This window comes from Paraburkholderia tagetis (assembly GCF_022213065.1).
GTDB lineage: Bacteria > Pseudomonadota > Gammaproteobacteria > Burkholderiales > Burkholderiaceae > Paraburkholderia > Paraburkholderia tagetis.
The window spans coordinates 1-57141 of record NZ_JAKLJA010000036.1 but is presented as its reverse complement, the minus strand read 5'-3'; the positions used below and the strand labels follow the sequence as shown (position 1 = coordinate 57141).

General features: G+C 62.4%; 57 protein-coding genes and 1 pseudogene (1 of these 58 only partly in view). 21 read left to right on the top strand and 37 right to left on the bottom strand.

Going from position 1 to position 57141, the window contains the following annotated elements; translation table 11 throughout:
- Positions 1-183, top strand: partial view of a hypothetical protein gene (locus tag L5014_RS29740; RefSeq protein ID WP_238467376.1) — the 3' end only. It extends 390 nt beyond the left edge of the window; the window shows 183 of its 573 coding nt (coding positions 391-573); the start codon falls outside the window, past its left edge; its stop codon occupies positions 181-183.
- Between the two features lie 58 nt (positions 184-241).
- Here the strand turns inward: L5014_RS29740 and L5014_RS29735 are convergent, their stop codons facing one another.
- Complete coding sequence (locus tag L5014_RS29735; RefSeq protein WP_238467375.1) at positions 242-2287, bottom strand: ParB/RepB/Spo0J family partition protein; 2046 nt, start codon at positions 2285-2287, stop codon at positions 242-244.
- Positions 2288-2496: 209 nt separating this feature from the next.
- On the opposite strand from L5014_RS29735, the gene L5014_RS29730 reads away from it, so the two are divergent.
- From L5014_RS29730 to L5014_RS29710, 5 genes are all read left to right on the top strand, one after another.
- Positions 2497-2910, top strand: a complete 414-nt coding sequence (locus tag L5014_RS29730) for an antirestriction protein (protein ID WP_238467374.1) — start codon at positions 2497-2499, stop codon at positions 2908-2910.
- A 52-nt stretch (positions 2911-2962) separates the two neighbouring features.
- Positions 2963-3793, top strand: a complete 831-nt coding sequence (locus L5014_RS29725; RefSeq protein WP_238467373.1) for a DUF932 domain-containing protein — start codon at positions 2963-2965, stop codon at positions 3791-3793.
- Positions 3794-3843: 50 nt separating this feature from the next.
- Positions 3844-4152, top strand: a complete 309-nt coding sequence (locus L5014_RS29720) for a hypothetical protein (RefSeq protein ID WP_238467372.1) — start codon at positions 3844-3846, stop codon at positions 4150-4152.
- A gap of 59 nt (positions 4153-4211) precedes the next feature.
- Positions 4212-4439: a DUF3717 domain-containing protein gene (locus L5014_RS29715; RefSeq protein WP_238467371.1), complete on the top strand. Its 228-nt coding sequence runs from the start codon at positions 4212-4214 to the stop codon at positions 4437-4439.
- A 326-nt stretch (positions 4440-4765) separates the two neighbouring features.
- Entirely contained in the window at positions 4766-5098 is a 333-nt protein-coding gene (locus tag L5014_RS29710; RefSeq protein ID WP_238467370.1) for a helix-turn-helix domain-containing protein, read from the top strand.
- A gap of 387 nt (positions 5099-5485) precedes the next feature.
- Here L5014_RS29710 and L5014_RS29705 read toward each other — a convergent pair whose 3' ends face one another.
- Together L5014_RS29705 and L5014_RS29700 are read right to left on the bottom strand one after the other, a co-directional pair.
- Entirely contained in the window at positions 5486-5872 is a 387-nt protein-coding gene (locus L5014_RS29705; protein WP_110382810.1) for a type II toxin-antitoxin system VapC family toxin, read from the bottom strand.
- Complete coding sequence (locus L5014_RS29700) at positions 5869-6120, bottom strand: type II toxin-antitoxin system Phd/YefM family antitoxin (RefSeq protein ID WP_238467369.1); 252 nt, start codon at positions 6118-6120, stop codon at positions 5869-5871. Before L5014_RS29700 ends, L5014_RS29705 begins: the two co-directional genes overlap by 4 nt.
- A 273-nt stretch (positions 6121-6393) precedes the next feature.
- Between L5014_RS29700 and L5014_RS29695 the strand changes: the two genes are divergently transcribed.
- A complete protein-coding gene (locus L5014_RS29695; RefSeq protein WP_238467368.1) occupies positions 6394-6621 on the top strand; it encodes a hypothetical protein in 228 nt (75 codons plus the stop codon).
- A 122-nt stretch (positions 6622-6743) separates the two neighbouring features.
- Here L5014_RS29695 and L5014_RS29690 read toward each other — a convergent pair whose 3' ends face one another.
- The 3 genes from L5014_RS29690 to L5014_RS29680 all read right to left on the bottom strand — a co-directional run bounded on the left by L5014_RS29690 (position 6744) and on the right by L5014_RS29680 (position 8088).
- Entirely contained in the window at positions 6744-7013 is a 270-nt protein-coding gene (locus tag L5014_RS29690; protein WP_238467367.1) for a hypothetical protein, read from the bottom strand.
- A 291-nt stretch (positions 7014-7304) separates the two neighbouring features.
- Positions 7305-7604 carry an H-NS histone family protein gene (locus L5014_RS29685; RefSeq protein ID WP_238467389.1) on the bottom strand — a complete coding sequence of 100 codons (300 nt, stop codon included), beginning with the start codon at positions 7602-7604 and terminating at the stop codon, positions 7305-7307.
- A gap of 139 nt (positions 7605-7743) precedes the next feature.
- Positions 7744-8088 carry a hypothetical protein gene (locus L5014_RS29680; RefSeq protein WP_238467366.1) on the bottom strand — a complete coding sequence of 115 codons (345 nt, stop codon included), beginning with the start codon at positions 8086-8088 and terminating at the stop codon, positions 7744-7746.
- Between the two features lie 262 nt (positions 8089-8350).
- On the opposite strand from L5014_RS29680, the gene L5014_RS29675 reads away from it, so the two are divergent.
- Positions 8351-10081, top strand: coding sequence for a site-specific integrase (locus tag L5014_RS29675; protein WP_238467365.1), 1731 nt, complete (start codon positions 8351-8353; stop codon positions 10079-10081).
- Between the two features lie 118 nt (positions 10082-10199).
- A pseudogene (locus tag L5014_RS29670) lies at positions 10200-10421 on the top strand (SET domain-containing protein); the annotation flags it as partial.
- A 305-nt stretch (positions 10422-10726) separates the two neighbouring features.
- Here L5014_RS29670 and L5014_RS29665 read toward each other — a convergent pair.
- The 17 genes from L5014_RS29665 to L5014_RS29585 all read right to left on the bottom strand — a co-directional run bounded on the left by L5014_RS29665 (position 10727) and on the right by L5014_RS29585 (position 30776).
- Positions 10727-11881 (bottom strand): glycerate kinase, encoded by a 1155-nt coding sequence (locus L5014_RS29665; RefSeq protein ID WP_238467388.1) that lies wholly within the window; start codon positions 11879-11881, stop codon positions 10727-10729.
- Between the two features lie 44 nt (positions 11882-11925).
- Entirely contained in the window at positions 11926-13227 is a 1302-nt protein-coding gene (locus L5014_RS29660; protein ID WP_238467364.1) for an MFS transporter, read from the bottom strand.
- A 103-nt stretch (positions 13228-13330) separates the two neighbouring features.
- Positions 13331-14269: a substrate-binding domain-containing protein gene (locus L5014_RS29655; protein ID WP_238467363.1), complete on the bottom strand. Its 939-nt coding sequence runs from the start codon at positions 14267-14269 to the stop codon at positions 13331-13333.
- A 27-nt stretch (positions 14270-14296) separates the two neighbouring features.
- On the bottom strand, positions 14297-15289 hold the full coding sequence (locus tag L5014_RS29650; protein WP_238467362.1) for an ABC transporter permease: 993 nt from the start codon (positions 15287-15289) through the stop codon (positions 14297-14299).
- Positions 15290-15292: 3 nt separating this feature from the next.
- Positions 15293-16774, bottom strand: a complete 1482-nt coding sequence (locus L5014_RS29645) for a sugar ABC transporter ATP-binding protein (RefSeq protein ID WP_238467361.1) — start codon at positions 16772-16774, stop codon at positions 15293-15295.
- A 71-nt stretch (positions 16775-16845) separates the two neighbouring features.
- A complete protein-coding gene (locus L5014_RS29640) occupies positions 16846-17868 on the bottom strand; it encodes a zinc-dependent alcohol dehydrogenase (protein ID WP_238467360.1) in 1023 nt (340 codons plus the stop codon).
- A 117-nt stretch (positions 17869-17985) separates the two neighbouring features.
- Positions 17986-19002, bottom strand: coding sequence for an aldo/keto reductase (locus L5014_RS29635; protein WP_238467359.1), 1017 nt, complete (start codon positions 19000-19002; stop codon positions 17986-17988).
- Between the two features lie 134 nt (positions 19003-19136).
- Positions 19137-19988 (bottom strand): shikimate dehydrogenase family protein, encoded by an 852-nt coding sequence (locus L5014_RS29630; RefSeq protein ID WP_238467358.1) that lies wholly within the window; start codon positions 19986-19988, stop codon positions 19137-19139.
- The gene (locus L5014_RS29625; RefSeq protein WP_238467357.1) at positions 19985-20992 is read right to left on the bottom strand and encodes a Gfo/Idh/MocA family protein; all 1008 of its coding nucleotides are present in this window, start codon (positions 20990-20992) and stop codon (positions 19985-19987) included. The genes L5014_RS29630 and L5014_RS29625 overlap by 4 nt, the downstream gene beginning before the upstream one ends.
- 24 nt (positions 20993-21016) lie before the next feature.
- On the bottom strand, positions 21017-21973 hold the full coding sequence (locus tag L5014_RS29620; RefSeq protein WP_238467356.1) for an electron transfer flavoprotein subunit alpha/FixB family protein: 957 nt from the start codon (positions 21971-21973) through the stop codon (positions 21017-21019).
- Positions 21974-21994: 21 nt separating this feature from the next.
- Positions 21995-22744, bottom strand: a complete 750-nt coding sequence (locus tag L5014_RS29615) for an electron transfer flavoprotein subunit beta/FixA family protein (protein WP_238467355.1) — start codon at positions 22742-22744, stop codon at positions 21995-21997.
- A gap of 62 nt (positions 22745-22806) precedes the next feature.
- On the bottom strand, positions 22807-23766 hold the full coding sequence (locus L5014_RS29610; RefSeq protein WP_238467354.1) for an ABC transporter permease: 960 nt from the start codon (positions 23764-23766) through the stop codon (positions 22807-22809).
- Positions 23767-23773: 7 nt separating this feature from the next.
- Entirely contained in the window at positions 23774-25273 is a 1500-nt protein-coding gene (locus tag L5014_RS29605; protein WP_238467353.1) for a sugar ABC transporter ATP-binding protein, read from the bottom strand.
- Positions 25274-25290: 17 nt separating this feature from the next.
- A complete protein-coding gene (locus L5014_RS29600) occupies positions 25291-26310 on the bottom strand; it encodes an ABC transporter permease (protein WP_238467352.1) in 1020 nt (339 codons plus the stop codon).
- Entirely contained in the window at positions 26307-27386 is a 1080-nt protein-coding gene (locus tag L5014_RS29595) for a sugar ABC transporter substrate-binding protein (protein ID WP_238467351.1), read from the bottom strand. The genes L5014_RS29600 and L5014_RS29595 overlap by 4 nt, the downstream gene beginning before the upstream one ends.
- 121 nt (positions 27387-27507) lie before the next feature.
- Complete coding sequence (locus L5014_RS29590; protein ID WP_238467350.1) at positions 27508-29178, bottom strand: GMC family oxidoreductase; 1671 nt, start codon at positions 29176-29178, stop codon at positions 27508-27510.
- Positions 29179-29267: 89 nt separating this feature from the next.
- Complete coding sequence (locus L5014_RS29585; RefSeq protein WP_238467349.1) at positions 29268-30776, bottom strand: aldehyde dehydrogenase family protein; 1509 nt, start codon at positions 30774-30776, stop codon at positions 29268-29270.
- 213 nt (positions 30777-30989) lie between these two features.
- Between L5014_RS29585 and L5014_RS29580 the strand changes: the two genes are divergently transcribed.
- A complete protein-coding gene (locus L5014_RS29580; protein WP_238467348.1) occupies positions 30990-31673 on the top strand; it encodes a TetR/AcrR family transcriptional regulator in 684 nt (227 codons plus the stop codon).
- Positions 31674-31732: 59 nt separating this feature from the next.
- Here the strand turns inward: L5014_RS29580 and L5014_RS29575 are convergent, their stop codons facing one another.
- Entirely contained in the window at positions 31733-33271 is a 1539-nt protein-coding gene (locus tag L5014_RS29575) for an acyl CoA:acetate/3-ketoacid CoA transferase (protein ID WP_238467347.1), read from the bottom strand.
- Positions 33272-33460: 189 nt separating this feature from the next.
- Here L5014_RS29575 and L5014_RS29570 point away from each other — a divergent pair, with 189 nt between their 5' ends.
- The 9 genes from L5014_RS29570 (at position 33461) to L5014_RS29530 (ending at position 41114) form a co-directional block, all read left to right on the top strand.
- Positions 33461-34606: an acyl-CoA dehydrogenase family protein gene (locus tag L5014_RS29570; RefSeq protein WP_238467346.1), complete on the top strand. Its 1146-nt coding sequence runs from the start codon at positions 33461-33463 to the stop codon at positions 34604-34606.
- Positions 34603-35382, top strand: coding sequence for a 3-ketoacyl-ACP reductase (locus L5014_RS29565; protein ID WP_238467345.1), 780 nt, complete (start codon positions 34603-34605; stop codon positions 35380-35382). The genes L5014_RS29570 and L5014_RS29565 overlap by 4 nt, the downstream gene beginning before the upstream one ends.
- A gap of 7 nt (positions 35383-35389) precedes the next feature.
- Positions 35390-36559, top strand: coding sequence for a dihydrodipicolinate synthase family protein (locus L5014_RS29560; RefSeq protein ID WP_238467344.1), 1170 nt, complete (start codon positions 35390-35392; stop codon positions 36557-36559).
- 2 nt (positions 36560-36561) lie between these two features.
- Positions 36562-36981, top strand: a complete 420-nt coding sequence (locus L5014_RS39085) for a Dabb family protein (RefSeq protein WP_420800162.1) — start codon at positions 36562-36564, stop codon at positions 36979-36981.
- Positions 36896-37747, top strand: coding sequence for a sugar phosphate isomerase/epimerase family protein (locus L5014_RS29550; RefSeq protein ID WP_238467342.1), 852 nt, complete (start codon positions 36896-36898; stop codon positions 37745-37747). Before L5014_RS39085 ends, L5014_RS29550 begins: the two co-directional genes overlap by 86 nt.
- A 31-nt stretch (positions 37748-37778) precedes the next feature.
- Positions 37779-38759: a Gfo/Idh/MocA family protein gene (locus L5014_RS29545; RefSeq protein ID WP_238467341.1), complete on the top strand. Its 981-nt coding sequence runs from the start codon at positions 37779-37781 to the stop codon at positions 38757-38759.
- 29 nt (positions 38760-38788) lie between these two features.
- The gene (locus L5014_RS29540) at positions 38789-39025 is read left to right on the top strand and encodes a hypothetical protein (RefSeq protein WP_238467340.1); all 237 of its coding nucleotides are present in this window, start codon (positions 38789-38791) and stop codon (positions 39023-39025) included.
- Positions 39026-39312: 287 nt separating this feature from the next.
- Positions 39313-39648 (top strand): acyl-CoA thioesterase, encoded by a 336-nt coding sequence (locus tag L5014_RS29535; RefSeq protein ID WP_238467339.1) that lies wholly within the window; start codon positions 39313-39315, stop codon positions 39646-39648.
- Positions 39649-40145: 497 nt separating this feature from the next.
- Positions 40146-41114, top strand: coding sequence for a hypothetical protein (locus L5014_RS29530; protein WP_238467338.1), 969 nt, complete (start codon positions 40146-40148; stop codon positions 41112-41114).
- Between the two features lie 553 nt (positions 41115-41667).
- Here L5014_RS29530 and L5014_RS29525 read toward each other — a convergent pair.
- The 8 genes from L5014_RS29525 to L5014_RS29490 all read right to left on the bottom strand — a co-directional run bounded on the left by L5014_RS29525 (position 41668) and on the right by L5014_RS29490 (position 48819).
- Complete coding sequence (locus L5014_RS29525) at positions 41668-41868, bottom strand: ATP-binding protein (protein WP_238467337.1); 201 nt, start codon at positions 41866-41868, stop codon at positions 41668-41670.
- Positions 41869-41898: 30 nt separating this feature from the next.
- Positions 41899-42555 (bottom strand): hypothetical protein, encoded by a 657-nt coding sequence (locus tag L5014_RS29520; RefSeq protein WP_238467336.1) that lies wholly within the window; start codon positions 42553-42555, stop codon positions 41899-41901.
- A gap of 95 nt (positions 42556-42650) precedes the next feature.
- Entirely contained in the window at positions 42651-43328 is a 678-nt protein-coding gene (locus L5014_RS29515) for a hypothetical protein (RefSeq protein ID WP_238467335.1), read from the bottom strand.
- Positions 43298-43816, bottom strand: a complete 519-nt coding sequence (locus tag L5014_RS29510) for a hypothetical protein (RefSeq protein WP_238467334.1) — start codon at positions 43814-43816, stop codon at positions 43298-43300. Before L5014_RS29510 ends, L5014_RS29515 begins: the two co-directional genes overlap by 31 nt.
- A gap of 204 nt (positions 43817-44020) precedes the next feature.
- Positions 44021-44347 (bottom strand): hypothetical protein, encoded by a 327-nt coding sequence (locus tag L5014_RS29505; RefSeq protein ID WP_238467333.1) that lies wholly within the window; start codon positions 44345-44347, stop codon positions 44021-44023.
- Positions 44348-44587: 240 nt separating this feature from the next.
- The gene (locus tag L5014_RS29500; protein WP_238467332.1) at positions 44588-45280 is read right to left on the bottom strand and encodes a peptide arginase family protein; all 693 of its coding nucleotides are present in this window, start codon (positions 45278-45280) and stop codon (positions 44588-44590) included.
- Positions 45281-45304: 24 nt separating this feature from the next.
- On the bottom strand, positions 45305-46726 hold the full coding sequence (locus L5014_RS29495; protein WP_238467331.1) for an RES family NAD+ phosphorylase: 1422 nt from the start codon (positions 46724-46726) through the stop codon (positions 45305-45307).
- A gap of 293 nt (positions 46727-47019) precedes the next feature.
- A complete protein-coding gene (locus L5014_RS29490; RefSeq protein ID WP_238467330.1) occupies positions 47020-48819 on the bottom strand; it encodes a hypothetical protein in 1800 nt (599 codons plus the stop codon).
- 1408 nt (positions 48820-50227) lie between these two features.
- On the opposite strand from L5014_RS29490, the gene L5014_RS29485 reads away from it, so the two are divergent.
- Positions 50228-50701: a hypothetical protein gene (locus L5014_RS29485; RefSeq protein ID WP_238467329.1), complete on the top strand. Its 474-nt coding sequence runs from the start codon at positions 50228-50230 to the stop codon at positions 50699-50701.
- Positions 50702-50948: 247 nt separating this feature from the next.
- Here L5014_RS29485 and L5014_RS29480 read toward each other — a convergent pair whose 3' ends face one another.
- From L5014_RS29480 to istA, 5 genes are all read right to left on the bottom strand, one after another.
- Entirely contained in the window at positions 50949-52205 is a 1257-nt protein-coding gene (locus L5014_RS29480) for a GH25 family lysozyme (RefSeq protein ID WP_238467328.1), read from the bottom strand.
- Positions 52206-53380: 1175 nt separating this feature from the next.
- Positions 53381-53650, bottom strand: a complete 270-nt coding sequence (locus L5014_RS29475) for a hypothetical protein (protein ID WP_238467327.1) — start codon at positions 53648-53650, stop codon at positions 53381-53383.
- Between the two features lie 516 nt (positions 53651-54166).
- Complete coding sequence (locus L5014_RS29470; protein ID WP_238467326.1) at positions 54167-54382, bottom strand: hypothetical protein; 216 nt, start codon at positions 54380-54382, stop codon at positions 54167-54169.
- Positions 54379-55170, bottom strand: coding sequence for an IS21-like element helper ATPase IstB (gene istB, locus L5014_RS29465; RefSeq protein WP_238467387.1), 792 nt, complete (start codon positions 55168-55170; stop codon positions 54379-54381). The genes L5014_RS29470 and istB overlap by 4 nt, the downstream gene beginning before the upstream one ends.
- On the bottom strand, positions 55142-56656 hold the full coding sequence (istA, locus tag L5014_RS29460; protein WP_238467325.1) for an IS21 family transposase: 1515 nt from the start codon (positions 56654-56656) through the stop codon (positions 55142-55144). Before istA ends, istB begins: the two co-directional genes overlap by 29 nt.
- A gap of 212 nt (positions 56657-56868) precedes the next feature.
- Here istA and L5014_RS29455 point away from each other — a divergent pair.
- Positions 56869-57141, top strand: a 273-nt coding sequence (locus tag L5014_RS29455; protein WP_238467324.1) for a hypothetical protein, incomplete at its 3' end; no start/stop codon positions are given.

The window sequence follows — 57141 nt, the reverse complement described above, 5'->3', positions numbered from 1 at the left end:
CGTCTCCCGATCGAGCCGGTCGGCGCAAGGCTCCCCGATGACTGGCTCACCGCCGACCTGACGCGCGAACAAAAACGACTGCTGACATCTGAACAGCGAAGCGCACGCGCGGATGCGAAGGTCAAACAGTACTGGCCTAACCCCTTCGATCCGGTGCCGCCCAAAAAAGACAACCCCGCCTGAGCGGGGTTGTCGTGATGCGACGCGCAACGGACGTCAAAGACCTGAGGGGCAACCCCGCTCAGTGCGGCTCGTCGTCCTCCTCGTTTGAACCCGCCTGAGTTTCTGATAGTTCGTCAGCTTCGGTCCCGGCGTCGGCTCCATTCTCTTCGTCGGCGTCCTCGCGGTATCCATACGTAACGCGCTCCGGCACTTCGCGGTTGCGCAGGACTTCCGGCAACCAGCCCGAGTCCGTCATGCGAAGCTCTGCCGCCGCTGCTGCGTCGTCCTTCTTCATGCCGCGCAGTTCGCCCGCCACCTGGGGCGATACGCTCTCACTCACCACCGCCGCAATCCGGTCTTTCGCCACGTGTGCAAAATAACCGCCGCGCGTCGGTTTCCAGTAACGCGAGAGGTCCACCGCTAGCGTGTTGGCCACCTCGTTCACGGCGTGCGGACGGTCGGCGCTGCTGATCCCGTCAACCGTGGCCGCCACGCAGAAGGCAAAGAGATTTGACGTCACGTCCTCGCCCTGTTCCAGCAGCCAGGGCAGCAGTTCTTCGGCCCGCCTGGGCAGCATCCGCGCCCACTTCGCGCGCTCGCCTTCCAGTGCCTTCCAGGCCACGCTCCCGGCCATGTCGTCCGCATTCGATACCAGCGCATCGCGCGACGTGTGCAGTTCAATCTTCACCGCGTGGTCGATGTACGACCGCGCATAGACGTCATCGAATACAACCGGAATCATGCGCTGCATCAGCACGGCAAGCGCGACGCCCGGCTGCTGCGCAAGCTCGATCTGCACGGCGGCGGTCCGGTGCGCGGTCAATCGCCTGCACAGCTTTTCGCCATGCAGGGGGCGCTCCTTCGGGGCGCGTGCTGCGTTAGCCATCGCGCTGCCCACAGGCGGCGCGCTTGCCTGCGCACCCGGCGTCGCCTCCCGGCGCACCAGGCCACGCTCGATGCACACACGCCCCTCGTCATCGAGATAAACAAACGCCCCGGCCTGCTTCATGGCCTCCGGATCGAACGTCTCGAAGCGCTCGGCGTACTGGTCAGCGGCGTACGTCGCGGCGGTGGCCGTCCCCTCCAGACGCTCCTGCAGTGTCTCGTCGGGTTCGCTGTCGTCGTCGTAATACGCATCGAGCTCCGCCTGCGCGGCGTCACGCGCGGCGCTCAGTTCCGCAAGCTCGGATTCTTCCTTTTTTGTCGGCTTGCGTGTGGTCGAGGCGATGCGTCCATGACGCATGATTTCCATCGCGTCGTAACGGGTCCGGCATTCCGTCCACTGCCAGCCTTCCGCCGCGACCGTCTGCGAAAGCGCGATCAGCCGCTCGGTGGCGAGCCGGTGCAGTAGTTCGGCATCCTCGATGTATCCCGCGTGCTCGTCGGCGCTGAAGAGATCACGGCGCACCCGACCGCCCGCCGCTTCGTAAGCATCAAGGCCCACGAACCGAGCCAGGGCGCTGTCCCTCGCATCGATTTCCTCGCGCGTGATCGCCGCGCGCAACTCGGCAGGGCGGCGTTGCCATGCGTTCACGGCTTCGTGCCAGACGCGTTCCTGGGTCGCATGATCGTCGGCCAATACGAGTGCTTTGGCTTGCTCGAAGTCGAGCCGGTCCTCGCGCAGCAGATCCAGCAGTGCCGGCGCAAGATTGGCGATTTTCAGTGCGCGCCGCACGACCACCTCCGGAATCTTGAACAGCGCCGCGATATGCGCCACGCTCCTGCCTTCCTCCGTCAGCAGCCGGAACGCCACACATTCGTCCGCGATGTGCATGTCCTCGCGCTCGCGGTTTTCGATCAGCGACGCGGCCAGGGCTTCCCCTTCGCTCACGATCAGAACCGGCACCTGGTAATCCTTTGTAATTCGCCCCTGCTCAATCAGCAGGTCGAGCGCGGCCAGTCTGCGCTGGCCCGCGCAGACGCCCAGCCTGGACGCGTTTCCAGAGCCTTTCATGTCATGCACGACGAGATTCTGGATCATCCCCCTTTCGTGAATCGTTTGGGCCAGGGCCTCAATGCCACTAGTTGACTTCTTGCGCACGTTAAGCGGCGAGGGCATGAGCCGCGAAAAAGCAACGTATTCGATCCGCTGCGCGACTGCTTCAGTCGCTTCAATCTTACTCATGAAAGATTCTCCGGGTTTCGGCCTCGGCCGGATGCCTGGCCATCCATTAAAAATAGGACAAAACAGCCGTTATTACAAGTGCCGCCATGGATTAAATTTAGATTATTCGAATTGAATTAAATAGACGAATTTCTTGAATTAACGGACAAAACAGCCTAATATAAAAGCGTGGCCAGGCACCCCGCCGAGGCCGGAAACGGAGGCAAACCGTGAGTACTACTGAATGCAAGATCACGTCATTTGTTGTTCCCCGCGAACTGCGCGTGAACGTGCTGCCCCGCTACCTCGGGCATCACTACGTCACTGGCGAATCGCTGGTCTATGACTGGGCCACGCGCCTCAATCGCAGCTACGACGGTGGTCGCTGGCACTTCTTCACGCTCTCCAACGGCGGCTTTTACATGGCTCCCGCCGAGACGGGTCGCGTGCATGTGCGCTGGCATCTGAACGGCTACAGCGACATGATGGGCGCGGATGCCTTTGGCATTACCGTGACCCTCTTCGCGCTCTGCCACCTCGCGGAAAAGACGCTGGACGACACCATCATTGAACGGTTCCACCAGTTGCGTCAGTTCGCCACGCAGCACGTGGAAGCCGCCAACATCCTGCGCGCCATCGACTAACTGACCGGCCCCGGCCTGCGGGCCGGGTCTGCTCCTTCATTTGGGGAACAGCATGAGCACTCTTGCAAGCCGCTTTGGTAATAACGCCGTTGTCCTGCGCTCGGAACGCCCGCTGACGAATGACCAGATCGCGGAAGTTGCGCCTTCCATCCTCGCCCACTCCGCGCACGAAAGCCGGTCGGCACGCTACAGCTACATTCCAACCGTTGATGTGCTTGATGCCCTGCGCAAGGAAGGCTTCCAGCCCTTCATGGTCTGCCAGACACGCGTGCGCAATGACGGCATGCGTGAATATACGAAGCACTTGCTCCGGCTGCGCCACGCCGACGAGATCACGGGCACGCGCGAAGCGAATGAGGTCATCCTGCTGAACAGCCACAACGGGACCAGCAGCTATCAGATGATCGCCGGAATGATCCGCTGGGCGTGCCAGAACGGGATCGTGTGCGGCAATGACTTGAGCGATATCCGCATCCCGCACAAGGGCGATGTAATCGGCCAGGTCGTCGAAGGCGCGTTCACAGTGCTGAAAAGCTTCGAGCAAACGGTCCAGCAGCGCGAACGCATGGCGGCGACCGTGCTCGATGAGGACGAACAGGTTGCCTTTGCCCGTGCGGCACTCATGCTGCGCTATGACGAGGACAAGCCTGCGCCAGTCACGGAACGCCAGCTTCTCGCGCCTCGCCGTGCTGAGGATCGCGCGCCCGATCTTTGGACCACCTTTAACCGCGTGCAGGAAAACATGATTCGCGGCGGGCTGCACGGTCGCAACGCGAACGGTCGGGCCACCACAACCCGCGCCGTGACGGGTATCGACCAGAACATCCGCCTGAATCGTGCCCTGTGGGTACTGGCCAGCGAACTGCGCCGCCTGCGCGGCTAACCGGATCGCCCCGGCCTTCGTGTCGGGGCGCATCCCGATAGGGGTATCACATGGACACGCTCAACACCCGTCCTTCGTGGCTCGCCACCCTGCTGCCGTTGCTGGCTGTCTGGCAGTATGGAGACCGAAATATCGTGCGCGCCGAACTGCACCGCATGGCCCTGTCTGCTGACGCGGCGGCCCATTCCGCTGATGCGCTCCGGCGCATTGCCAACATGCTCGACCGCGATGGCAACCCGGTTGAGATGCACCGCGAAGAGTTACGCGCCATCGCCCGTGCGGCACTGGCAGAATTTGACCGGGTACCGCCCTACGCCCCCGTCACGACGATTATCGGGCAGCGGGGACAATTGCACTAAGGATTACCTGACCGACACTCAACGCCCGCGCGGGGTTGGCGCGGGCCTGTGAGGCTTACATGACTACCCATTTGACCATCGCCGAAATCGAACAGGCTATCAACTTCTGGTGCGCCCGGGAAGCACCCGGCGAGGATGGCGCGCTATGCGCGAGGGCGCGGACGCTCGCCGACGTGTACGGCCTGATGATCTACGAGCGTGCCGCGTCTGTTGATGTTTCACGGCTCACGCCCGAACAGATGGACGCGATCCGTGTCGCGCTGTATCAGCGGGAACTGCCGCTGTGACTGTACGACGTCCCATCGGTGGCGGCCTTCGCGGGTCGCCGTCTATCCCCCTGCCACGCCTCGGACCATCACGTCGCAGTCCGCTGCCCCTCCCCCTGCAAGCCGGAAGGCCGGATAATCGGGGGCATGTCGCGCGCGCCGCGCGCCCGGATCGAGGCGCACGGGGACCTACGCAGGATGCGTGGGGAGAGCGCCGGCGCGCCGCGAATCGCGGCGTGACGATCCGGCTCGGGCCTGGGTGGACCACGGGCTGGGGTCGTCAAGCGCCCGCAGGGCGCGTGTATCCCCCGCGGCAGAGCCGTGGGGGCTGATTTCCTGGACTCGACATGACAACCAAAGCCTCCTACCTCAACATCCGACGCGAATGCCTCCAACCCGGGATTTACTGGGCTCAACCCACGGGCGCCGAGATTCAGGAAATCCTGCGGCAAGCCGGAATGACCGATCGCTCCGCCGCGGCTTACCTGGGGCTGAAGGACAAGAGTGGTCGTCATATCCGGCGATGGACGAGCATGGAGAATGACATCCCCTATTCCGCATGGGCGCTGTTGTGTTACGCCGCCGGATACGGGCCGATCTGGGAAGTTGATCCTTCGCAGATGCGCACGACAGGGCCAGCTCAAGAGAACGCGGACGACAGCGATGCCCCGGTGAACTGACAGCCTGTGCCACACGCATATACCCATTCACCAAGGAGATAAGCATGCTCGCCCGAGTTCCGGTGGTACTCGTGCCCGGGATCGTGACAATAGGCGGACTTTGGGTGTTCGACATTTCGCCGGCTCTCAGGTGGACCGGGATGACGTTTGTCGGGGCGGGGCTCGTCGCAGGCGTTTTCTCGCGCGTGATCAACAGAAGCCGAGTACGTTTCGGAATTTCGAGCGGATCAGTATACCCACAGCACGCGCAATGTTTTTGGAGTGCTTGTAAAGCTGTGTCGCAAACCCGGCTAGCTGAGTTATTGTGAAATGGACGCGCCGAGCACCAACGTACCGGACGCACACGCGCGTGCACGACGATACCCTGATCGGCCTGATTGCGCTCATTCAGACGTGCCGGACCGGGCCCGGGTAACGGGCGACCGATTCGTCATGGGTGAGCAGCGTGACGCCTTCGGCGATCGCCTGGGCGACCAGCAGCCGGTCGAACGGGTCGCGGTGGATCGGGGGCAGCCCTTCGAGGGCCATCACGTGCGTGCTGAGCACCGGCAATTCCTCATAACCGTTGTCCAGCAGATTCCGGCGCAGCACCCGCGGCTCGACCTGGAAGTCGGCTCGGTTCAGGGCGCGCTTGATTGCGATTTCCCACAGGCTGGCGACGCTGAACTGAGGCGTATGGTCCGGGTCCCCGATCAGGGCCCGCGCCCCGGCCGACAACTCCGCGGCGCCCGCGGCAGCCCACAGCAGCAGATGCGTGTCGAGCAGCAGCTTCATGCGTCCTTGCCCTCGAACAGCCCGGCGATCTCATCGGCACCCATCGTGTCGAAGTCGGCCGGAACCTGAATCTGGCCCGCCATGAAACCGATGCGCCGCTGCTGCGTGACGGCCGGCGCATCGAGCGGCACGACCTTTACGAGCGGCCTGCCGGCCTTCGCAATGATGAACGGTTCGCCGCCGTTGACGGCTTCGTCGACCAGCCTGGAAAGCTGGGTCTTCGCCTCATGGATGTTGTAGGTGTGCATATCGCGCCCCATTAAACTTAGTTCAATGGACTTAGTTTATATGAGCACAGATGGACTGTCGAGTGGATCCTCGTCAAGAAGTTGAACCTTCGAGCGACCGGGAAATTTGAACCCTTAAACCGGAACACGACCTATTTTTCGCAGGCGCTTCCGTTGGCTGGCAGTCGATGTCTTCCGGTCACGCAATTCGTCTCGTGCCACTGTACGCGCACGACGTGGCATAGCATTTGCGCACAGGTCTTTCCTCACGCGACCAGCAACCCGGAGGCAGCCATGCAATTCATTTTTCAGACTTGCCTGATCAGCACGAGCGCAAGTATCGATGAAGGGAGGATTGTGGCGAACGCGAGAATCTTCATCCCAGCATCGGACGGCTCCTTCGAAGACGATGTCTACGATCTATGCTTCGATGACAATTTCATCGACGAAAACGAAGCTCTGACTTTTGCTCGCGAGCGCGCGATGGGTTGGATCGAAGAGCACTGCGTCGGCACGGTTTAGTCGGCGCATATGGTTGGCATTGATTGTGCCCTGCGTCCAGCTAACGACGCAGGGGCGCAACCCGTGTGCTTGTGCTGCATATTCCGACAGTCGCGAACACCACGCTTTCGGCGCGTATCCCTTCAGCGCTCGAACGCGGGTTCGTCGAACAGGTCGGGGCCCACGCGAGACACAGCGGGCTCGGGGACCTCGCCGGCGCGGACCTGCGCCAACAGGCCTGGGGGCAGCCAGACCTCCTCCAGCGTGCTGATCCCGCCTTCGATCAGTTGCTGCAGGAAGAATGACGGATTGCGGCCGCTCGTTTCAGCCAGCAGCCGGAGCCTGCGCTCGATGGCCGGATCGATGCGGACTGCGACAACCTTCAGTTTTTCTGCTTTCCTGGGCCTGACCAACCTGTGCTCCGTAATTCTCTCAACGTACGCGCATTCTACGCGGAGCTCCCGGACGTAATGCACTGCGCGTTAGAATTGACGCCACACACGTCACGCGATACCTGCATGCATGCGTCGGCGACCCGCAACGCTTCGCGTTCGCCGGCTCACGTTGCGCCCTCACCCGATGTCATCGCGCGCATTCACTCACCCCCTGCACGCCGACAAGATCGCCAACCGTCACCGATGCGATACCCCACGCCCGCCCGCGGAGGCACATCAACCCTGACGTTTGTTTTCCGGCGCGCCAACCTAGCTGCGGATCAGGAACCTGTCGCGGTTCTTTGCATCCTTGATCCAGTTCGGCGCACGGCCCCGGCCCGACCAGGTCGCCCCCGTCTTGGGGTCACGATACTTGGCCGGCACACCGCTTTCGGCCGTCTTCCTCGGCCTGCCCCGGCCGCGTCCGAAGATGTCCTGCTCCGTGAACCCGTAGTCGGCCACCTTGGCCCGGATGTCCGCGAGGACCTCCTGAAACTCTGCCGCCCGGGCCGCCGCCGCCTGCGCCTCGAGCTCGGCCATTTGTGCTTTCAGCTCCTGGTATGTCGCCAGGATTCGTCTCCCCCACGTAGATTCGGTGATGGCGATCATAGCCCGCTTCGCGTCAGTGCGACCCGCAGTTGCCCCCAGCCGCAAGCAGGCGTCCGGACCCTGCACGCGCATCCAGGCGCGCCTGCGGCTGGTCCACCCGTTACGAGAACAACCCCCGCTGCCGCACATCTCGGGGGGGCGGCAGCGAGACCCTCGCGCGGTGAGCGGTGCGACGACGCGCGAGGCGGCGCACGTGGGCCACGAGTTCGGTCCGGACGTCCTCCGCCACCAGCACCAGTGAATACAGCTGCAGGCCGTCTGGCCCGGATTCAGGTCGTGCGCGCAACGAAATGCGCAGGGCCAGGCGCCGCGCACGATCAAGCAGCTGGGTGCGGCTCATACCCGGCCAGCACGCGGCGACCAGTGCCGCAACCGGCGGCGGAAGCGATTCGGGGGCGCAGCCGACGGGCAGCGCGAGGGCAACGAGTTCGAAGCGGACGGCCATATCGTGTGGAAATGCTGTTCTAACCTGCTGGGAAGACCGGGCGACCTGCTCATCCTGGCGTAAATCCCGCTGCGCTGCAAACCCCTTGCGCAGCCGGCGTCATCGCTACCCGCTGACCATCGCAGAAGCCGCCAGAGCACCGTAGGGCACCACCGCCGCGCCCAACGGATCCCAGGGTTTTCCCAAAAATGTGCGATACAACCAAGCCATTATGATAATCCTTCTTATCACAATGCACCGATTTGTGCAGTAAACTTGGCACATGAAAAATCGTCCAGAGCGGCTGCCCGCCCCGCCTTCCCCCGAACCCGCCGGCTTTCCCGATGCCGACGAACTCGCCATGCTGCGCGCCTGGTATTCCGGCCTGTCCGTGCGCCAGGCCGTGGCGCGCTACCTGCCCGCGCGGCTGGGCGACGGGAAGTCCGCGCGCGGCGTGCTCGGCACCCTGCGGCGCCGGCTGCAGGCACTCGCGCGTGTGGCGCACCGCGACGATCTGGCGGCGCTGTTCGAGCATCCCGCGGAGGAACGGAAACAGCACGCGAAGGCCGTCGCCCAGGCCATCGACGCCCTGCGCACCGCGCGAGCGCCCGAGCCGCAGATCGCCGACGCCATTGCGCAGTGGTTCGCGCCGCGCGCGGTGCGCGTGCTGCACGCGCACGGCATCACGACGCTCGCCGACCTCACCGTGCGCATCCCGCGCCGCCGCCAGTGGTGGAAGGCCGTGCCGGGACTGGGCATGGCGAGCGCGCGCGCGATCGAAGCCTTTTTCGCCGCGTGGCCGGCGCTCACAGAGAAAGCCCGCGCGCTGGTGGTCGCCGGCCAGCGCGGCCCGATGGACATGATGTGCGTGCCGTGGGAAGCGATCCGGGTGCCCCACGAGATCGACGGCTCCAATGGGACCTTCCGTGCGCCGCCTGCCACCTGCACACTTGACGCGTCCAACGACTACGAGGCCGTGCAGACCTGGCTCGCGCTGCATGAATCGCCCGCCACGCAGCGCACCTACCGCAAGGAGGCCGAGCGGCTGATCCTGTGGGCCATCGTCGAACGCGGCCGCGCGCTCTCGTCGCTCACGACGGAAGATGCCATCGCCTACCGCACCTTCCTGCGCCACCCTTCGCCGCGCGGCCGCTGGGTGGGTCCGGTGCGGGCGCGCACCTCGCCGGACTGGCGGCCGTTCAACGGCAGCCTCTCGGCGCGCTCGGTCGCACACGCCCTGTCGATTCTCGGCGCCCTGTTCCGCTGGCTCATCGAGCAGCGCTACGTGCTGGCCAATCCGTTCGCGGGCGTGAAGGTGCGCGACGCGACCGGCACCCGGGTGCTCGATACCTCGCACGCGTTCAGCGAGGGCGAATGGGCCCTCGTGCGCACGATCGCCGACGGGCTCGAGTGGTCGTACGGCTGGTTGGCGCCCGCGGCGCAGCGGCTGCGCTTCCTGCTGGATTTCGGGTACGCGACCGGCCTGCGCGCGAGCGAGCTCATCGGCGCGACCCTCGGCCATGTGGAAACCGATCCGCGTGGCGATCACTGGCTGCGGGTCACCGGCAAGGGGAAGAAGCTGGCGCGCGTTGCACTGCCACCGCTCGCCTGGGACGCGCTCGCGCGCTATCTCGCCGAACGCGCCCTGCCCGTGCTGCCCGTGCGCTGGAATCCGCAAACGCCGGTGATCGGCAGCCTTGACGTGGGCACCCGCGCCGACAACGACGCGGCGATCAGCAGCGTGCGCCTGTGGATGGTGATGCGGCGGTTCTTTGTACTGGCCGCCGCCGCGATCGAGGCCGATCACGCGCCCCTCGCAGAAAAGCTGCGACGCGCGAGCCCGCACTGGATGCGCCACACGCACGCCACGCACGCGCTGGGCCGCGGCGCGGAGCTCACCACCGTGCGCGACAACCTCCGGCACGCGTCCGTATCCACGACTTCAATCTACCTGCACAGCGACGAGGTCAAGCGCGCCCGGCAGATTGCCGAGGCTTTCACGAAGGCAAAGTGAGGAACAAGTCGTCCATAAGCGGCCGCGCATGAGCGGACGCGCGACCGGGGCGGCCGTCACATGTGGGTGGCCTTTTCCGCGGCTATACTCCGGGCCTCCCTCCTTCCATTTGCCCAGCATGAAACGCGTTTCCGTCCGGCGATCTCCCATCCACGGCAAGGGCGTGTTCGCCCTTCGCCCGCTTTGCCGTGGCGAGCGCGTGTTCGAATACCGGGGGCTCGTGACCACCTGGCGGGAAGCGTCGCGTTACCACGCGCGACGCGATGAGGAGAGCCATACCTTCCTGTTCGGCCTGTCCGACGGGCGGGTGATTGACGGTAGCCGCGGCGGAACCGGGGCACTTGTCCGCCCAGCGCCTGGCGAGGAGCCATCAAGCCTTTGAGGCTGCTTCGCCTTTAGCGTAGACGGGGAGCGACGTTGGCGCGGATGGCGGCGAGGACCCGCAAGGTAAGCACAGTTCGATTGCCAGCCGCAGAAGTGATTGTGTCACCGCGCGGCACGATGGCGTAGGCGATTCCCGTGGGCCCCGTTAGGCGAGACTCTGACGACGCGGAATGAAAGTGTCACCGACAAAGTCCGTGTCAGGTAGGCGGTGTTCTCAATGTCCCTTTGTCGTTCATATTCGGCCGCCCGCGATGTCGATTGCTATGATCGCTGGCACGGCGTATAGCGCAACCGTACAAGCTGTTCTGCGGCTTGCTCCAACAGCGAAGGCGCACATTGGATCGCACGTTCGAGTGTCATTGGCCCATCGATCGGCGAAAAGCACCCGTCAAAATGCTCGCCCAAAGCGGGTAGCGACTTGGTATCGAGTGAACCAGAAAGAAGCGTGGCCGGCACAGCCAACGTACGCGCAAGACGACGCGCAACGAACGGCGCCTTCCCACTCAGGGTCTGGCAATCCGAGCGCCCTTCTCCCGTGATCAGCCAATCGGCCCCCTCCAGGGCCTCATTCAGTCCGACTTCCTTCGCGACGAGTTCCGCCCCCGATTCAAGCCGACCGCCAATCGCCATCAATGCAAAGCCGAGCCCACCAGCAGCGCCTGCACCCTGCGCGTTCTGCCAGAAACTGCCAACAGTCGACTCCACCACATTGGCGAAGTGCGCAAGCGCAAAATCATGGTCCTTTATCCGGTCAGCGGCGACCCCTTTTTGCTGCCCGAATACCGCGGTCGCGCCACATTCCCCGGCGAGGGGATTGTCAACATCAGACATGCCGATGATCGTCGTCTTTCCAAGACGTTCGTCAAGACCGGACAAATCCGCCCGCTTGATTGTCGAGAGCGTCTTCAGTACCGGTTCGATCTCGTTTCCATGCTGCTCGAACAGCCTCATCCCCAGTGCAGCGAGCATGCCGGCACCGCCATCATTGGTACTGGTACCGCCCAATGCAACGAAAATTCTTCGAATCTCCAGATCAAGACACGCGCGAATCGCTTCACCGACGCCGTAGCTCGTCCGCTCATCAACGTCGATCGCAATGCCTGCTTTATCAGTGAGTCCGACAATCGCAGCAGTCTCGATGATTGCACTGCCGTCCGATGTGATACCGACGTCAATGGCCCTTTCACGTCCGTCAGCCCCACGCACAGCGACTGCCATGCGGTGACCGCCTCCGTTCACCATCGCGTCGAGCGTCCCTTCGCCACCGTCGGCCATTGGACAGAGCCTCACGACGGCATTCGGAAGGGCGTTCCGAATGCCGCTGGCAATCGCCTGGGCGACCTCGCTTGCGCCGAGCGATCCTTTGAATGAGTCCGGAGCCACGACGATGACCGGAGCCAATGAAATATCCAGCACTGAACCAGTTCCTTTATGATTAACTTCGGCAGCATTCTGCTCTTTCAAATTGAAGAATTGACCGTCAACGTACCCAGGTTTGCATCCGTGTCGGCGGGCCGGATCAAACGCATAAGTGCCCATGAGACGAGATATGCGGAGCCGCACACGGCGAACAGGATGTTGTAACCCGTATTGATGTTTCCGAGCGCATTGAAGTGGTCAAGCAGGACGCCGACAAACAGCGGAAAAAGCGTCCCCCCGATAGCCCCGGCCATACCACCTATACCGACGACCGACCCGACAAGCCGTTTCGGAAACATGTCTGATGCCGTCGTAAACAGATTCGCGGACCATCCCTGATGCGCAGCAGCTGCAAGGCTCAGCAGGCCGACCATCGACCACATATTCTCGACCCAAGACGAGAATGCGATCGGCACGACCAGGAAAGCCAGTCCGAGCATCGCCGTCTGACGGGCTCGATTGACGCCCCAACCCCGGGCGATCAGCCACGACGACAGCCATCCGCCCACAATGCTCCCGATCGACGTCGCGACATAGACCACCACGAGCGGCAACCCGAGATTCTTGAGATCGAGATGGTAGTGTGACGAGAAATACGAAGGGAGCCAGAACAGCATGAACCACCAGATGGGGTCAGTGAGCAGCTTGCCCACGATAAACGCATAGGTGGACCGGACCCGCAGTAACGAAAGCCAGCCCACGGACGCACCCCGCTCTTCGCTGTCGACACGTTCTTCCGCGATGTACTTCAGTTCGGCGACGGAAACGCGCTTGTGCTTCTGCGGCGTGGAGTACATCAGGTACCACAACCCCAACCAGACGACGCCGACTAAACCCGTGACAAGAAATGCCGCTTGCCAACCATAAGAAGCGGCCAGCCACGGCACCACCGCAGGTGCTGCCACCGCGCCGATACTGGTACCTGAGGTCAGAATACCGACGGCCAATGCCTGCTCCTTGCGTGGAAACCACTCGGAGACCGCCTTGACCGCCGACGGGAAATTACCTGACTCCGCAACGCCAAGCAGCCCGCGCATGAGAACAAACCCCAGCGTGTCGCGCACGAGGGAATGTCCGCATGCCGCAATACTCCAGACCAGCACGCAGATGCCGTAGCCGAGCTTGACGCCAAACCTGTCGACCATTTTCCCGGAGAGGATCAGTCCGAATGCATAACATGCGGTGAACACGGCGACCATGTAGCTGTATTCGCTTTCGGTCCAATGGAACCGGACCCCGAGGTCGGGCTTCAGCAGCCCGAGAACCTGTCGGTCGAGGTAGTTGATTGTCGTGGCAAAAAAAAGCAGCGCACAAATACGCCACCTGTAGGCTGATCTATCCACCGGCTGCCTCTCCAAATATTCAAACCCGATCCAGGCGATCTACTGCCAGCGGCGAGGCCTCGAACAGTTCCGGACCGGGCAATCTCCCGTGCAGAGCTTGACGCTAGAACGCCGGCTGAACCGTATTGACGTTGTCCTTCGTCACGCGCACCGTCGGCAGCACGATTTTGGCCGGTACCTTTTCCCCCTTCAGGATCTTGAGCGCGACAGCCATGCCTTCCGTACCAGCGGGAGGATACAACCATGTCGCAGCTTCGTCGCCGGCCCGAATCGCATCGAACTCCTCCTTCTGGCCGTCGATGCCCAGTACCTTGATTTCCTTCGAACGGCCGCTTTCCTTGATGGCCTGGATCGCGCCCAGCGCCATCTCGCCGTTCGCCGCGAACACCAGGTCCACTGTGCCCGGCGGGTGCGCCTGCAGGATGTTCTGCATCACCGCATACGCCTTCGGCCGGCGGTAGTCGCCGGGCTGCCGCGCCACCACCTTGATGCCAGGATACTTCCCAGTCACCGAAGTCAGTCCGCCAATCCGGTTCACCGACGTCTCGTCGCCCGGAATGCCCTCCAGAATCACGATGTTGCCGGTCGCCTTGCCATTCTTCTTCGTCAGCGTGTCGACGATGAACCGGCCCGCGTCCTCGCCGAGCGCGCGATTGTCCCCGGACACCATCGTGATCGCACCGGCGTTTTCGATAGGCTTACCCACGAACATGTACGGAATACCCTGCTCCTTGAGCGACGCCAGCTCCTGGCGCAAGCCTTCGGCCTTGCCCGCCTGCACCATCAAAAGCTTGATCTCTTTGGACTCGAGATCCTCAATCCCGGCGATCTGCGTGGCCACATTGCCCTGCCCGTCGGTGGCCAACACGCGCACGCCCGCCTTGTTCGCAGCGTCCTCGATCTGCTTGCGCTGTGTGGCGAGCCACGGGTGATCAAGACTCTCCTGCGAAAGACCGATCGTCTCGGTCGCGAATGCGCTCGAAGCGCCTCCGAGTATCAGCGCCGCCGCAGCGGCGGCATGCACCAGTTTCAGCTTGAACATGAGTGTCTCCTTGGTTTTTCGTCCGCGTTAGCGGCCTTTCGAACGACTGAGCTGAGCGTGAATCAGCACGGCACCCACGATAATTGCGCCCTTGACGATCAACTGCGTGTAGGCCGGAATGTTGAGCAGGTTGAGCAGATTATTCAGTATGCCTATCAGCAGCACGCCGATGATCGTGCCGCCAATGCTGCCCACCCCGCCCGAAAGACTGGTGCCGCCGACCACCACTGCGGCAATCGCATCCAGTTCAAGTCCCTTACCGAGATTCGCTTCGCCGATATTGAGTTGCGTCGCCATCACAAGCCCGCCCAGGCCGGCAAAAAGGCCCGACAGGCAATAGGCCACCACACGAACCCTGTCGACCGGCACGCCGGACAGACGTGCCGCTTCGGCGTTCCCGCCCACCGCGTACACATGCCGCCCATAGCGTGTCATCCGCAAAACGACCGCCGAGGCCACCGCCATGACAATAAAGAGCAGTGCCTGCACTGGCACGCCGGCGAGACGGCCGCGGCCGATCCAGGCCAGCGCCCGCGGGGCGCCGATGACCGGTTCGCCGCCCGAATAGGCGAGTCCCACGCCGACCAGCGCGGTCATCATCCCGAGCGTGACGATGAACGGCTGCACGCGCCCCCGGGTCGTAATGATCCCGTTCAGCCAACCGCACACGAGCGCTACCGCCAACCCTCCCACCAGCGACGCCACGGGTCCGTACGGCTTCAGTCCCGCGACGGCGAGCGTCGTCAGTGCAAGGATGGAACCGACCGACAGATCGATGCCTGCCGTTAAAATGACAAAGGTCATGCCGAGCGACGTGAGGCCGACGACCGACACCTGGCGCACGACATTCAACAGGTTTTCCGCCGTGAGGAAATAAGGCGACGACACGGCGGCTATTAGGCATAGCAGCAGGAAAATAGCGAAAATACCGAAGCGCTGGATAAGTTCAATTCGTCGATACGCGCCACCTGAAAATCGCGCGTTCGTCTCCGTACCAGAAATGGGTTTTGCGAATGCCATGATTTATCTCGCTATCATCTGAAGGACCGACTCTTCCGTCGCGCCGTGCGCGGCTATCTCTCCGGTGACCACCCCGTCACGCAGCGCGACAATGCGGTCGACCATGCCGAGGAGTTCCGGCAGTTCCGACGAAATCAGCAGCACCGCCTTGCCTGAGCGGGCAATCTCGTCGATCAGCCGGTAGAACTCGACCTTTGCGCCGACATCGACGCCGCGCGTGGGCTCGTCGAGAATCAGCAGCGTGTAGTCATGAGCCATCCACTTGCCGAACACGACCTTCTGCTGATTGCCGCCGGACAGCGTGCCGACGGGCACCTCGGCGCTCGAGGCCGACACGGCCAGTTCCTGGCACACAGCGGCCACCCGCGCCCGCTCCTGACGTCGGTCGATGAAACCCAGACGGCAAATGCTGGCAAGCGTAGGCAGCATCGCGTTTTCGCGGATGCTGAGACCGAGCACGAGCCCTTGGGTCTTGCGGTCTTCCGGCACGAGCGCGATGCCCGCCGCGATCGCCTGCGCCGGTGTCGCGGGACGATGCGGGCGTCCGGCGAGCGAAATCTCGCCGGCGACAACGGGATCGAGTCCGAAGATCGCGCGGGCCACTTCCGTGCGTCCCGCGCCGACGAGCCCCGCGAGGCCCACGATCTCGCCCGCGCGCACGTTGAACGAGACGTCCTTCACGCGCTGCTCGGTACGCAGCCCACTCACGTCGAGCACGATGTCGGCTGCCTTGCCGCCACCGCGCCGGTCCGGAAAACGCGTATCGACTTCGCGGCCGACCATCAGCCGGATCATCGACGCGCGATCGAGCTCAGCCACCCTGCGCGTGCAGACCGACCGGCCGTCTTTCAGGATCGTGCACGTATCGCAAAGGTCGGAGATTTCATCCATCCGGTGCGACACATAGAGAATCGTCACACCGTCGCGCGAAAGCGTCCTCACGACGTTGTAGAGCAGCGTCAACTCGTGATCTGAGAGCGTGGCGGACGGCTCGTCCATGATCAGCACCCGCGCCGAAACGGCAAGTGCCTTTGCGATCTCGACGAGTTGCTGCTCCGCTACCGACAGCGTGCTCAGGCGCCGGCGCACGTCGATCGGTGCACCGATGCGCGCAAGCAGCGCCTGCGCCTCCGTGCGCATCGACGTGCTATCGAGCAACCCACGAGTGACCCGCTCGCGGCCCAGAAAAATATTCTCGGCGACGCTCAATCCGGGAATCAGATTGAACTCCTGGTAGATAGTCGATACTCCTGCCGTCACCGCTTCGCTTGGAGATCCCGGTGAGTAGGACTCCCCGTCGAGCAGCAACTCGCCCTCGTCGGGGGCGGTTGCGCCACTCAGGATCTTGATCAACGTCGACTTGCCCGCACCGTTCTCGCCAACGAGCGCATGCACCGACCCTCTGCTGCATGAGAACGCGATGCGATCCAGCGCCCGCACGCCGGGATAGGCCTTACTGATTCCCTTCACTTCCAGCGCATTCATGGACTGCCTCTGTGACGCAATATGACGATTGGCTGATGTAGCTTCACGCTGTGCGAACCGACCCGAGCGGCTCATGCGACCTGCAACTGGATCTTGAGGACGCTCCTGTCTTCCGCCAGACGCCTGAACGCCGCCTGCACGTCGTCAAGCCGGTAGATCGTGGTGAGAAATGGTGCAACGTTCACGCGCCGGTAACCGAGCAAGGTTGCCGCCTCGTGCATGTCGTCGCCCATCCCGGCCACGCTCCCTTGCACCCCCTGCTCGCGCAGCACGAAATCTAGCGCGGAGATCCTGAACGAATGACCCGGCTTGGCAAGGCCAAACGCAATCACACGGCCGCCCGGCCGGATCAGCGTGAACGCCTGTTCGTAGAGCTCGGGCAAACCCACGCTTTCGATTGCTACGTCGACACCGCGGCCGTCGGTCGCCGCCCGCACGGAGGTCTCTACCTGCGCCGGGTCGGACACGACAACATCGGCTCCCAGCTCTTTCGCGAGCTGAGCGCGCTCGGCATTCGGCTCGGCGACGATGATGGGCGCCGCGCCCGCGCGCAAAGCGAGCTGCAGGTGCATCTGGCCGATCGGTCCTGCGCCGATCACCAGCACGCTCTCGCCGAGACGCAGATGGCTCTTGCGAAACGCCCGCACGATGCACGAGAGCGGCTCGACCATCGCGCCTTCCTCCACAGGCATCGCTGCTGGCAAGGGCACGACCGCATAGGCGGGCACGCGCACGTACTCGGCCATCCCACCGTTCACATGGATACCGAGCTGAACCATCTGCGCGCAATTGAGGACTTCGTTCTTGCGGCAGTAAAAGCAGCTGCGGCAGCCGAGATTGATGTCGGCGGTCACCTGCTGGCCGATACTCAACCCTGTCACCGCCGAGCCCATCTCGGCGATCGTCCCGGAGAACTCGTGCCCCGGAATCAGCGGCAGCCGGTCGCGCGAATAGTTGCCGTGATAGATGTGCAGGTCCGTGCCGCAGATGCCACACCGCTCGACCTTGATCAGCACATCGGATGGGCCACATTCGGGAACGGGCACATCGCGCAACTCGAACTCCATCGGCGCAACGAGTACAGCAGCTTTCATAACTTTTCCCCTGACGATAAAACGCGAAGACGACCTGAACCATCCGCCCTGGTGATCCAGGGCGGACATGCGGGCGTGTTGCCCGCCGTAGACTGAATTGCGGCCCGGCCGGTGCCGCTATCGGGGCGTGGGCGCGTCCTGCCGGATCAGCTGCCGACGCTTCAGTTCGTCCCAGAACGCCGGCGGGATATCTGCGCGGAAGGTCTGCAGGTTGTCTTCGAGTTGCGCAACCGAGCGCACGCCCGGAATGTTGGTCGGAATCGCCGGATGGCCGAGAACGAATTGCAGCGCCGCGGCTTTTAGCGGCACCGAGAATTCGCGGCACACCAGCTCGATTTTGCGCACACGTTCGAGAACAGCTTCCGGCGCAGGTGCGTAGTTGTATTTCGCACCGGGCACGGCACCGGTCGCGAGAATGCCGCTGTTGTAGCCGCCGCCAAGAATCACCGACACCTGCCGCTCTTCACACAGCGGCAGGAAGCCGTCGAGCGCATCCTGCTCGAGCAGCGTATAGCGCCCGGCCAGCAGCAGGCAGTCGAAGTCGTTGCGGCGGATCGCTTCATGCGCGACGTGCCACTCGTTGACGCCCACGCCCACCGCCTTCACGACGCCCTCGTCGCGCAGCTTCAGCAGTGCTTTCGCCGCACCTGACATCGCCGCCTCGAACATTTCCGGCTGACGATCGCCATGCGTGTAGGCGTCGATATCGTGGATCAGTGCAATATCGATGTGCTCCAGCGCCATGCGCTGCAGGCTGTCCTCAATCGAGCGCATCGCGCCGTCGTAGCTGTAGTCGAACTGCATTTCGAACGGCAACCCGTCGACCCACGGCGTGAAGTCGATCTCTGCGCGCTTGCGCGGCTTCAAAAGACGCCCCACTTTCGTCGACAGCACATACTGGTCGCGCGGATACCAGCGCAACCCCTGCCCGCAGCGCGCCTCGCTCAGGCCGTGGCCGTACATGGGCGCGGTGTCGAAATAACGCACGCCGGCGTCCCAAGCCGCCTTGATCAGGGCGGCCGAGTCCTCTTCCGTGATCGGCCTGAAAATATTGCCGATCGGCGCCGCGCCGAAGCCCATCACCGTCGTTTCGAGCCCCGAACGCGGCCATTTACGCTTTGCTACCGGATCCATCCCGTCTCCTGCCGTGAGTTAGGGTATCTACTTTTTTCGTCGAATAAGTAACCATCCAGATGGTTACGTCTTGGGCATATTAATCCCGCTCCGACGATCCATCAAGCGCGTTTCGCCCAGGGGTTCTCCCTACGCTATGCAGCGGCGCTGTCCGCGTTGTCCACAGCGGCCGGGCGTGTCGACAACGTGGGAATTAGACGCAGAAACGCGGCCATCGCTTCGATCGAATTTTCGAGCAGGTGACGGCCCGGATGGGTGGCAAGATCCCGTGCTTTCGCGGCCGCCAGAAGACCCGTTTCTGCGGGTTTCATGATCAGGTCCGCGACGACAGTCTGTGGGCCGGCGTCGGTCAGGTCGATCGGTAGCGTATCGCCGGCGCGCATCCCGCATGGCGTCGCATTGACGACAAGGTCATGCGAAGCCTGTGCGCATGCCGTGCTTTCGCGGATCACCGTTCTGCTATTGCGCGCCCGCAATGCGCCGGCAAGCCGCTGCAGCGACGCCGCATTGCTGTCGAAAAGATCGAGCGACGCCACTCCAGCATCGATCAGGGCGTGTGCGACCGCCACGCCGGCCCCCCCGGCACCGACGATCAACGCCGACTTGCCACACACGTCATGCTTGCGGCCATGCAGGCCCGCCACGAAGCCGGCGCCATCAAACATCGCACCCGTCCACGTGCCGTCCATCTCCCGGCGCAGGCAATTGATCGCGCCGGTCTGCCTCGCCGCATCCGATAGATGCGCTGTATAGGCGCATGCCAGCAGCTTGTGCGGTACCGTGACGACCACGCCGGCCAGGTTGACCACGCCGCGCAGCCCTTCAAGGACCGTGCCGAAGTTTGCGGTCGGCACATGAAACGGTACGAGCACCGCGTTGACCTTGTACCGCTCGAAGAGCGCATTGAAGAGTTCCGGCGATTTTGCCTGCGCGATCGGATCGCCCAGAATCGCAACTACCCGTGTTTCACCATCGACGTGTGTCACTGTGGGCCTGCCGTGTGTGTGGTGATGCGTTCGATCAGGCGCTGCACACGTAGCGCATCGTCGCCAGTGACCTGGGGCGCGCGATCCTCGCGGATGGCTGCGGCAAAATCCTTGAGGAGCTCACGATGCGCGGTATGGGAGAAGTCCATCGGCCTTGCGCCGAAGCCCGATGACGATGGATCGTGGAATTCGTCGGTGTGGCCATCCTGGAAGAACACCCGCAGATGACCACCTTCGAGCACCGCCGTGCCACGCTTGCCGACGACTTCGATACGCTCGGGAAAGCCCGGGAATGCTGCCGTCGTGGCGAACACCTGACCGGCCGCGCCGCTCTCGAAGGTGAGTGCGGCACTCGCGAAATCTTCCGACTCCATCGAATGCAATACGCTCGTCGCGGTCGCAGCCGTCACCGACGACACGTCTCCTGCCAGCCATATCAGGATGTCGAGAGAGTGAATCGCCTGAGTCATCAGCACGCCCCCGCCGTCCCGGGCATACGTGCCGCGGTCAGGTTCGTCGTAGTAGGACTGTGGGCGCCACCATCGCATGTCCACGCCCGCATAGGCGAGCGGGCCGAGCGTGCCACTCTTCACCCGCGTTGCGAGCCGCTGCACTGCTGGACGAAAGCGGTTCTGGAACACCACGCCAAGCTGCACGCCGGCGGCGCGGCAGGCCTCGACCGCACGTTCTGCGCGCGGCATCGATATGTCGAGCGGCTTTTCAAGCAGCACGTGCTTGCGCGCGGCGGCCGCCTGCTCGACGAAGTCGAGATGCGAGTACGGTGGCGTGAGCACCAGAACGGCATCGACCCGAGGATCCTTCAGCACCGCGTCGAACGACTCGCCGACGGGAAAACCGTGCGTGCCGGCGAACCGCTCCAGCCGTTCGCGCGAACGGCTGACGACGCCGACGACCTCCACTTCGTCATGCAACTCGTTCAGGGCAAGTGCATGAGGCGTGGCAGCCAGACCGGCGCCTGCAATCGCAATTCGGATTTTGCGCATCGGTATGTCCAAAGGGAGGTTTGTTCAGATCAATGCAGTCAGTTCCGGAACGGCCTGGAAGAGATCCTGAGCCAGACCGTAATCGGCGACGCTGAAGATCGGCGCTTCTTCGTCCTTGTTGATTGCGACGATCACCTTCGAGTCCTTCATGCCGGCGAGGTGCTGGATTGCGCCGGAAATACCGACCGCGATGTACAGCTGCGGCGCCACGATCTTGCCCGTCTGGCCCACCTGGTAGTCGTTCGGCACGTAGCCCGCGTCCACCGCGGCGCGCGAGGCGCCCAGTGCCGCGTTGAGCTTGTCGGCCAGCGGCTCGAGCACCAACGCGAAGTTCTCGCCGCTGCCCAGACCCCGGCCACCCGAGACGATGATCTTCGCGCTCGTGAGTTCAGGACGATCGAGCTTCATCACCTCGCGGCTCACGAACTTTGAGAGGCCGCTGTCTGCTGCCGCTTCGATCTTCTCGACCGTTGCGCTGCCGCCAACGGCTGCGACGGCATCGAATGCCGTCGTGCGGACCGTGATCACCTTGACCGGATCAACCGATTGAACCGTAGCGATGGCGTTGCCCGCGTAGATCGGGCGCTCGAAAGTATCGGCGCTATTGACTGAGGTAATATCGCTGATCTGCGCGACGTCCAGCTTCGCAGCGATACGCGGTGCCACGTTCTTGCCCGCCGCAGTGGCCGGCGCGAGGATGTGCGTGTAGTTCTTCGCCGCATCTTGCACAAGCGCGAGCACCGTCGCTTCGACATTCTCGGCGAGGCCCGCTTCGAGTTGCTCCGCATCGGCCAGCAGTACCTTCGAAACGCCCGCGATCTCCGCGGCCTCTTCCGTCGCGTTTCGCACATGGTGGCCCGCAACCAGCACATGAATTTCCGTGTCAAGGAACGTTGCGATTACGGCAGCCGCCGCTACCGTATTCAACGTCGCGGCCTTGACGGACGCATTGTCATGCTCGGCAATAACCAGAATCGTCATTTCTCTGTGCTCCCTGAACCCTTAGATCACCTTGGCTTCGGTCTTCAGCTTCTCTACCAGCGTCTTCACGTCCGGCACCTTCTCGCCGGCCGACCGCTTCGGCGGCTCGGCAACCTTCAGCGTCTTCAGACGCGGCGTCACATCGACGCCAAGGTCCTCGGGCTTGACCGTCTCCAGCGGCTTCTTCTTCGCCTTCATGATGTTCGGCAGCGTGACGTAGCGCGGCTCGTTCAGGCGCAGATCGGTCGTGACCACGGCGGGCAACTTCAGCGACAGCGTTTGCGCGCCGCCATCGACTTCACGCGTGACGGTAGCCTTGCCATCTGCGACGGTGATCTTCGAGGCGAACGTCGCCTGTGGCAGGTTCGCCAGCGCGGCGAGCATCTGGCCGGTCTGGTTCGAATCGTCGTCGATGGCCTGCTTGCCGAGAATCACGAGCCGCGGCTGCTCCTTGTCGACGAGGACCTTGAGCAGCTTCGCCACGGCGAGCGGCTGCAGGTCTTCATTCGACTCGATGAGGATTGCGCGGTCCGCGCCGATCGCAAGCGCCGTGCGCAGCGTTTCCTGCGCCTGCGCCACACCGCACGAAACGGCAATGACCTCGCTGGCTACGCCCGCTTCCTTCAGGCGAACCGCCTCTTCCACCGCGATCTCATCGAACGGATTCATCGACATTTTCACATTCGCGATATCGACGCCGCTGCCGTCCGACTTCACACGGACCTTCACGTTGTAATCAACCACGCGCTTGACTGGCACCAGGACCTTCATGTGCAAACCACTCCCTCAGTAAAAACCGGCTCGAACACGCCGGATCAGAACTCGCTTGACGCTTATTTGACGATCAGCACCTTCGAACGATCGAAAGCGACGGTCACCGCAACGATCAGGATCAGACCGAACACGATCTGCTGCGCGAACACGCTGACGCCAACGAAAGTCATGCCGACGCGTGCAACCGATACCAGCAACGCGCCAACCAGTGTTCGGGTAATGCCGCCCGAGCCACCTGTGAGCGCCGTCCCGCCAACGATCACCGCCGCAATCGCAGGCAGCAGAAACTGGTCGGCCAGCGTGGGCGAGCCGCTGCCCAGACGCCCGGCCATCACAACGCCCGCCAGTCCGGCAAAGAACGACGACGTTCCGAACACCAGGCATTTGGTCACCGGCACGCGCAGGCCCGATGCGATTGCCGCCGGCTCGCCGGCACCAATCGCATCGGTATGTCGACCGAAGACCGTCGAGCGATGCAGGAACACGCAAAATGCGAACACCGCAATGCCGAGCAGGATCTCGTGCGGCACACCGAACGACGAGCCGGTGGTCCAGCCGAGCGACGCATTGCGCATCTCGTCGCTGATCGCAATCGAGCGCGTGCCCGAGAGCGTCAATGCGGCCGCGGATGCGATCCCGCCCACCGCGAGCGTCGCGATGAAAGAAGGAATCCTCAGCACGGTCTGGAGCACACCGCTCGCGAAGCCGATGCCAAACGATGCCGCGAGCGCAACGACAGCGGCAAACGCGCCATAGCGCGGCAGCAGCATCGCGACGATCACGCTCGACAGCGACGCCACCGCCTGCAACGACAGGTCGATGCTGCCGAGCAACACAACGAAGGTCGTACCGGCGGCCATGATGAACAAGGTGGAACTGTCGGCCAGCAGGCCAAGCTGCGTCGACAGCGCGAGGAAGCCCGGCTGCGCGATCTCGATCAGCAGATACAGCGCGATCAGCGCGATAAATGGCGCGTTCTCGCCGAGTTTTGTCTTGAGTGAAGCGTTCAGAAGTGACATGTTGACCTCAGACCATGTGTTCGACGATTTCGACCTGCGAGGGCTTGTGCCCGACCTCGCACGGCAGGATCGTTTGCGCCCGGCCGTCGCGCATCACCATCACCCGGTGACTGAGGCCGAGAATCTCTTCGAGCGTATCGCCGGTCAGCACCACGGCAACGCCCTCCGCAGTCAGTTCGCGGATGAGCTGATAGACCTCTTCCTTCGCCCCCACGTCGAGACCGCGTGTCGGATGATCGAGTACGAGAATCTGGCTGCCTGCAAAGCGCCACTTCGCGAGCACGACCTTTTGCTGGTTGCCGCCCGAGAGGTTGCGGCAGGATGCATCGGGGCCCGGCGTCTTGATATGCAGACGCTGGATCCACTCGTTGGCGAGCGCCCGCTCGCTTGCCTTCTTCACCACGCCGGCACGGCTGACCGCACCCAGACGCGGCAACGTCAGGTTTTGCGCCACGCTCATTTGCGTCACGAGCCCTTCTACCTTGCGCTCGCGCGGGACGTAGCCGATCCCCAGCGCGACGGCATGATTCGCGTGCGGCTTGAGACGCGTCGTGCCTACTGTGACCTCGCCGGCGTCGAGCTTTTCGAGGCCTGCGATCACGCGGCACAACTCCTCGCGCCCCGACCCCACCACGCCTGCCACACCGAATACCTCGCCGCGGTAGACCTCGAACGACACGTCGTTCAGCTCATGGCCAAGCGATGCATGGCTCACCGACAGCGCCACCTCGGGCCGGCACGGCTTCTGGAGGTTCTCCCGGTAGTACTCGCCGTGCAGCGAGCGGCCCACCATCAGTTCGTGGAGCTTTGCCACCGAAGCATTGGCCGCCGGCATTTCAGACACCACCTTGCCGTCCTTCATCACATACACCCGGTCGCTGAGTGTCAGCAGTTCGTCGAGGCGGTGCGACACGAACACGAACGAGGCGCGCGACTTGAGCTCACCCACAAGCCGGAACAGAATCTCGATCTCGGCGGCTTCGAGCACCGAAGTGGGCTCGTCAAGCAGGATGACCGGCGTGCCGCCCGTGCGGCTTGCGAGCGACAGGGCACGCGCGAGCTCCACCATCTGGCGCTGGCCGAACGACAGGTCCTCGCACAGCGCCAGTGGATCGACGTCCAGATGCACGGTGGCGAGTTCTTTCAGGGCCGCGCGCTTGAGCTTCCTCCAGTTCAGCCGCCCGAATGTGACGAAATCCTCTTCGCGCCCGAGGAACAGATTCTCGGCAACGGTCAGGTTCGGCAGGATCGACTGCTCCTGATACACCATTGCGATGCCCTTCGAAGTGGCGTCGCGCGGATTGCGAATCACCATCGGCTTGCCGTTGAGCATGATCTCGCCGCTGTCGTGGCGGAATGCGCCCGTCAGCAGCTTCATGAGCGTGGACTTGCCCGCGCCGTTCTCGCCGATCAGACCGACGATTTCATTCGGCCGGATTTCGATGGTGACGTCGTTCAGGGCCAGCACGCCCGGAAAGCGCTTGGTAACGTTCTTGAGTGTCAGCATGTCTGTTCTCCGGCCGCTCACTTGACGATGCGCCGACGCGAGCGATTGAGCGCGAGCGTCACCGCGGCGATGATCAGCAGGCCCTGGATGCCCTGCTGCACATAGGGCGGCACGCCGAGCAGCACCATGCCATTGGCGAGCACCACCACGATGAGCGTGCCGATCAGCGTATTAATCGGGCTGCCGTTGCCGCCGCCGAGTGAGGTGCCACCCACGACGATCGCCGTAATGGCGACGAACAGCTGTCCACTGGCGATGAGCGCATGGCCCTGGCCATATTGCGCAACGGCGAGAATGCCCGCTACACCGTAGAAAGCGCCGGCCAGCGCGAAGATGGCAATGCGCACGCGAGCGACCCTCACGCCGCTCAGGCGGGCGAGATCCTCGCCGCCGCCGATGGCCAGGGTGTGGCGGCCAAGCAGCGTATGCCGGTAGATGAACCACGCGAGCGCGAGCGTGAGCCCCGCGATCCACACGGACAGGGGCAGGCCGAGGTAGCGCGTGATCGCGATTGAGCGCAGGGCCGTGTCGCTGACCCGGATCGTGTTGCCCGACAGCCATGCCGTTCCGATCCCCGACGCGACAAAGCCAACCGCGAGCGTGGTGATGAACGATGGGATGCGCAGGAACACGTGCAGCACGCCGTTGGCGAGGCCCAGCACGATACCCGCGGCGATGGCCACTCCCAGCGCCCACAACCCGAAATGGTTGTCGTTGTACGAGTTCTCGACCAGCATCGATACCGTGATCGCCGAAACCGCCACGATGCCCTCCGCCGACAGGTCGATACTGCCGAGCTGGATGACGAAGGTTCCGCCCAGCGCGATGGTGAGCGGGATCGCCGCGGCAATCGCGATGCGCGCCAGGTTCATCGGATCGAAGAAGTCGTGATTGAGCGCGCCGATGCATACGCCGAGGGCCACGAGAACCAGCAGCGGTGAGAACTGCCGTGCGGGCGCGCGCAGCGAAACGGAGCGGGTTCCCGGTGTTGTTGTGTGGATGGCCTGCCGGGTGGGCACTGCGGAGAGCTTGTTCATCGATACACCACGGGTCCCGCCACGCGGGCATAGAGGTTGTTCCAGTCGGCGCCCGGGTTCTTCTCGCGAGCGATGACGGCCTGCACGTTGGACTTCGTGACGAGGGTCGCCTTGCAGAACGACTCACGCCGGTCCTTCGACAGGGTCGCGACATCGACCTTCTTCTGCTTCGCCTCAAGCCCCATCGACAGCCCGATACCGCCCAGCCAGTACGGGTCCCAGTCGACCGTCGTCACGAGTTCGCCAACCTTGACGGCCGCGAGCCCGGGCGTGGTGCCGTCCATCCCGGAAACCGGCAGCTGGCCGGCGAGTCCTTCCGCACGAAGCGCTTCGACTGCACCAAGCGCCATGTCGTCATTCGCCGCCCACACGCCCTTGACCTTCGAATTGAAACGGGTGAGCCACGCTTGCATGATCGGGAAGGCCTTCTGCGAATCCCAGTCGGCCACCTGGAAGTCCAGCAACTGGATCTCCGGGAACTTCTTCAGGGCAGCCATCAGACCCGCCTTGCGCTCGATTGCCGGCACGTTGCTGAAAATGCCGCCAAGTGCCACGACACCGCCCTTGCCGCCCATGGCCTTGAACAGCTCAGTCGCCGTAGCCTCGCCGTAGGCCACACCGTCGAACGACAGGTGCGCCACGTAGTTCGGGTTGAAGTCCCACGGGTGAAGATCTTTCGGCTTGTTCCAGATCGTCGTCACGAACGCGCCGGCTTTCGAGCACGTCTCGACGATGACCCGTGCGTCGGCCGAATCGTTCGGGTCGACGTTGAGGACGAGGTTGCCCCCGGTCTTCTGCAGCAGCGCGCGAATGTCCGCGATGCCCTTTTCCGAGCTGCCTTCGGTGGTCAGCGGCACATACGGCAGACCGACGCTCTTCGCGAAGTCCTGCGCGCCCTTGTTGAATGCCGTGTAGTACGGATTGGTCAACGAGCGGAACGAGCAGGCCAGCGTGGTCTGTCCCGCGCCGAACGACAGGCCCGACAGGCCGCCGCCCGCCACGGCGAAAGCCGCGCCTGCACCGAGCTTGATGAAATCGCGGCGTGAAACGCCTGCGCGCTGATCCTGTCTGGACATGATGTCTCCTCCGGGCAAAAGCGCCCTGCGGTCAGGGCAATTTAATAAATAACTGGATATTTACTTAATGGCGGGAATACGTCGTTCGGGGTCTTCCCTTATCTGGACTCGCGACCCGTTGTCAGGCCGCCGCGGCCTCGCGCGTCGCGGTCCGGCCCGACAGGGCTGCGAGACATCCCGACATGCGCATCGGCTGCGCCGCCAGACCGCGAATCAGGTCCGCGGCCTTTTCCGCGATCATTAGCGTAGGGGCGTTCGTGTTCGAGCTGACGATGCGCGGCATCACCGACGAATCCGCGACACGCAAGCCTTCGATGCCATACACGCGCAATTGCGGATCGACCACCGACTGGTCGTCGACGCCCATCTTGCACGTGCCCACCGGGTGATAGCCCGTGCGCCCGTACTGCTGCGCGTAGGCCTCGTACTCGGCCTGCGAACGGACCTGGCCGCCCGGGAAGTGCTCGCACTTGATGTACTTGCGCAACGCGTTCTGGCTCATGATTTCGCGGCTCTGGCGAACACCCTCGACGGCGACCTTCAGGTCGTAAGGATCGCGAATGTAGGCCGGATCGATGATGGGCGCGTCGGCCGGATCTGCGCTGTGCAGCGCGACGCTGCCCCGGCTGCGCGGCCGCAGGAAATAAGAATTGAGTGTGCAGCCCGAACCCGACGGCACAGGCGGCACACCGGCCTCCACGCCCGCGCCCGGCAGAAAGTGGAACTGCAGGTCGGGGGTCGGCACGCTGCTATCGGAATACCAGAACGCGCCGCCCTCCGCGATATTCGACGTCACCGGCCCCTTGTTGAACAGTTTGTACTCGAGTCCCGCGAGCAGCATCATGTGCTTCTTCGCGTACTTGTCGAGGCTGTAGGGACCGTTGAGCTCGTAGACGATATCGATGTCGAAGTGATCCTGCAGATTCTGGCCGACGCCGTTCAAGGCATGCACGGGCTTCACGCCCACGCGCTCCAGATCCTCGGGACGGCCGATGCCGGAGAGCATCAGGAGCTTCGGCGAACCGATGGCGCCGGCGGTCACGATCACTTCGCGTTCAGCACGTGCAATCGTCACGTTGCCGGGCTCGCCGCGCGGCGCGAATTCGACGCCCGTTGCGCGCCCCTTCTCGATCACGATGCGCGACACCAGGCAGTCGGTGCGGATCGTGAGATTGGGCCGCGAGCGCGCATCGCGCAAGTAACCGACCGCCGCGCTGCAGCGCTTGCCATGGCGCTGGGTCACCTGATACACGCCGACGCCCTCCTGCTGTGCGCCATTGAAGTCGCTGTTGTAGGGCAGGCCCGCTTCCTGACCGGCAATCACGAAGGCCTTGGTGACTTCGTTGACGCTGATGAGATCGGATACCCCGAGCGGGCCGCCCACGCCGTGATACTCGTTGCACAGGCGCTCGTTGTCTTCCATGCGGCGCAGGTAGGGCAGCACGCCGTCGCGAAAGCCCCAGCCGGTGCAACCATCACGCTCCCAGCCGTCGTAGTCGGCGGGCTGGCCGCGCGTGTACACCATCGCATTGATCGAGCCGCCGCCGCCGAGCACGCGGCCCTGTGCAAACGGAATCTGCCGCCGCTGTGTTTCCGCCGCCGCCACGGTGCGGTATCCCCAGGTCAACGGACCACCCGTCATCTTGAAGAATCCCACCGGCATATGGATGTAGGGATCGGTGTCGGCGGGGCCGGCCTCGAGCAGCAGCACCCGGCAGCTGGCGTCCTCGCTCAGACGCGCCGCCAGTGCGCAACCCGCCGCGCCACCCCCCACGATCACATAGTCATACATTGCTGTCTCCGATACTGTGTTCTGCTTCTACACGCTGCGCGTGGCACCCACGTCTGGCGCGGCTCGTCACGAGCGCTTTCGTTCGTCCATCACGCGATCCAGCGTGGCCGGCTGCCCACCTGGATATGCACCGATTTGAGTTCCGTGTATTCCTCGAGGCCATAACGACCCGTTTCTCTTCCGATGCCCGACTGCTTGACGCCGCCAATCGGCATTTCCGGGCCGCCCGTGATCGTGCAGTTCACCCAGATCCGGCCGGCCTGGACTTCGCGGAAGCTCTTGATCGCGCCTTGCAGGTCGCGCGTCCAGATGCTGGCAGCGAGGCCGTAGGGCACACCGTTGGCAAGCTGGATGGCCTCCTCGAAGGTGTCGAACGGCGTGACCGACAGCACGGGCCCAAAGATTTCTTCCTGAGCGAGCGCGCTTTGCGGCTGCACGTTGCGAAACACCGTCGGCTCGATGAAGAACCGCTCGCCTTCGTTGCTGGCCGTGCCGCCGCAGACAAGCTGCGCGCCATCGCGCCGGCCGGCATTGATGAAACCGCGGATCTTGTCAAACTGGCGCGCCTCGACAATCGCACCGACGTGATTGGCGGCATCGAGCGGATCGCCCACGCGTACCTTTTCCAGCACGGCCTTCACGCGCTCGACGAGTTGCTGTTCGACCGAGCGATGCACGACGAGGCGGCTACCCGACACGCAGCACTGGCCCGCGTTGAAGGCAATGCCGAAGGCGATGGCATCGGCGGCATCGTCGAGATCGGCGTCCGCGAAGACGATCTGCGGATTCTTGCCGCCCAGCTCGAGGCCAACCTTCTTCATGTTGCCGCCGGCCGCGGCGAGCACCGAACGGCCCACCGGCGTCGAGCCGGTGAACGAGATCATGTCGACGTCCATGTGTTCCGCGAGCGCCTGGCCGACCACCGACCCGAGCCCCGTCACCACGTTCACGACCCCGTCGGGCAAGCCGGCTTCGATGAGCAGCGCGGCGAGCTTGAGGGTCGTGCTCGAGGTCAGTTCGGCCGGCTTGACGACGGCCGTGCAACCCGCTGCCAGCACGAACGGCAAACGCTCGGAAAGGATGAAGAACGGGAAATTCCACGGCGTGACGATACCGACCACCCCAATCGGCTGGCGCACGACGAGCCCGAACAGATCGCCGCCGAGCGTATCGTGCGTATCGCCGTGCACGACGCGCGCGAGACCGGCCGCATATTCCCAGATGCCCGCCGCCGCGCCGATTTCGCCGCGCGACTGCCCGATCGGCTTGCCGCTTTCGAGCGTCTCCAGATACGTGAGCGTCTCCACGTTGTCGCGGATGAGCTGCGCGGCCTTGAGCAGCACCGTCGCGCGCTGCTCGCCGGACAGCCGCGACCAGCGGCCATCGTCGGAGGCGCGGCGCGCTGAAGCGACCGCCGCATTCAGGTCCTCGACGGTGGCGCGCACGGTAGACGTCACCGGCACCCCATGGCCGGGGCTCTTGCGCGCAACGAATTCGCCCGAATTCCCGGTGTACTCCTTACCATCGATAAACATCGGACTACGTATTGGTTCCACCGGAAGACGAAGTGTCGCTGCAAGTTCATTCAGATTGGTCATTCCTGCCTCCAGAGTTTGCTCTTTACGCGGGCATCGAACGCGCACCGCGCGTGCGGGATGATGCGTTGACAACGCGGCGCTTCACACATTTTTTTGCACCCATTCTGCACCATCCGGTTACTTCCTGACAATGCTTTTTTGGTCTATAGTCGCTGACATGATGCGAGCGCGACCAGCGCCGCACCCCCACCTCTTTTCCAGCGACCATCGAACATGACTCTTGTGACCACGCCCGCGGGCCAGGCATCCAGAACCACCAAGGCTGGCGCCGCGAAGCCGCCGAAGCAGCGGGACCCCGAGGTGACCCGGGCACGCATTCTCGAAGCCGCGAAAATGGAGTTCGCGAAACTGGGCCTGACCGGTGCCCGCGTGGAAGCCATCGCGACGCGGTCCAAGGCCAACAAGCGGATGATCTATCACTACTTCGGCGGCAAGGAACAACTGTTCGTGGCCGTGCTCGAGAGCGCCTATGCCGACATCCGCACCGCCGAACTGAAACTGGATCTCGATCATCTTTCCCCTGAAGAGGCGATCGTCGCGCTCACCACGCATACGTGGAACTACTACCTGAAGCACCCGGAGTTCATGACGCTCGTGAACAGCGAGAACCTTCACAAGGCCAGCCATCTGAAGAAGTCCGAACGGTTCAGGGAACTGCATCATGATTTCATCTCGATGTTGCAACGCATACTCGATCGCGGTGTCGAAGCGGGCGTGTTCCGCAGCGGCGTTGACGCCCGGCAACTGCACATTACGATGGCCGCGATCGGTTACTACTACCTGACCAATCGTCACACGAGCGGCCTGATCTTCGACATCGACTTCATGAGCAAGGACGCTTTGAAAGCAAGGCTCGACTTCAACATCGAGACCGTGCTCAGGCTGCTGCGCCCCTGACTCCGTCCCACCAGGCGGGAGCGCTGCATTGGCGACGCTCCCGTGTTGCCCATCCGGGCTCAAGCCGCCCTTTCCTGCTTCGCCTGCCTCAACAGCGCTTCGTCCACCAGCGGACGGAATGCCATGCGCGCAAGCACGTCGCGCTCGACGTCGATCCCAGGCGCCACTTCAATGAGCCGCACGCCATTCGGCTCCAGACGGAACACGGCACGCTCGGTCACATAGAGCACTTCCTGGCCGGCAATGCGCGCCTGCTCGCCGCTGAACGTGATGTGCTGGACTCGCCCGACGAGCTTGGGCACGCTGCCCGGACTCACGATGTTCACGCGCGCCCCCACCTGTTCGACCTGCAATCCCTTGGCTTCGAAGGTGCCGCAGAACACGATCTTTCTCGCACCCTGCGTGATGTCGATGAAGCCGCCGGGACCGACCACGCTTGCGCCAAGCTTCGATACATTGATGTTGCCGTCGCCGTCCATCTCGCCCATGCCGAGGAACGTGACATCCACGCCGCCGCCGCTGTAGAAGTCGAACTGATCGACGCTCGAGAGGATCGCGTCGGCGTTGCGCGCCGTGCCGAACATCGGGCCGTCGAGCATGGCGCCGTTGTGGATGCCCTGCTCCACCGATCCCCAGAAGGTGCCCAGCCGCCCCTGCTGCGCGAGGATGGCGGGAATGCCACCCGGAATGCCGAAGCCGAAATTCGCCGACTGCCCCTCGTGCAACTCCTGCGCCGCGCGCGAGGCGACGATGTGGCGAATGCCCGTGGGAATCTCGTAGAACCCTTCGCCGATGGGGCTCAGTGCTTCGCCGCTGAGCGCCGGGTCGCCATCCGCAACGACGCATTGCACCTGCCCGGGGGTCTCGACCAGCGTATTGACGAGGATGCCGGGAATGCGCACGAGCCGGGCCGGCACATAACCGTCGGGCGCGCGCTCTTTCACCTGCACGATCACCCGGCCGCCGCTATTGTGCGCCGCGAGCGCCGCCGCGTAGACATCGAGATCCGCCGGTTCATGGCGCAGCGTGACGTTGCCGCTCTCGTCGGCCGATGAGCCGCGCACAATCGCGAAATCCACCTTGAACGGCTTGTAGCGAAGATATTCGCGCCCCTCCAGTTCGATCAGTTCGACCAGATCCTCGGTTGCGCGAGCGTTGATCTTGCCCCCGTCGATACGCGGATCGACGAAGGTACGCAGTCCAACGTGCGTAACGAGGCCCGGGCGACCCGCGCCGATTTCCCGCAGCAACGTCGAAATCACACCCGCAGGGAAACTGTAAGCCTCGATGGCGTCGTCCTTCGCCAGGCGCTGCATCTCAGGCGCCCAGCTCCAGTGCCCGCCGATCACGCGTTTGACCATACCGGGATGAGCCAGGCGTCCCAGCCCACTCCCCTTGCCGTCTCCGATGCCGAGCGCGTGAACCACCGTCAGGTCGCGCGGATGCCCGGTCTCGAGAAAACGCTGCTCGAGCTTCGCGAGCACCGCGTCCGGCTCGAGCACACCGCCACCGTTACTGGCCAGCGCGATCGTCGCACCGTCGAAAATCTGCTCGACCGCGTCCGCAGCCTCCATCCACTTGTTCAACACATCCTCCATTCAGATCGGCCGAGAAGCTCATTGACAGCGGCCCCTCGTTGGTCTTAAATAACCACCCAGATGGTTACTTGTTGCCAATGTTGGCACATGAATCCAGGCAATTCAAGCAGTGTTGCGCGGAGCTCGGGTTTACCTGCATGGGCTCGATACAGCGCCAGGACAGGTAAAACCATGACGAATGGAGACAGCATGAAACTCTCAGAAACGCACGAGCAGATCCGCGAAACCACGCGGCGTTTTGCGCAGGAGGTGATCCGCCCGGTGGCCGAAGCACTCGATCGCGAGGAGCGCTTTCCGGCCGAGATCTACCAGCAGATGGGCGAACTGGGCCTGTTCGGCATCACGGTGCCCGAGGCGTTCGGCGGCGCCGGGCTCGATGTCACCGCCTATGCACTCGTGATGGAGGAACTGTCGCGCGGTTACGCGTCGGTGGCCGACCAGTGCGGCCTGCTCGAGCTGGTCGGCACGCTCCTCTCCGTGCACGGCACCGATGCGCAGCGCGCGAAGTACATGGAGCCGTTGCTGCGGGCGCAGCTCCGGCCCGCGTACTGCATCACCGAATCCGACGCGGGCACCGACGTGTCGGGCATCCGCACGACCGCCACGCGCACGGCCGATGGCTGGGAGCTCAGCGGCGCCAAGCTGTGGATCCACAACGCGCCAGTCGCGGATCTGGCCTTCGTGCTCGCGCGCACCGACCCGGCTGCGGGCAAGCGCGGCATGAGCATCTTTATCGTCGACTGCCATATGCCGGGCGTCTCGAAAGGGCCCAAGGAGCACAAGATGGGCCAGCGCGCGTCGCAGGTCGGCGAGCTGCATTTCGAGCGCGTGAAGCTGCCGCACGACGCCTTGCTCGGGCCGGAAGGCCGGGGTTTTCACATCATGATGAGCGTGCTCGACAAGGGCCGCGTGGGCATCGCCGCGCTCGCGGTCGGTATCGCGCAGGCGGGGCTGGAAGCCGCGCTCGAATACGCGCAGACCCGCAAGCAGTTCGGCAGCCCCATTGCCGATTTTCAGGGGATCCAGTGGATGCTCGCCGACATGGCGAAAGACATTCAGGCCGCGCGCCTGCTGGTGCACGATGCGGCCGAGCGGCTCGAAACCGGCGACCGGGCGAGCATCGCCTGCTCGATGGCCAAGTGCTTTGCGGGCGACACGGCAGTCAAGCACAGCGCCAACGCCGTGCAGATTTTTGGCGGCAGCGGCTACATCCGCGGCTACGAAGTCGAGCGGCTCTATCGCGACGCGAAGATCACCCAGATCTACGAAGGCACGAACCAGATCCAGCGCACCATCATCGCCCGCGACCTGATCACCAACGGAGCCCCGGTATGAGCGCGCGTCCCGTTGCACTTGTCACGGGGAGCCGGCGCGGGATTGGCCGTGCGATTGCGGTCGAACTCGGCCGCGCCGGATTCGACGTGGCGCTCACCGATGCGGTGGCGTCGGACGAGCTGGACCAGGCCGCCGCCGAAGTCGAACGCACCGGCGCCCGCGCGATCGCGGTGGTCTCCGATCTCGCCGACATCGACTCGCATCCGGCGACGCTGACCGATATCGAGGCGCGGCTCGCTGGCCCGATCGACTGCCTCGTGAACAACGCCGGGGTATCGGTGATGTCGCGCGGCGACCTGCTCGACGTCACCCCCGAGAGCTTCGATCGCTGCATCGCCGTGAACACGCGCGGCACCTTCTTTCTGACCCAGGCGTACGCGAAGCACCTGCTGGCCCGCACGCAGGCGAGCGTGGCGCCCCATCCGAGCGTCATCACGATTACCTCGTCGAATGCAGTCGCGGCTTCGCCGCTGCGTGGTGAGTACTGCGTATCAAAGGCGGGACTGTCGATGGCCAGCACGCTGTTCTCGCTGCGCCTCGCCGAGCACGGCGTCAGCGTGTATGAGGTGCAGCCCGGTTTCATCGAAACCGAGATGACGGCGCCATCGCGCGCGCGTTATGACGCGCAGATGGAGCAGGGCCTCACCGCCATCAAGCGCTGGGGCACCCCTCAGGAAGTGGCAACCACCGTGCGCACGCTTGCGACAGGCGGGCTGCCCTACAGCGTTGGCCAGGCCATCCGCGTCGACGGCGGCCTGCTCGTGACCAAATACTGATCCGCATATGAACCTCACACTCCAACTTCCGACCGCGTCGGGCACGATCGAAATGTATCGCGTGCAAGGCACGCCGCTCGACGTGCGTGCGCCCGCGCGACCGTTCAACCGCATCGCCTACTCGGCCGCTCACGTGGTGGCCGATCCGCTGCGTGCCGGCGAGCTGAACGCGGCACCCGCAATCGACTGGGAGCGCACGCTCGAATACCGCCGCTATCTGTTGCAGCAAGGCCTCGGCATTGCCGAGGCGATGGACACGGCCCAACGCGGCATGGGCCTGCCCTGGCGCAGCGCGCTCGAACTGATTACGCGCACGATCGAAGGAACGCGCGATATTCCCGGCGCGGCGATCGCATCCGGCGTCGGCACCGATCACGTGGCGCCGGCTTCGGTCACGACCTGCGATCAGGTGATCCGCGCCTACGCTGAACAACTCGAAGCCGTTCAACGCGTGGGCGGACGCGTCATCCTGATGGCGAGCCGCGCGCTCGCCCGCGTGGCGCGCTCCCAGGACGATTACCGGCGCGTCTACCGTGAGGTGCTGGCCATGTGCGATCAGCCGGTGATCCTCCACTGGCTCGGCGAGATGTTCGATCCCGAGCTCGCGGGCTACTGGGGCGCATCGGACTATGAGAGCGCGGCACAGGTCTGCCTCGACGTGATCGGCACCAATGCTGATCGCGTCGACGGCATCAAGATTTCGCTGCTCGACGACGCGAAGGAAATTGCCTTCCGGCGCCGCCTGCCGCCCGGCGTGAAAATGTACACCGGCGACGACTTCAACTACCCCGCCCTGATCGCGGGCGACGAGGCCGGGTATTCGCATGCGCTGCTCGGCATCTTCGATGCGATCGCGCCCGCCGCGTCGCAGGCGCTGGCTGCGCTCGCCGGCGACGACCTCGAGACCTTCAACGCCCTGCTTGCGCCGACGGTGCCGTTGTCGCGCCACATCTTCCGTGCGCCGACGCAGTACTACAAGACCGGCGTGGTGTTCCTCGCGTATCTGAACGGCTTCCAGGATCACTTCTTCATGCCCGGTGGCCACCACGGCATGCGCCCGCCCGCGTATCTCGCGGACGTGTTCCGCCTGGCCGATCAGGCCCGCCTGCTGCGTGACCCCGCCGACGCAATCGGGCGCGTACGCAAGGTCATGGAACCCCTGGGCTGCGGAGGCTGATCATGTCGAGCTCATCGGGGCCGGTGCGGCACATGGTGTTTTGCCGATTCCGCGAGGAGGTGACGCCACCGCAGCGGCTCGCCTTCTTCGAGCAGATTCGACGGCTCGCGGAGATTCCCGGCATCGCGTTCACGAACTTCCAGTGCGGGCCTAACGTCTCCCCAGAAGGCTACGGCATGCAGTTTGGGGACGGCTTCATGATGGACTTCGCAAACCGCGATGCGTGCTTTATGTACCTGGCGCATTCGACTCGTCACGCAATCGTCGCGCGGCTCATCGAAGCGCTGGACGGCGGCATGCACGGACTGCTCGTCGTCGATATCAATCTGGAAAATCATGAGAAACCTTCACGGACGACTCGACCTGTGCTCCATCAACACCGCAACGCTCGGTCACCGCGAGCCGCTCAGCCTCACGATTGACCGTATCGCGAAGGCTGGGTTTGGCGGGATTGCGCCGTGGCGTCACGAGGTGGAAAGCACGGACATCGCGCAGATCGCGAGGCAGATCAAGGCGCTTGGCCTGACGGTCACCGGCTATTGCCGATCCGCGTATCTGCCGGCCGCGACGCGGGCGCAATTCACCGCGAACGTCAACGCGAACAAGGCCGCGCTGCGCGACGCCGCGACGCTCGGCGCGCGCTGCTTCGTGATGGTGGTGGGCGGGCTGCCCGAAGGCAGCCGCAATTTGCCCGCCGCACGCGCGCAGGTAAGCGACGGCATTGCGCAACTGCTGGAGACGGCACGCGATTGGGGCGTTCCGCTCGCGCTCGAGCCGTTGCACCCCATGTATGCGGCCGACCGCGCCGTACTCAACACGCTGGCGCAAGCGCTGGAGATTTGCGAGGCGGTCGATCCCGAGTGCAGCGGCTTTCTCGGCGTCGCAATCGACGCCTACCACTGCTGGTGGGATCCTGAGCTGTATGCGTCGATCGAGGCCGCAGGCCGCGCTGGCCGGATGCTCGCGTATCACGTGTGCGACTGGCTGCGTGAGACGCGCGACCTGCTCCTCGACCGCGGCATGATGGGCGACGGGGTTATCGATCTGCCCGGGCTGCGCGGCAGCGTCGAGCGCGCCGGTTACGAAGGGCTGGTCGAAGTCGAAATATTCTCGAAAGAGCACTGGTGGCGCCGCGATCCGGACGAGGTGCTCCAGGTCTGCGCACAACGGCTTCAGACGGTATGTTGATTAATGGATTGAACAAAACTGGAAGACGACCATGCGCGACATGATCCGATGGGGCGTGCTCGGCGCGGCACGCATCGCCGACAAATTCGTGGTGCCGGCCATCCAGCGATCGGGCAACGGCCGGGTAGTCTGCGTGGCCGCCCGCGATCGCGAGCGCGCCGCGACGTTCGCGGCGAAGCACGGCATCCCGGCCACCTGTGCGACCTACGACGAAGTCATCGAAAGCGATACGGTCGATGCCGTGTATATCCCGTTGCCGACGGCCAGTCACTTCGAGTGGTGCAGGAAAGCGTTGCTCGCCGGCAAGCATGTGCTGTGCGAGAAGCCGATTGCCATGAGCGCCGACCAGGTTCGGGAACTGATCGCGCTTCGCGACGCAACCGGCCTCCTGTGCGGCGAGGCGTTCATGGTCGCGCATCATCCTCAATGGGCATTCGTGAGGGAGCGTATTGCCGATGGAACGCTCGGCAATCTCGAACGCGTGGAGGGCTCTTTCACCTATTTCAACGACGATCCCGCCGCGCTCAAGAACAACCTCGCTCTGGGCGGTGGCGGTGTGCGCGACATCGGCGTCTATCCGGTCGTGACGACGCGCATCGCGACCGGCCTGGAGCCGCTCTCGGTGAGCGCCGAGATCATGCTCGATCCGCGCTATGGCACCGACAAGCTCGCGATCTGCGATCTGGCGTTTCCCGGCTTTCGGCTGCACTTCTACTGCGGCACCCAGCTCGGGCGGCGTCAGCACATGGTCTTCCATGGCGCAAAAGGATGGCTTTCCGTTGATGCACCGTTCAATCCCGGCGTGTACGGCGATGCGCGCATCACCCACCGTTCCGATGCAGGTGGAAAAGTTGAGATCGTCGAATTTGGAAGAATCGACCAGTATCAGTTGATGGTGGAAGACTTCTGCTCAGCGCTGCGGCAGGGGCACCGTTCGATCGCGTTTTCATTGGAAAACTCTCTCGGCAATCAACGCGTGATCGACCAGATCCTGTCGAATGCAAAGGGCTAGCGTGCCGCATGACGACATACGAAACACAGATGATCGAAATCCAGAAGCTTCGGGAGGCTCGAACACTGGCCGCCGCACGTGCAAACGCAGAGGACGCCGCGATATGGCGATGGTTCTCGGCGCTCCTCGAAGCCGGCACGATTCGCTGGTGCCGGTCGGACAAGGGATGGATCGTCTCCGTCAATCATCGTCATGTGGCAACCGAAGTGAGCTTTGACAACGCGATCCGTGCGGCAAAGGCGCGATCGGAATCCTTGCTCATGTAGTATTTCCGCCCCCGCAACCACTATGCCTGGCGCAGATCCACGCTCCTGGATCTACCACTTCAGACTGTTTGGCCGGTCGCGTGAGATGGGGCTTGTGCTGGTACCGCGGACCATCAAATCTGCACAGACCTCCCTCGTGCGGATACGCCGCTGGCTTCATCCCACGGGGTGGCGCCTGTACCAGGGATAACTGCTGATATGACGACAGACATGACATTTTATTGCGACAAACTGGTGCGCTTTCGGCACTGCGATCCAGCGGGTATCGTGCCTATCCCCAGTACTTCGTGTTATTTTATGAAGTGCTGGAAGACTGGTTCGATGACGGACTCGGTGTCGACTATGCAAGTTTCATCGGCATTGAAAGACTTGGCATTCCGACCGTCAGCATCCAATGCCAGTTCATCGCACCAAGCAAACATGGCGAAACCCTTCGATTGGGTTTGTGGGTACGTGAGATCGGCAAAAGCTCAATCAAGCTGTCGCTGACGGCGTCCGTTGGCGAGGAGTTGCGGGCAAGAGTCGATCAGACTGTCGTGCTCTTTTCGCTGGAAACTCGACAGGCAGTCGTGGCGCCGTCGGAGCTGAAGGAACGGATGCTGCGGTTTTCGAATCAGGAATAACGCTGCCGCGAAAGCCACGTATGTAACAAGACAGCAGGGGATGGGTTTCCCGGGAGGTTGCATGGTATCTCGTGGAATCCGACCATGATTTGTTGAGTGCTCTGTGATCGCGATAACCTCACTGATGGAGCCGCTGAGTTGCATCGCCGAAGTTGCACAGCCGACGCCATCATCGCCATGCACGCCATACAGACCCTGGACGATAGCCTCCCTCTGCTTACGACGGCAATCGCGCGGAACTTGTCCGATGACTACGTCACATTGCGCCGCGAGGCCGATGCTGTCGGTGAAAGTCGCCTCTCCTGTGGCGCCATGCAAGCACTCGCTGCTTCCCGTGGTAGAAGCTGTTTCGTCCGCAGCCTCGTCGCCGAAGAATTCGGGCTACATTTACGAGCCCTATCGGCTGACAACTTTAGACAGAAATTACTCCGTAGCTAAAGATCATGCGATCACTGCCGATATATCAGGTCTTCGACGACAAGTCACAACAACGATAGATGGATAAACTCGTACTTAGCTTGCTACTGTCCCTGCTCGCTGGCTTTCTTACGGCAGTAGGAACGTTCGTCAAACTTGTTAACGACAAGGAGAGCAAGGTCACGGAGTTCCGTCAAGAATGGACGGACTCCGCACGCCATGCTCTTGCTAATGTTGTCTCGCAGTTACGCTACTTTTGCAGCCTCGCTACAGAGCAAGCCACGCTCGACTCTGACTTTGACCGCCTCGTCGGGAAATTTCCCAAGCCCGATCAATCTGTCTCGGTCGAAGTCAGCCTTGTGCAAAGCATTCTCGAATCACAAATCAAGGAGAGAGAGTCTCTTCGCCTTGCCTTCCGAGAGAACCGCGAGGCTATTCACAGCGCATATGCGTTGGCGAAACTTCATTTCAAACCGGGCGATTCCGAGTTTCTCCACGTCCAGAACCAGATTGATCAAGCACTCTCGATCGTTGACGGCTGGAAACCACGCAACGATGAGAGTAGCGATGCACTGCGAGCAAAAATGGACCTTCTCGTCGAAGGACTGACAAGCCAGAGTCGGTCTATCCTCAAAGGCGAGTGGGAAAAGATCAAGGGTGGCGAGCCTTCCTACAAGCAAACCCGGATCTGGGCAAAGCGAGGTGGCCTAGCTGGTGCTGGTGCGTTGGCCGTCCTTCTGTGCTGGTTCGGCGTTGAAGCATTGTTGAATTGGAAGGAAGCGAGCGATCGTCACGCATTCACAAACACGCCAGCAAGCACAAGCGGGAAAAGTGATGCACGGCGTGGCTCCGGCGAAAGCAGCCCGATATCACAGGTGTCTCAGGAAAGCAGTTGCAACGACCTCGCCCTTCCGGCGCTCACGGTGGTGCAACAAAATCTAAGCAGTAGCGATAGTCTACCAGTATCGACCTCAACGCAGCCGACTCTTCACAAGAGGAAACAGCAGTACTCATCCTCTGCCTGCGAGGATGCGCGTGGTGCGCACTAGCTCCGACGATAGAAACCTACGCTGAAATCTGCAAACATCAGTGATCGGTAGCATCGAGACAAACAAGACGCGGCAATCAGCAGCGTGCGCCTGTGGATGGTGACGCGCCGGTTCTCCCTCCTCGCCACCGACGCGAGTTCGACCAATATGAAACGTTCGACCTCAATGCATTAGTCGCTGACAAAGGTCTCAGTTTCGCCATAGTCCATGGTGACATCGACGCGAATTGTGACTTTCATTTCGATCTCCGGCAAACCGTGACTGTCGCAAGCCTAGGCGCCCACGAAGGAAACCCCAAGGTTTTTAACGCTCCCGTTGTCGTGTGCCGACACTGCGATCGGCGAAATGACATCACGGGCGTTGACCCGGCCGATGGCCTGCGTGAGTGCTACGACCTCCGTATCGCCTATCGGCCGAAGGGCCGAAAGGATCGTCGCTTGCGCCGCGTCGACGCTGATGTTGTCTTCGCCAGCCGCGAGGGGATTCGGCCCTGGGGTTGGACGCACGGCCAGGGTCTTGTGGAAGTGTCATATCGAATTCCGCGCGGGTTTCATTAGCGCGGCGTCAACCGCTTGTCGTCAAATCCGACCACCAGATATCCGCCGCCGCGGTTTCGCAACGCAATCGCCGCCCTGATGATCTTGGCCTGCCCGGCGGCTTCGGCTGGCGAGATCCACGTCTTGATCTCCACTACCAGGCTTTCGCTCGGTCGCTTGACCAGCTGCTCGACGTGTTCTCGATTGATCTGTGCCATGTTCTCCCCGTTTACGTTGGTGTCCCGTTCCTAAATTAGCTTCGATGCGCGCTCGAGCGCGTCCGCAAACTCGTCCCAGAAGTCGATTGTCGCGCGGCCGTACGCCCGAAGGGCGTCAAGCGTGAGATACACGTCTTCGCCGGACATTGGCCGATAGACGCGAGGGGTATAACGAAACGGCATCGGAGTGACTTTGCTGTTCGCATGATGCGGCTCGAAGAACTCAGGCCGCGCTGCCTTAAGCTTGTCGGCCGAATCGCCATCGGCATGCTTCACCGTGTTCGCTACCAATCGCAGCTCATCGATGTTCGCCCACTTGGCCAGCTGGGTAATGTCGAAACCTTTGGCTTTCAGGCGCTTCTGCAAAACTTTCACCTGTAAGAGTTGATTGTCGCGTTCTTCGCGTGGATGCAACACTTCCTTTCGGTGAAAGGCGAGCAGCTGCTGCTCCCACGTGTGGTACAGCAGCGGCGCAAACGAATTGATGAGCGACTGTCTGACGGCCTGCATTCCGGTGAAGTGCTCATAACCGGCCACAAACGCGGCTTCTGCCAGCATGGACTCGTCCGTCACGTCCGGATCGAACGGCATCGACATCATGTCGTTGTACGTTTTCTCCTGGAGCGCGGTTGCTTCACTTTCGATCCCGTCGAAGGTCGGAAGAAGACGCTGGTCAAGCACCTGCATCGTGCGTTCCAGGTGCGGTTTGAACATACTATGAAAATGGCGCCGCCAGAACGAAGCGTTGTGCATCTCGGCCCTCTCTCTGCCATTCATGAACGTCAGGGTTGAGCGTCTGGACGCTCGCGAAGACCGGCAGGGAACTTCACAACCCTATCCTCCTGCTCGTCCGACGGCCAAACCCGGCGAAGATCAAACGTCGACACGCTCTGAACCCGCGCGTAAAAATGGCGAAATGGCGCATTCTTTCCGTTGAACGGCGCGTAGACGTGTGGATCGCTGAAGTAATCGTCACCAATCTCGTCAATGCCCAGGATATCTTCGAACGGAACGATCCCGACCACTTCAAGCCACGCGCGGTCCTTCTCGGGGATGGCTTCCCATGCGTGCCACGCCTCGTTGCGTTTTGCGCGCGAATTCTTGTCCGATCTCCAGTAGTCGTCGCGCAGATCGACGGCATCGTCGCAGCACAGCATTGCGTCCCAGCTCTTTTCGTCATCAGCGAGATAGGCAAAATGCCGATGTAACAAAAACTCCAGGCCGTCGTGATTGAAGCCTAAGTACTTGCGCACGAGCCATTGAGGTCGCTTTTCGAAGTCGGGTATGCCTTCAGCATTCGGATACTCCAACGCATCGGGCGATCGAAGCAGCACGCTATCGTTTTCCTTGTGACGCAGCAGGCGATTCGCCTTGCGCTTCATTGCCAGTTTGGCGCGCAGATCTGCCCGCTGGGAACGCCGGCGAATAGTCAGTGAAACGCCGAAGTATGCGAAGAGCAAGCCATCGTTTTCCGGCCGATACAGCCGGTCCTCGATTTCAGCTTTGCCCCACAGGTGCCACTCCTGCAAGCCCATAGCAGCACACTGGTCGCGAAAGCGATCCCTGGCAGTCTTCGAAAATCGCAGGCGGCTGCAAAGATTATGCCGTGCAGGATTTCGCCTTCGGTTAGTCTGATTTCGTCGAGGTATTGCAGGAGCTTCGTCGCACCTATTGCCCGCTCACGTTTGCATTGGGCGAGCCAAAGGCGATCGCCAATACCTACGACCGCGGCCTCTTCGTCATCGGTCTCCGACGCCGATGGCGCATCCGCATCGACAATCTCGTAACCACGCGCGTCGAAGCCATCGTCGAACCCGGCGCGGCCAGTTGCTTCCAGGCGGCGCCATGTTTTGAAGTCGTAGACCAACTGGCGGCACAGGTCTTCGAACCGCTTGGGTTCAAGGTCTTCAAAGTGAAGCGGACCCAGCGTTCGAGTCGCGGAAACCATGCAAGCTCCCAAGTTTGTCGTTAGGGATCAGCGCTGTCGCGTCTGCCACGAATTTCATTGCGCCAGCATGCCCGTCCATAGGTCAGCGGATGTACCGAGCCACGCGGCCAGCTTCGCAATCTGCTCGGACGCTCACGCCGTCCGGGATCCATCCGTGCAGCACTTCGCCCGGGTGCGATGGGTCATGCATCAGAGCCGTCCGGATCAATGCAGCGCCTTGAGCACGGCGTGGGCTTGAGGCTGCACGTTGTCGAGGTAGGCGTCGACGGCAGCATCCTGAACGGCTAAGGGTGCAGCCTGCGCGACCGTGGCGAGCGGCCAGTCTACCGTCGCGGCTGCTTGGCTGATCGCTCGCAGTAGCATGGGGAGCGCAACGCCGGGATACCGGCTCTCGAGTTGGCCTGTACGTACCATGTAGCGCACCAGCATCGGCGACACGCCACCCGTGCTCATCAACGTCATCGGGTCTTCAATAGCACCGAGCTCGGCGTAGGTCATGCGGCTCACTTCTTGCAGCGTGTAATCCTTCATGCTCCCTCCAGGTTGTGTTGAACATCCAGTGAACTTGCTGGCAGCACATCACAGTCTTCGAACATCGAGCGGAGCTCGTCTCTGTGCGCCGAGCTGATCGTCGGCCACCGTCAGTCATCCTTTCAATACTCCAGCGCGTCGCACCGGCTTCTGCTCTGGTTGCCCCGGGCCATTGCCGAACACTATGCAAATGGTCTCATACGCAACGTACAGCTTGCCGCTCTCGGTGCGGTGGTCGCTCTACTGCAGCGAAGCGGATCGCCACTGTTTAAGTAGCGGCAATACCCGCGACGCGAGATGACGCGTGTCCGCCTCCGAACCGGAACATCCAAACGAGAGCGAAACCGTAACGAGCTCCGCCTGTTCGATGAGCGGCCGCATCTGATCAAGAAAGTTGGTCACTTCGGCGTCGCTCCACAGGTCGCCCGTCAACCATTGATCTGATCGGTTGAACAGGTCGAGGCACAGATCAAAGATGACCGGTGCATCGAAATTCGCATGCGAAAGTTCGGCGGCGTCTAGATGAAGGGTTTGACGTGCGCCGGCAGCGTCGAGCGTGTCCTGATCCACGCCGGGGTCGGTGTCATCCTGCAGGCAGAAAAAATGTACGTCGCTGAAAAGCCCCCGAATGACAGCCGGCGCAATAAAGGAGTCGTAGCGAATCCGGTTGCCGTCGCGGATCATGTCCTCAAGTGCGCAGAGGTCCGCGCCCAGCAACCGGTTTCGTTGTTCGTCATTCTGATAGAAGTCGTTCACGCCATCCCAATGGAAGTCGGCGTGGACCAAGGAGAATGGACGGACACGACGCTCGTGGGCGAATCGCTCCCAGACGAGCAGTGCCCAGCGGTGATCGTCCATCAGCCAGATGTCCTCGCCTAGCGCGGCGAGGTAGGCGTCGTCTGGCTGCAATTGTGCAATCTCTCGCTCATCCATCACCCTTCCCTCGCAACGAACACACTACGTTGACACGTCGGTCCGCCGGTTCCCGTCTGCATTGTTGTCGCGCACTGTTGCGTGGCGAATCCACGGCACGGGTTGTTTAACGAACTGGTATTGAATGGCCTTCACGTCGACGATGACGATCGAATCGGTACAGAGACGTAGCGCGGGCATGCGGTCATCCCATCGGACACGCTGCGCGTCCTCATCAAGCATGATCGGATGCTCTTCAGGCTGCTCGACGACGGCCGGCTGACTCGACTCGATGATTTCGAATGTCTCCTGATACCAGTCCGGCCCGCGCAGCTCGAGAAGTTTGTCGGGCGATAACTGTTCAACCACGCTGGCGTGATGGAACAGGACCGCGTTGCTCCCCTGGCCGCCCGACTGAATCGACGGGTAGATCACGCCGTCGAAACGCGGCAGATTCCGGGAGCCGAGATATTCCGCGACCATTTGCGACGGAAGATAGCCGCTGGTTTCCTCACCCGGCAGCACCGGGACCTGCAGTGCGCTGCTCAAGCGCTGCAGAAATGCTACGCGCTCGTGCTTGCGTTGGTATTCAGGATCGAAGTGGCTGATGTTGCGCGCCTCCACGCGGGCAAGTGCCGCGATGTCAAGCAACTGCAGTTCGCGTGTGATGTCGAATGCCGCGGCCACACCATGCGCACCGACCGGCGCACGGACTTCGCCCAGGCAGGTTTCGACATCCGCGGCGCCGTAGAAGACAGAAATCCCGGTTGGATTCATGCGTCCCGCGCTTGCCACGTTTGACGGCGGAGGCCCAAGCTTTTGCGCCGGGCTTATCAGCATGTCGCATACTTCCCGCCAGTCGCTCGCAATGCGCATCCGCCAGAGCCGTGTGAGGTCAGTTTCAGGGCCGGCGCGCCTGATCACTTTCTCGCCGTTTTGAGCGACGAGCTCGTCGACACCGGCGAACATCTCCCGCAGCCGCTCCTCGATCTGCGGATTAAAGTACCGCGATCGGGTTCGCAACTCTTCTTCAATCTCGGTCCACAAGAACGAACTCGCCGACGCTCGCGGATCGGGGCTGAAACGAAGATCGTCATCGAGCGGATCGTCCTCGCCATCCTGCGGCCACCAAAACCAGACCTCGCGCAACGATTCCAGGATCAGTTCGGCCGTGCGATCGTCGCCGCACTTTGTCATCTCCTGAATGACGTCGACCGCGCTGCACCCTTCCGCGGCCAGCCATTCACCCATGGTGTACTCGGGCCTGGCAGAAATGAAACGGTTCTGGAACAGTGGCTGAATGCGTTCGGCGTACTGGCGTGTTCCCCAGCAAAGCGCCGTTGTGCCGCAAACGACGCACTGATCGCTTCGGCCAGTATTCGAAACCTCGTCGCGCAGAAACTGGTCACCGGCGCACTCAAGGCAAATCGGCTGGTCGTCAGGCTCGTGTTGATCGTCTTCGGTCATTTTGTTCTTGTAGCCCCCGTCATCCAATGAATCTACCGTGGCGGGCCGATCGTCAGCAACCGTGGGTCGTAGATAAACGGGCCATCATTCCGAGACGAGATGATCGCATCCTGCTGCCCCGGTTTTCAAGCCTTACGTCGGCAAACCGGAACAGCGACGCATGCTCAGCGCGCACGCCGGTTCGCAGATCAGCGGCACTGCTGCCCGCAGAGTCATTCCGTTCGAAAGTCCCCACTGATGGTCTCCTCGTGGTTGCGGGACGCCAGGCAGGTGAAATGGCCGTGAGCTGCACGCTACACCTGCTGAGGCTTCAGTTCCGTCAGAAACGCCTTGAGCGCGCCTGCATCGCCACCGCGCAGGGAATCACGCGCGCTCGCATAGCTGTGCTCGGCCCGGATGAAAAACTCCTGGGGACTCGCCAGCGTCGGGATGCGCCCGAATGAGGCGAGCTGCGCGGTGAGTACCGACTTCAGGTACGCTTCAAGGTTCGCACACAGCAGGGCGATGTTGACCATGCGGCCGGCGCTGTGCACGATATCGCAGCGGGCGCGGTAGATCCGCTGCAGGTGCCAGCGCAGCCCCTGTTCGACCCGCCCAAGAAATGTGTTCATGTCGGTCGGCGAGGCAAGAAATGCCATGAACTGGTCAAAGCGCATCTGCGTGAGCGGCTGATCCCCCAGCCGTCCGTTAATCGTCTGGCGATGGACCGGTTCGGCGAGCACATCATAGAGCTGGGCGAAATCCAGCTCCTTGAGGGCTATCGGCTGTCCGCTCGACGCGTCGACGAGTTCGACCGACTGCTCCAGCAGCACTTCACGATAAGCCGTCAAGTGGTTGATCACCGAGACCCCCATCAGGACCGGCGTGACACTGTCTTCGACTGCGTCACCGATCGGTCCTGATCCGCTCATCCCTTTGGCGAGAAATTCCAGTCCGGTCCACCAGTTGACGAGCTTGTTCTCGAAACTGGTGGTGTCCGCCCCCATGCGATACAGCCGGAAAGCTGCAAGCACGCGATCGCGTCCCTCTCTTGAGAAACGCTCACCTGTCACGAGCTGGCCAACGTTCTGAGCGAACGCATCGAGCTCAGCTGGGCTGACCGATGACTGCGGATTCGGAACCACTTTCGGGATCGGCAGCAGTCGCCAGTCTGGACCTGTCGGTCTCGGAACGGCAAACTGGTCCGAGACCGCAATGTTGGCCCGGTCGTACTCGAAACGGACCAGATCGAGCACACGGTTGATGCGATCGTGGACCAGCTGGCCTGCGGTGCGTGCGTCAATCGCGTCCGCCTCGCCGTAGGCAAACAGGCGGTGTCCCTGTTCCTTCATGCCCGCAAGCGTGGACAGTTCCGGGGGAACCGCCGCACTGAACACGATGTCGCCGATCTGCGGTGGAAACGACTTCGTGTCGGTGACTCCGTCGATCGCAAAGCACACGCGCCATGCGCGGCTCTCCGATGTGATCAGCTTCCTGAGCAGGTCAAAGCGCTGCGCAAAGACATAGGTTTTCTTCTGCGGTTTGACCGGCACCAGAACCTGACGGTACAGTTGGTAGAGACCTTCGATGCTCTGGCCACGCGCGATCAGATAACTGATCAGACTGCCGGTCAGCGACCGGATCTCGTTGAAACGATCTGCCTCGGGCCGGCCGTCCGGCGCGAGCACCGCTTCGTGAATCCCCTGAATGACCTCGTGGACGTAGCATCGATGTAACTGGCTCACGTATTCGCGCAGATAAGAGTCGAGCAACGAGCGCCCCTTTTCGATCGGCCCCTTGTCGAATTTCTCGCCGAATGACTTGCCGAGCAGCGCGCGGATCACCGCCGTGGACGCGCTGAGTGAGGGACGCTTCAACGCCGACTCGGTATCCAGGATGCTGATCGCCTCGCGCGCGACCATCCAGCGGTCCTCGTTACTAGCGTGCGGCAAGGCCGTCAACCGGAGCAGCTCTTCGAGAATGTTGACCGCGTGCATGACGCGCACGCGGTGCGAGTCGAGCGAATATGCATACGTCATGTTGTACCAGACGCTCGCAAACACGGCCTGTTCGCGGGTGAGCGGATACTGTGCTAGTCTGGGGTCGTGTTTCATTGCCTCTGTTTTTCGTGCGTTCTTTTGGCCACGCGTTGTGGGCGCGCAGTTTTAACGTTGGTTTCCAGGCCACATTTTGCAGCGGCTTTTTGTTGACCGGGGAACTCTGACCGCCTATAGTACGTCCTACTTTAGCAAGCCCGTCGCGTTTTTTGACGGCACGGTTATCACGGGGTCAGGGGTGTAGGTCTGGGCGGTGTCCCGCTACATTTTCTGTTCCCCAACCATTAGAGGGCCCGCCACATGGCGGGCCCTTCGCGTTTAGGGCGTCAGCCCTGGTCGCTGTCCCACTGCATCTCAGCCATCCCTCCCTTCCCTTCTATTTTTTCAGGCGAAAGACCGTCCATTTCCCGCCGGCTTAAAATCGCCAGATTTGATCACTGTGGTAATCAGGAATGGAGTTTCGGCGCCGGAACGCGCGAACAAAGCCAGCCCGCATGACACCCGTCGCCGCGTAGTTCCGACATAATTAACTGCGTAGTTTCACTACATTTGACATATCCCCCCATCCGTCAGGCAGGCCGTCCCGGCCGGACTGGCGAACCCGGCGCCGACGGGATACGGCCCGCGGCGAACCCGCAACCCGAGCGCCTGCCCGGGTCTGTCAGGCGTGCGGGCACCCCGACGCGGCCGGCAGGCGCTCCGGCCGCCATCGCTTTTCGTGAGTAAGCGCGACGGCGCACTCCCGGCACGCATGCATTCCAGCGCCCGGTCGCCCGTCCGGTGTATGAAAGGCTGGCATTCAGGTGCGCGCGCAAAGGCCAACCCCTATGGTTCAAGAGGTGAACGCGTATGGGTTCACAGGCGTGAAGCAGTGCTTCATGCGCCGGACGCAGCCACAAAATCGACGGTGATCACCTCGTTGCTGCGGGCACCACACCGGCGCGCGTCACGGTTCGCGAAGCGATCACCGCAGACCAACCCGTCGCTCCCATTATCATTAGCCGTCGCAGGTATCCGGGCCGCATTTCAGGGGGTAGACAGGCCTTCGAGGGCGCGCTGCAGATGCCTGACCAGACCGGCGCTGTTCTCGTCAACAAGGCGGTTCGCAGCCTGATTGCAGGGGCGACGCATTAATGGAGCACGAGACGTACCAAGACCCGCACGCCATTCGATGACCAGGAGCCCGGACGACCCATCATCAATTCACCTGTGCAGCGACACAGCGCGATCGAAGCGAGCATGCCAGGCCAGCGCACACCGTGCGCGGCGACCTCCGCGATGCCTTCGGTCTACATCCGCCTGACAGCGACGAAGTTGAAGTGGGCGCGGCAGACGAGGTATTCGCAGTGCCAAAATGAGAACCGTCGACCGAATTCCCTTTATCCGGCGCGGCAGTACAGTTCCCCTTGAAACGGCGGTAACCGCCCCAACATCGCGCCGAGAATCAAGCGCTCCGGAAGCCTCTATGCCCAACAGAAAACCGCAACGACAGTCCGCCGCTCGCGTCAAGACGTTGCTGCTTCCCATGGCCCGGAAAGAAGCTTCGGCCCTCATACTGCGCACAAGACTCAATCTCGAGCGGCTGCGCAGCGGCGAAACCGATCGCTCGCTGATCAACCACCTGCTGCAGATCTGCCTTATTGCTTCGTTCGTCACACGGGCCGGATACGGGCAACTCGCGATCGATCAGCTCGACCGGGTCGAGCGCGAACTTGGCGAGCTCCTTGTCGAGTTCGATGACACGGGAAGCTGCGAGTGCCGCGATACGCAGATGGAAGGAATCACTCAGGTTGTCAACGAATATGACCGCATGCTCGGTGCAGTCCGTCTTGAGATCTTTGCGAGGGCCAGCGATCATCTTGACAGGCTGATGGCCGCGGCCGCAAACGAGGAACCGCCGTCCACTAACCCTCGCAAGAGCTCGGCAAGCCCTCGGTAACACGGTGCACAGAGCGCGGCGCAAATAGATAACCTGGCGCGTCTCATGAGCACGGTGGAGCTTTGTCTCAGTGCGGCCATGAAGAGTCCTTCGCAAGTCGCGATGCGCAGACGTTCAGACGTCGGCGCCACCCATAAGCGGCCGTCCGGGAAACTCGAACGATTCCCGACGAGCGCCTGATGAGTGCGCGCATCCGGTGATCGACGCCGGGTTGTGCGTGCCGCTCGGGTGACACGCCATGGAACGCTCAGTGAATGACCACGTGCAGGGGAGTCGATCCAGCAGGCACCGTCGCTATTACCGCATTCGTTGCCGTGTTGATCACTGACACCGATTTCGATCCTGCATTCGTTACATAGACCTGGGTTCCGTCCGGAGAGGCCGCGAGACTGACTGGATTCGAACCCACCTGGACTGTCGCAACGACTGTATTCGTTGCAGTGCTGATTGCCGAAACCGAATTCGCACCGGCGTTTGCCACGTAGACGGTAGCCCCGCCAGGCGTGACCACAACGTCAATCGGGAATAATCCAACCCCGATTGTGTTGATGACCGTATTGGTCGCTGTGTTGATGACAGAGACCGTGCTCGCACCGGAGTTCACAACGTAGGCGGCTTGTCCATTGGGAGTCAGCGCGATGTTCGATGGCCTGGCCCCGACGGGGATTGTGGCCATCACGGTGTTCGTTGCAGTGTCGATCACCGAAACTGAATTGGAGCCCGCATTCGACACGTAACCGAGATGGCCTCCCTTCAGATTATTCAGGTCGGCCAGGGACCCATTGAACTTGTCCAGGTCAACGCCTCCTGAGATTCCGGACACTAACCCGTTATCGGCATACTGCCAAAATGTCCAGTTACTCCAGCCTATCGGCAAAGTTGGGCAGTTGACACCCAAGTTCGCCACCCACAGCGGATCACCACCAAAGGCCGAGGAACCCACGGCACTGTTCCAGAAGCTTGCGGCGGTATAAATGATCGGAGGCCGCCCGGTAGCATTCTGCACGGTTGTCACCCACGCCTGAATGGTTGCGGCAATCGTCGCTGCCGACTGTCCACTGGTGACTTCTACAACAAGCGCGGGAGGGAGATCGCCCGGCCCAACCTTTTGGAGAATCAACGCGGCCTGGGCAGCCGGATCCTGGCTAGGCTCGAGGAATTGATAGGCCCCACGCGCGAGGCCAGCCGCCTTGATTCCTGCGTAGTTCACGTCGAACATCGTATCGGGGGTCGTGCCATCGCCGACACGCGCGTAGGCAAACTGTATGCCCGATTTGGCCACCGCGTTCCAGTCAATGGTGCCCTGGAACGACGAGACATCCACGCCCTGCAGTGTTGTAGAGCCCGGGCACACCGCGCCCATGGCGAACATCGGCATCAGTAAGGCAACGACAAACCAAAGCGATGCGAGCCGCACGCACTTAGCAATACGCGAAATTCTCACGATGCCTCCTTTTGCTGTATGAGCCAGCAAAGCCTGGATTCCTGCGCCGGTCTTCATCATTGCGCGGGCGAATCCAGATCACCCTCGCTGCGTACTTCGCATATTGGAAGCGCGCATGCACCAGTGTCACCAAAACACTGTTCGGTGAAGACTGGACTCAAGCGTCAGCGCGTTTCGCATCGGGGTATTGGGCACCAGCGTCAAGGAAGATAGCGTGGAAGCTTAATCGCTCGTCGAATGTTGCATGCCCATGTTTTATGCAACGGGTGCCTGCAGATGGCTTGAAGATAGGTGACTGGGTAGAAAACGGTTAGTAAGGGCTTCTCCGAATGAAATTGCTATTCGGAATGTGTGAAAGCGCACATACAAATGCTTGCGACCGGCGGCTGAAGCAAAGCCACAATGACATCTTTTTGCGGCAATAGGCCTGCGTTTGCGCGAAGCTTCGCGCGACGGCTTCAGAACCGCAAGCCCCCGCTCATCTGTAGCAAGGCAGGCTGCATCTGCGCACACATCTCTGACGGCGTGCCAGCGCGATGGTCCGATGTGGGCTCGGCCTTATGAAAAGCCAGCAAGCGCTGATCGATGTGGCTGGGGAATGGCTGCTGTACGCTGGAAGCTGCCGCCGTAGTCGCGTGCGATCGAATGGCGGCTATGGGTCGATATGACCCATTCAGTTTTGGGCCAGAGCGACGCTGGCCCGCGCAACCGACTGCAACTGCCAACGCGATTCACGTCGTGCGGGCACACCAGGATGTTCGCCATGCGAATCTTGACATAACAGCGGAACCGTCAAAAATTCCTGTCCCTCCGGCCTCCCGGCCGATGCATCGAACGGCTGGCATTCAGGGGCGTGCACTCGTGCAATCTACGCGAGCCTATCAAAGAGGACGCCGGGTTGGCCCTCCACGCGCTTGGGTTCGCCCTCCGCGAATTCGGCTGGGCGGCATAACTCCGGATCGTCTCGCAACCCTCGCCGAGCGCCATGAATAAAAGTATCCCTACACTAAGGTTGATTTGGCCTGGTGTGTACTCGCCGACTCCGTTTTGAGCCGGATGCCGAGATTTACGTGCGCCGGCCCGATGTCGACCTGCGTAGAACAAAACAAAGATGTCAATTCGAAATCCCTGAGGCGTAGGGATTCCGCTCGCCGAATTGACGACTTTATTTGCAGTCTCAACGAAATAAAGTCGTCAATTCGCATGAGTTCGCATTAAAGTTGTCAACTCGCGTTCTAAACTTCGAATCCAGATCGTAACATCTTGATTTTATGAACGATTCTGCTCTCGTGGCGCAGCCAGTCGCCCTTGCGCGACCGCGCGGTGCGCACCGCTTGGAAGTCTTCTGCCTGAAAGTGAAACGGCCGCTCACGTTCGGCCAGCGCTGTTCTGTCGATGGATGGATCGTGCTCGAGTCCGAGCCTGCAGTGTGTGCCTTCTGCGAACGTCCTGGCTTTATCCAGAACGGTGGCCAGCGATTTCTCGCTGTTTTTCATGTCCGACACGCTGACTCTCAGGAATTTGTACTCCTACCCAATCCGGTCGTCGCGAAAAATATCAGCGCTCACGCGGACCTTGATGCCGCCGCCACATGACAGTTCGTCTGAACGATTTCCGATTTTGTTGACGCCCGCGCGACGCGAGGCTGTCTCTCAGGCGGCAACGCTCGCCGTTATTGACACCTGCGCAATGCCAAGCCAGTGACAACTTTACTTCGCTTGCTGCAAATCGTTGATTTCACGTGACTTTATCGACTCACCGGCACCGCGACGCCGCGAATTGACAACTTTACCAGCGAAGTTGTGACAACTTTGCTTCGGTCTACGGGTGGGCTTGTCGTGCGTTCCCCACAAGGCAATGATCGGTTGTGAAGAGGCGTTCGCTCGCACGGTCACCGCGTGTTGATGGCGGTGTAAAACCGCGCATAAACGTCGACGGGCGCTTGAGTAAATCAGTCAGCAATAAAGGGGCCGCGAGGGCCCCTTCCTGTTGATGCGGTACCACGTTATAGCGCGTCAGAATCAGAACGATGGCGGGCCGGTAAGAGGCCGTTCAGGATGCTGGTGCTCGTCGCGCATCGTACGCTGGATATCCGCGAGATAGCGCGAACAGACGACCTCGCGCAGGTCGTCGAGCAGTTCGAACACGGCCAGCGCCTGCTGTGGAGTCCAGTCTTCCGGCACGATGAACGCGATGCCGCGGCGGCGCCCGGAAGGCAACATCGGCGGCCTGCTCATGTGCCTGCCTCCTTTCGCGCACCAGACTTCCTTGTGCCACGCTGCTGGGCCTGGGCTTCGGTGCGCTCGCGTGCCTCCTTGAGCCGGTACGACTCCCCCTCGATCGAGATCACCTCCGAGTGGTGCACAAGACGGTCGACCAGCGACACGACGCATGCCGCGTTCGGGAACACCTCCGACCAGTCCTTAAATGCCTTGTTGGTTGTCACGATTGTCGATCTGGCCTCATATCTGCGGCTGATGAGTTCGAACAGCAGGTCCGCGTGCCGGTTCGTGTAGGAGAGGTAGCCTACTTCGTCGACCAGGAGGATATCGGGCGCCGCGTAGTAATGCAGACGCCGCCGCAGCGCCGAATCGCTGTCGAGTGCGGCGAGCTCACCCAGCATCTCGCTCGCAGAACGGAACAGCACCGTATGACCTGCGACGAGCGCCTGATTGGCCACGTTCTTGGCCAGTGTCGATTTGCCCACGCCGTTCGGGCCGGTGAACACGACGTTGGTCGCATCAGCAAGGAATGAGAGCGACATCAGCTCCTCGACAGCGCCCCGGTCGATGCGTTTGGGCCACGCCCATTCGAAGTCCCCGAGCCCCTTGAAGTGGCCAAGCCGGGCATCACGGAAGCGACGCTGCAACGAGCGGTGTGCACGTTCGTCCTCCTCCCATTTCAGCAGCGGTGCGATCCAGTCAGCGCCCTCGACTTCGGACCAGTGTTCAAGCAGGCCGTTCATGCGCAGGGCCTTTGCGCGGGCGCGCAGTGCTTCAGTGTTCTGCGGATTCGGTATCGTCATCTTCGTCAGCACCCAGTTGATCGTAGGTATCGAGGCGGTGGGGTTGCACAGGCTTGTCCTTGCTGCGTACATGCTCGGGCAGGTTGATGGCAACGGGAGGCGGCGCACCACGTGCAGTGCGCCGGCGCTCCAGTGCAGCCCGTACGGTGTTCGTATGGGGCGAGCCCGAGCGCAGCGCATCCTCGACTGCGGCCTGCAGCTCGGCCGCACCATAGCGGTCGAGCAGGCGCAAGAGCGCGGTGGTCTGTGCACCGATGTTGGCACCGCGTTCGGCCGCGCGCACCAGCAGCAGCTGGCAGGCCGGTACGGCCTTCGTCAGGCCGTTGACGCCACGATGCTGGCGAGCCTGGTGCTTGATCTGCTCGAGCGTCTTCAGGTGCTGCGGATTCTCGATCTGCGCGGCGCGGTCGTAGCTGCGCCGGTGACTGGCGATCATGTCCGCGCCGTCGAACACGCGAACCTGGTTCAGGTCTGCACGGATGCTCAACGTACGGCGCACGTGCGTATGCGGGATCGAGTAGTCGTTCAGGTCGAAGCGCACGTATGGCGTCTTGCCGACTTTCACGGCGAGCTGCTCTTCGACGGGATACGGGTTATCGGGCAGCGCAAGCAGCAGCGGCTGCTCCTGTGCGAACGCCTCACGCACACTCATGTCACGGTCTTCAGGGCACGGCCGGTCGGCGGCCTGGGTTCGGCACCAGTGCGCGGCCTGGGCATTCAGATCGTCAAGGTCGGTGTACTCGCGGGCAGCGAGGAACGCATCCCGGACGTAGCGTATGGCCCGCTCCACCCGTCCTTTTTCGTTTCCCCTGTATACGGCCATGGGCCGGGGTTCGAAGCGGTAGTGGGCTGCGAAGGCGAGCAGTGTTGGATTGAAACGGATGGCTTCCCCGTGCCGTTCAAGTACGGCACTTTTAAGATTGTCATACCACAGAACCCTTGGCAGTCCACACCATGCGTTGAAGGCGCCAACATGTCCGCGCAGGAAGCTCTCCATGCGTGCGTCAAGGAAGAAGCGAAGGTAAATTTCCCGCGAGTAGGCAAGCACCATCACGAACGCCATCAGGGGGCGGCGTGCACGGCCAATTTCGATGTGTCCGCAATGGGCCCAGTCAATTTGCCCGACCTCTCCTGGCAACGTGCGAAGGCGCAGGAATGCCTCGGCCGGTGGCCGTGGACGGTGGCGGCTCACCATGTGCCTGAAGTGGCCCGAAGCACCCGTGTAGCCGCGCTCACGCACCATCGCGTACAGGCGGCTGGCTGTGAGCTTCGGGAACTTCTCCAAGGTCTGCCGGATAAACGGCAGATAAGGCTCGATCATGGTGGCGCGTGGCGGCGATCCATGGCTGGGCAGACCTGCCTGGGCCAGCACACGCGAGACGGTCGTGTGATGCACATGCAGTTGCCGGGCGATGGTGCCGCAGCGCCACTTCTCTACGTGATAGAGGCGCAGGATCTGGGCCTCCAGTTCGGCAGCAATGGTCACGGCGGATCTCCGGAAGCGGATGATGGACGAATGCCCCGTCCCCGGCGGCGCACGAAGCCGGTGCGCACAAACGGCGAGAGCAGACCACCGCAGCGCCGGCAGTGCAGTGCACCGGATGTCGCTGTTTGCGCAGCGACATTTGCCGGTGCAACCGCGACATCGTTCGGGGGCGCTTGCAGTACATCATTCGCAGGGCGGGCAGGTGAACCCTGATGCGTCACGATTTGATGACGGGCGCGGTGGCGACGGGCCCGGGCCGCATGGGCAAAGCGTCCGCGGCGGGAGCTCTGGTAGCGTCGGCCGGCTTCGCGCTGGTTCTCGCGGCGCGATATGCGTGCGCACTGGACAGTGCAATAGCGCTGTCCTATGCGCAAGTGAAGAACGATTTCCTGGTACTCGCAGGCTGTGTTAAAGCGGACATCCCCACAAACACAGCAGAGGACCTGCATGATGACAGCAAGACGAACGACCATCCGGCGACTCCC

Bases quoted from the DNA above. Each gene is read 5' to 3' on its own strand.
- L5014_RS29735 (WP_238467375.1), bottom strand. From the start codon at position 2,287: ATGAGTAAGATTGAAGCGACTGAAGCAGTCGCGCAGCGGATCGAATAC.
- L5014_RS29725 (WP_238467373.1), top strand. From the start codon at position 2,963: ATGAGCACTCTTGCAAGCCGCTTTGGTAATAACGCCGTTGTCCTGCGC.
- L5014_RS29720 (WP_238467372.1), top strand. From the start codon at position 3,844: ATGGACACGCTCAACACCCGTCCTTCGTGGCTCGCCACCCTGCTGCCG.
- L5014_RS29715 (WP_238467371.1), top strand. From the start codon at position 4,212: ATGACTACCCATTTGACCATCGCCGAAATCGAACAGGCTATCAACTTC.
- L5014_RS29710 (WP_238467370.1), top strand. From the start codon at position 4,766: ATGACAACCAAAGCCTCCTACCTCAACATCCGACGCGAATGCCTCCAA.
- L5014_RS29705 (WP_110382810.1), bottom strand. From the start codon at position 5,872: ATGAAGCTGCTGCTCGACACGCATCTGCTGCTGTGGGCTGCCGCGGGC.
- L5014_RS29700 (WP_238467369.1), bottom strand. From the start codon at position 6,120: ATGCACACCTACAACATCCATGAGGCGAAGACCCAGCTTTCCAGGCTG.
- L5014_RS29695 (WP_238467368.1), top strand. From the start codon at position 6,394: ATGCAATTCATTTTTCAGACTTGCCTGATCAGCACGAGCGCAAGTATC.
- L5014_RS29680 (WP_238467366.1), bottom strand. From the start codon at position 8,088: ATGGCCGTCCGCTTCGAACTCGTTGCCCTCGCGCTGCCCGTCGGCTGC.
- L5014_RS29675 (WP_238467365.1), top strand. From the start codon at position 8,351: ATGAAAAATCGTCCAGAGCGGCTGCCCGCCCCGCCTTCCCCCGAACCC.
- L5014_RS29655 (WP_238467363.1), bottom strand. From the start codon at position 14,269: ATGTTCAAGCTGAAACTGGTGCATGCCGCCGCTGCGGCGGCGCTGATA.
- L5014_RS29650 (WP_238467362.1), bottom strand. From the start codon at position 15,289: ATGGCATTCGCAAAACCCATTTCTGGTACGGAGACGAACGCGCGATTT.
- L5014_RS29645 (WP_238467361.1), bottom strand. From the start codon at position 16,774: ATGAATGCGCTGGAAGTGAAGGGAATCAGTAAGGCCTATCCCGGCGTG.
- L5014_RS29640 (WP_238467360.1), bottom strand. From the start codon at position 17,868: ATGAAAGCTGCTGTACTCGTTGCGCCGATGGAGTTCGAGTTGCGCGAT.
- L5014_RS29635 (WP_238467359.1), bottom strand. From the start codon at position 19,002: ATGGATCCGGTAGCAAAGCGTAAATGGCCGCGTTCGGGGCTCGAAACG.
- L5014_RS29625 (WP_238467357.1), bottom strand. From the start codon at position 20,992: ATGCGCAAAATCCGAATTGCGATTGCAGGCGCCGGTCTGGCTGCCACG.
- L5014_RS29620 (WP_238467356.1), bottom strand. From the start codon at position 21,973: ATGACGATTCTGGTTATTGCCGAGCATGACAATGCGTCCGTCAAGGCC.
- L5014_RS29615 (WP_238467355.1), bottom strand. From the start codon at position 22,744: ATGAAGGTCCTGGTGCCAGTCAAGCGCGTGGTTGATTACAACGTGAAG.
- L5014_RS29610 (WP_238467354.1), bottom strand. From the start codon at position 23,766: ATGTCACTTCTGAACGCTTCACTCAAGACAAAACTCGGCGAGAACGCG.
- L5014_RS29605 (WP_238467353.1), bottom strand. From the start codon at position 25,273: ATGCTGACACTCAAGAACGTTACCAAGCGCTTTCCGGGCGTGCTGGCC.
- L5014_RS29600 (WP_238467352.1), bottom strand. From the start codon at position 26,310: ATGAACAAGCTCTCCGCAGTGCCCACCCGGCAGGCCATCCACACAACA.
- L5014_RS29595 (WP_238467351.1), bottom strand. From the start codon at position 27,386: ATGTCCAGACAGGATCAGCGCGCAGGCGTTTCACGCCGCGATTTCATC.
- L5014_RS29590 (WP_238467350.1), bottom strand. From the start codon at position 29,178: ATGTATGACTATGTGATCGTGGGGGGTGGCGCGGCGGGTTGCGCACTG.
- L5014_RS29585 (WP_238467349.1), bottom strand. From the start codon at position 30,776: ATGACCAATCTGAATGAACTTGCAGCGACACTTCGTCTTCCGGTGGAA.
- L5014_RS29580 (WP_238467348.1), top strand. From the start codon at position 30,990: ATGACTCTTGTGACCACGCCCGCGGGCCAGGCATCCAGAACCACCAAG.
- L5014_RS29575 (WP_238467347.1), bottom strand. From the start codon at position 33,271: ATGGAGGATGTGTTGAACAAGTGGATGGAGGCTGCGGACGCGGTCGAG.
- L5014_RS29570 (WP_238467346.1), top strand. From the start codon at position 33,461: ATGAAACTCTCAGAAACGCACGAGCAGATCCGCGAAACCACGCGGCGT.
- L5014_RS29565 (WP_238467345.1), top strand. From the start codon at position 34,603: ATGAGCGCGCGTCCCGTTGCACTTGTCACGGGGAGCCGGCGCGGGATT.
- L5014_RS29560 (WP_238467344.1), top strand. From the start codon at position 35,390: ATGAACCTCACACTCCAACTTCCGACCGCGTCGGGCACGATCGAAATG.
- L5014_RS39085 (WP_420800162.1), top strand. From the start codon at position 36,562: ATGTCGAGCTCATCGGGGCCGGTGCGGCACATGGTGTTTTGCCGATTC.
- L5014_RS29550 (WP_238467342.1), top strand. From the start codon at position 36,896: ATGAGAAACCTTCACGGACGACTCGACCTGTGCTCCATCAACACCGCA.
- L5014_RS29545 (WP_238467341.1), top strand. From the start codon at position 37,779: ATGCGCGACATGATCCGATGGGGCGTGCTCGGCGCGGCACGCATCGCC.
- L5014_RS29540 (WP_238467340.1), top strand. From the start codon at position 38,789: ATGATCGAAATCCAGAAGCTTCGGGAGGCTCGAACACTGGCCGCCGCA.
- L5014_RS29530 (WP_238467338.1), top strand. From the start codon at position 40,146: ATGGATAAACTCGTACTTAGCTTGCTACTGTCCCTGCTCGCTGGCTTT.
- L5014_RS29525 (WP_238467337.1), bottom strand. From the start codon at position 41,868: ATGGCACAGATCAATCGAGAACACGTCGAGCAGCTGGTCAAGCGACCG.
- L5014_RS29520 (WP_238467336.1), bottom strand. From the start codon at position 42,555: ATGCAGGTGCTTGACCAGCGTCTTCTTCCGACCTTCGACGGGATCGAA.
- L5014_RS29510 (WP_238467334.1), bottom strand. From the start codon at position 43,816: ATGGTTTCCGCGACTCGAACGCTGGGTCCGCTTCACTTTGAAGACCTT.
- L5014_RS29505 (WP_238467333.1), bottom strand. From the start codon at position 44,347: ATGAAGGATTACACGCTGCAAGAAGTGAGCCGCATGACCTACGCCGAG.
- L5014_RS29500 (WP_238467332.1), bottom strand. From the start codon at position 45,280: ATGGATGAGCGAGAGATTGCACAATTGCAGCCAGACGACGCCTACCTC.
- L5014_RS29495 (WP_238467331.1), bottom strand. From the start codon at position 46,726: ATGACCGAAGACGATCAACACGAGCCTGACGACCAGCCGATTTGCCTT.
- L5014_RS29490 (WP_238467330.1), bottom strand. From the start codon at position 48,819: ATGAAACACGACCCCAGACTAGCACAGTATCCGCTCACCCGCGAACAG.
- L5014_RS29485 (WP_238467329.1), top strand. From the start codon at position 50,228: ATGCCCAACAGAAAACCGCAACGACAGTCCGCCGCTCGCGTCAAGACG.
- L5014_RS29480 (WP_238467328.1), bottom strand. From the start codon at position 52,205: ATGATGAAGACCGGCGCAGGAATCCAGGCTTTGCTGGCTCATACAGCA.
- L5014_RS29470 (WP_238467326.1), bottom strand. From the start codon at position 54,382: ATGAGCAGGCCGCCGATGTTGCCTTCCGGGCGCCGCCGCGGCATCGCG.
- istB (WP_238467387.1), bottom strand. From the start codon at position 55,170: ATGACGATACCGAATCCGCAGAACACTGAAGCACTGCGCGCCCGCGCA.